This is a genomic window from Modestobacter sp. SSW1-42, from assembly GCF_046635825.1.
Lineage (GTDB): Bacteria > Actinomycetota > Actinomycetes > Mycobacteriales > Geodermatophilaceae > Modestobacter.
On sequence record NZ_JBISCA010000004.1, the window covers coordinates 499,360 to 556,044 of the forward strand.

At 74.5% G+C, this 56,685-nt stretch carries 53 protein-coding genes, 1 tRNA gene and 1 pseudogene (2 of these 55 cut by a window edge); 30 read left to right on the forward strand and 25 right to left on the reverse strand.

Translation table 11 applies throughout. The annotated features are described in order from the left end of the window. Nucleotides 1–87 carry the end of a TrmH family RNA methyltransferase gene (locus tag ACGBYP_RS16685; RefSeq protein ID WP_411585887.1) on the forward strand. It extends 723 nt beyond the left edge of the window, so 87 of the gene's 810 nt are visible here — the last part of the coding sequence; its start codon lies beyond the left edge, outside the window; it ends in the stop codon at nt 85–87. 92 nt (nt 88–179) lie between these two features. On the opposite strand, the gene ACGBYP_RS16690 is transcribed toward ACGBYP_RS16685, so the two are convergent. The 4 genes from ACGBYP_RS16690 to sepH all read right to left on the reverse strand — a co-directional run bounded on the left by ACGBYP_RS16690 (nt 180) and on the right by sepH (nt 5,518). After that, the gene (locus tag ACGBYP_RS16690; protein ID WP_411585888.1) at nt 180–653 is read right to left on the reverse strand and encodes a general stress protein; all 474 of its coding nucleotides are present in this window, start codon (nt 651–653) and stop codon (nt 180–182) included. Nucleotides 654–815: 162 nt separating this feature from the next. Next, nucleotides 816–2,687, reverse strand: a complete 1,872-nt coding sequence (locus ACGBYP_RS16695; RefSeq protein ID WP_411585889.1) for an ABC transporter ATP-binding protein — start codon at nt 2,685–2,687, stop codon at nt 816–818. Then, nucleotides 2,684–4,480 (reverse strand): ABC transporter ATP-binding protein, encoded by a 1,797-nt coding sequence (locus tag ACGBYP_RS16700; RefSeq protein ID WP_411585891.1) that lies wholly within the window; start codon nt 4,478–4,480, stop codon nt 2,684–2,686. Before ACGBYP_RS16700 ends, ACGBYP_RS16695 begins: the two co-directional genes overlap by 4 nt. Nucleotides 4,481–4,561: 81 nt before the next feature. Then, a complete protein-coding gene (gene sepH, locus ACGBYP_RS16705) occupies nt 4,562–5,518 on the reverse strand; it encodes a septation protein SepH (RefSeq protein ID WP_411585892.1) in 957 nt (318 codons plus the stop codon). A 235-nt stretch (nt 5,519–5,753) separates the two neighbouring features. Here sepH and ACGBYP_RS16710 point away from each other — a divergent pair, with 235 nt between their 5' ends. Genes ACGBYP_RS16710 through ACGBYP_RS16720 form a run of 3 tightly spaced genes read left to right on the forward strand, consistent with a single transcriptional unit; the run spans nt 5,754 to nt 10,961 of the window. Further along, the gene (locus ACGBYP_RS16710; RefSeq protein ID WP_411585893.1) at nt 5,754–7,568 is read left to right on the forward strand and encodes an N-acetylglutaminylglutamine amidotransferase; all 1,815 of its coding nucleotides are present in this window, start codon (nt 5,754–5,756) and stop codon (nt 7,566–7,568) included. A 37-nt stretch (nt 7,569–7,605) separates the two neighbouring features. Then, nucleotides 7,606–9,477, forward strand: a complete 1,872-nt coding sequence (locus tag ACGBYP_RS16715; protein ID WP_411585895.1) for a prolyl oligopeptidase family serine peptidase — start codon at nt 7,606–7,608, stop codon at nt 9,475–9,477. Continuing rightward, a complete protein-coding gene (locus ACGBYP_RS16720) occupies nt 9,474–10,961 on the forward strand; it encodes a circularly permuted type 2 ATP-grasp protein (RefSeq protein ID WP_411585897.1) in 1,488 nt (495 codons plus the stop codon). Before ACGBYP_RS16715 ends, ACGBYP_RS16720 begins: the two co-directional genes overlap by 4 nt. A gap of 43 nt (nt 10,962–11,004) precedes the next feature. Here the strand turns inward: ACGBYP_RS16720 and ACGBYP_RS16725 are convergent, their stop codons facing one another. Both ACGBYP_RS16725 and serC read right to left on the reverse strand, forming a co-directional pair. Further along, the gene (locus ACGBYP_RS16725; protein ID WP_411585898.1) at nt 11,005–11,955 is read right to left on the reverse strand and encodes an NAD-dependent epimerase/dehydratase family protein; all 951 of its coding nucleotides are present in this window, start codon (nt 11,953–11,955) and stop codon (nt 11,005–11,007) included. 19 nt (nt 11,956–11,974) lie between these two features. Further along, on the reverse strand, nt 11,975–13,090 hold the full coding sequence (gene serC / locus ACGBYP_RS16730) for a phosphoserine transaminase (protein ID WP_411585900.1): 1,116 nt from the start codon (nt 13,088–13,090) through the stop codon (nt 11,975–11,977). Between the two features lie 120 nt (nt 13,091–13,210). On the opposite strand from serC, the gene pdxH reads away from it, so the two are divergent. From pdxH to ACGBYP_RS16745, 3 genes are all read left to right on the forward strand, one after another. Further along, nucleotides 13,211–13,858, forward strand: a complete 648-nt coding sequence (pdxH, locus tag ACGBYP_RS16735; RefSeq protein ID WP_411585902.1) for a pyridoxamine 5'-phosphate oxidase — start codon at nt 13,211–13,213, stop codon at nt 13,856–13,858. 110 nt (nt 13,859–13,968) lie between these two features. Beyond that, entirely contained in the window at nt 13,969–15,300 is a 1,332-nt protein-coding gene (locus ACGBYP_RS16740) for an MFS transporter (protein WP_411585903.1), read from the forward strand. 47 nt (nt 15,301–15,347) lie between these two features. Beyond that, nucleotides 15,348–16,526, forward strand: coding sequence for a glucose-1-phosphate adenylyltransferase family protein (locus tag ACGBYP_RS16745; RefSeq protein WP_411585905.1), 1,179 nt, complete (start codon nt 15,348–15,350; stop codon nt 16,524–16,526). 45 nt (nt 16,527–16,571) lie between these two features. Here the strand turns inward: ACGBYP_RS16745 and ACGBYP_RS16750 are convergent. The 3 genes and pseudogenes from ACGBYP_RS16750 to ACGBYP_RS16760 all read right to left on the reverse strand — a co-directional run. Next, nucleotides 16,572–16,958 (reverse strand): annotated as a pseudogene (locus tag ACGBYP_RS16750) (uracil-DNA glycosylase family protein); the annotation flags it as partial. Nucleotides 16,959–17,009: 51 nt separating this feature from the next. Continuing rightward, a complete protein-coding gene (locus ACGBYP_RS16755) occupies nt 17,010–18,821 on the reverse strand; it encodes an ATP-binding protein (protein ID WP_411585906.1) in 1,812 nt (603 codons plus the stop codon). 85 nt (nt 18,822–18,906) lie between these two features. Continuing rightward, nucleotides 18,907–19,599 (reverse strand): UdgX family uracil-DNA binding protein, encoded by a 693-nt coding sequence (locus tag ACGBYP_RS16760; RefSeq protein WP_411585907.1) that lies wholly within the window; start codon nt 19,597–19,599, stop codon nt 18,907–18,909. Nucleotides 19,600–19,731: 132 nt separating this feature from the next. Between ACGBYP_RS16760 and ACGBYP_RS16765 the strand changes: the two genes are divergently transcribed. After that, the gene (locus ACGBYP_RS16765; RefSeq protein WP_411585908.1) at nt 19,732–20,640 is read left to right on the forward strand and encodes an ABC transporter ATP-binding protein; all 909 of its coding nucleotides are present in this window, start codon (nt 19,732–19,734) and stop codon (nt 20,638–20,640) included. Then, on the forward strand, nt 20,637–21,842 hold the full coding sequence (locus ACGBYP_RS16770) for an ABC transporter permease (protein WP_411585909.1): 1,206 nt from the start codon (nt 20,637–20,639) through the stop codon (nt 21,840–21,842). The genes ACGBYP_RS16765 and ACGBYP_RS16770 overlap by 4 nt, the downstream gene beginning before the upstream one ends. Nucleotides 21,843–21,975: 133 nt before the next feature. Here ACGBYP_RS16770 and ACGBYP_RS16775 read toward each other — a convergent pair whose 3' ends face one another. Further along, nucleotides 21,976–22,890 (reverse strand): SMP-30/gluconolactonase/LRE family protein, encoded by a 915-nt coding sequence (locus tag ACGBYP_RS16775; protein WP_411586064.1) that lies wholly within the window; start codon nt 22,888–22,890, stop codon nt 21,976–21,978. 58 nt (nt 22,891–22,948) lie between these two features. On the opposite strand from ACGBYP_RS16775, the gene ppc reads away from it, so the two are divergent. Beyond that, nucleotides 22,949–25,750, forward strand: a complete 2,802-nt coding sequence (gene ppc, locus ACGBYP_RS16780; RefSeq protein ID WP_411585910.1) for a phosphoenolpyruvate carboxylase — start codon at nt 22,949–22,951, stop codon at nt 25,748–25,750. Between the two features lie 61 nt (nt 25,751–25,811). On the opposite strand, the gene ACGBYP_RS16785 is transcribed toward ppc, so the two are convergent. After that, nucleotides 25,812–26,939, reverse strand: a complete 1,128-nt coding sequence (locus ACGBYP_RS16785) for a PLP-dependent aminotransferase family protein (RefSeq protein WP_411585911.1) — start codon at nt 26,937–26,939, stop codon at nt 25,812–25,814. A 34-nt stretch (nt 26,940–26,973) separates the two neighbouring features. Beyond that, nucleotides 26,974–28,347 carry an FAD-dependent oxidoreductase gene (locus ACGBYP_RS16790; protein ID WP_411585912.1) on the reverse strand — a complete coding sequence of 458 codons (1,374 nt, stop codon included), beginning with the start codon at nt 28,345–28,347 and terminating at the stop codon, nt 26,974–26,976. 84 nt (nt 28,348–28,431) lie between these two features. On the opposite strand from ACGBYP_RS16790, the gene ACGBYP_RS16795 reads away from it, so the two are divergent. Next, entirely contained in the window at nt 28,432–28,740 is a 309-nt protein-coding gene (locus ACGBYP_RS16795; RefSeq protein ID WP_411585914.1) for a putative quinol monooxygenase, read from the forward strand. Between the two features lie 47 nt (nt 28,741–28,787). Here ACGBYP_RS16795 and ACGBYP_RS16800 read toward each other — a convergent pair whose 3' ends face one another. The 3 genes from ACGBYP_RS16800 to ACGBYP_RS16810 form a co-directional block, all read right to left on the reverse strand. Then, entirely contained in the window at nt 28,788–29,597 is an 810-nt protein-coding gene (locus tag ACGBYP_RS16800; protein WP_411585915.1) for an Fpg/Nei family DNA glycosylase, read from the reverse strand. 152 nt (nt 29,598–29,749) lie between these two features. Then, entirely contained in the window at nt 29,750–31,120 is a 1,371-nt protein-coding gene (locus ACGBYP_RS16805; protein ID WP_411585916.1) for a cryptochrome/photolyase family protein, read from the reverse strand. A 36-nt stretch (nt 31,121–31,156) separates the two neighbouring features. Further along, nucleotides 31,157–31,477 (reverse strand): GNAT family N-acetyltransferase, encoded by a 321-nt coding sequence (locus ACGBYP_RS16810; RefSeq protein WP_411585918.1) that lies wholly within the window; start codon nt 31,475–31,477, stop codon nt 31,157–31,159. Nucleotides 31,478–31,675: 198 nt separating this feature from the next. Here ACGBYP_RS16810 and ACGBYP_RS16815 point away from each other — a divergent pair. Next, a tRNA-Arg gene (locus tag ACGBYP_RS16815) sits at nt 31,676–31,751 on the forward strand. A 143-nt stretch (nt 31,752–31,894) separates the two neighbouring features. Continuing rightward, nucleotides 31,895–32,569, forward strand: a complete 675-nt coding sequence (locus tag ACGBYP_RS16820) for a DUF6518 family protein (RefSeq protein ID WP_411585920.1) — start codon at nt 31,895–31,897, stop codon at nt 32,567–32,569. Here ACGBYP_RS16820 and ACGBYP_RS16825 read toward each other — a convergent pair. Beyond that, a complete protein-coding gene (locus ACGBYP_RS16825) occupies nt 32,553–33,221 on the reverse strand; it encodes a DedA family protein (protein WP_411585922.1) in 669 nt (222 codons plus the stop codon). The genes ACGBYP_RS16820 and ACGBYP_RS16825 overlap by 17 nt on opposite strands. Nucleotides 33,222–33,396: 175 nt before the next feature. On the opposite strand from ACGBYP_RS16825, the gene ACGBYP_RS16830 reads away from it, so the two are divergent. From ACGBYP_RS16830 to ACGBYP_RS16890, 13 genes are all read left to right on the forward strand, one after another. Then, nucleotides 33,397–35,610, forward strand: a complete 2,214-nt coding sequence (locus ACGBYP_RS16830) for an MMPL family transporter (protein ID WP_411585924.1) — start codon at nt 33,397–33,399, stop codon at nt 35,608–35,610. Nucleotides 35,611–35,759: 149 nt separating this feature from the next. Further along, nucleotides 35,760–36,971, forward strand: a complete 1,212-nt coding sequence (locus ACGBYP_RS16835; RefSeq protein ID WP_411585926.1) for a sensor histidine kinase — start codon at nt 35,760–35,762, stop codon at nt 36,969–36,971. Then, entirely contained in the window at nt 36,964–37,650 is a 687-nt protein-coding gene (locus ACGBYP_RS16840) for a response regulator (RefSeq protein ID WP_411585928.1), read from the forward strand. Before ACGBYP_RS16835 ends, ACGBYP_RS16840 begins: the two co-directional genes overlap by 8 nt. A 32-nt stretch (nt 37,651–37,682) precedes the next feature. Then, complete coding sequence (locus tag ACGBYP_RS16845) at nt 37,683–38,093, forward strand: hypothetical protein (RefSeq protein WP_411585930.1); 411 nt, start codon at nt 37,683–37,685, stop codon at nt 38,091–38,093. Between the two features lie 29 nt (nt 38,094–38,122). Next, entirely contained in the window at nt 38,123–38,419 is a 297-nt protein-coding gene (locus ACGBYP_RS16850) for a hypothetical protein (protein WP_411585931.1), read from the forward strand. Nucleotides 38,420–38,517: 98 nt separating this feature from the next. Then, a complete protein-coding gene (locus ACGBYP_RS16855) occupies nt 38,518–39,255 on the forward strand; it encodes a LuxR C-terminal-related transcriptional regulator (protein ID WP_411585933.1) in 738 nt (245 codons plus the stop codon). 91 nt (nt 39,256–39,346) lie between these two features. After that, nucleotides 39,347–40,156 carry a sulfotransferase family protein gene (locus ACGBYP_RS16860; protein WP_411585935.1) on the forward strand — a complete coding sequence of 270 codons (810 nt, stop codon included), beginning with the start codon at nt 39,347–39,349 and terminating at the stop codon, nt 40,154–40,156. A gap of 90 nt (nt 40,157–40,246) precedes the next feature. Next, nucleotides 40,247–41,416 carry an FIST signal transduction protein gene (locus ACGBYP_RS16865; RefSeq protein ID WP_411585936.1) on the forward strand — a complete coding sequence of 390 codons (1,170 nt, stop codon included), beginning with the start codon at nt 40,247–40,249 and terminating at the stop codon, nt 41,414–41,416. Then, nucleotides 41,413–44,139, forward strand: a complete 2,727-nt coding sequence (locus ACGBYP_RS16870) for a putative bifunctional diguanylate cyclase/phosphodiesterase (RefSeq protein WP_411585938.1) — start codon at nt 41,413–41,415, stop codon at nt 44,137–44,139. The genes ACGBYP_RS16865 and ACGBYP_RS16870 overlap by 4 nt, the downstream gene beginning before the upstream one ends. 24 nt (nt 44,140–44,163) lie before the next feature. Beyond that, nucleotides 44,164–44,610: an SRPBCC family protein gene (locus ACGBYP_RS16875; protein WP_411585940.1), complete on the forward strand. Its 447-nt coding sequence runs from the start codon at nt 44,164–44,166 to the stop codon at nt 44,608–44,610. A 34-nt stretch (nt 44,611–44,644) separates the two neighbouring features. After that, nucleotides 44,645–45,487 (forward strand): NAD-dependent protein deacetylase, encoded by an 843-nt coding sequence (locus tag ACGBYP_RS16880; protein ID WP_411585941.1) that lies wholly within the window; start codon nt 44,645–44,647, stop codon nt 45,485–45,487. Continuing rightward, nucleotides 45,484–45,783, forward strand: a complete 300-nt coding sequence (locus ACGBYP_RS16885; protein ID WP_411585943.1) for a biopolymer transporter Tol — start codon at nt 45,484–45,486, stop codon at nt 45,781–45,783. The genes ACGBYP_RS16880 and ACGBYP_RS16885 overlap by 4 nt, the downstream gene beginning before the upstream one ends. Nucleotides 45,784–45,875: 92 nt before the next feature. Beyond that, the gene (locus ACGBYP_RS16890; protein ID WP_411585945.1) at nt 45,876–46,790 is read left to right on the forward strand and encodes an MSMEG_6728 family protein; all 915 of its coding nucleotides are present in this window, start codon (nt 45,876–45,878) and stop codon (nt 46,788–46,790) included. A gap of 75 nt (nt 46,791–46,865) precedes the next feature. On the opposite strand, the gene ACGBYP_RS16895 is transcribed toward ACGBYP_RS16890, so the two are convergent. Further along, a complete protein-coding gene (locus ACGBYP_RS16895) occupies nt 46,866–47,729 on the reverse strand; it encodes a phosphotransferase family protein (protein ID WP_411585946.1) in 864 nt (287 codons plus the stop codon). Continuing rightward, a complete protein-coding gene (locus ACGBYP_RS16900; protein ID WP_411585948.1) occupies nt 47,726–48,085 on the reverse strand; it encodes a VOC family protein in 360 nt (119 codons plus the stop codon). Before ACGBYP_RS16900 ends, ACGBYP_RS16895 begins: the two co-directional genes overlap by 4 nt. Nucleotides 48,086–48,176: 91 nt before the next feature. On the opposite strand from ACGBYP_RS16900, the gene ACGBYP_RS16905 reads away from it, so the two are divergent. Together ACGBYP_RS16905 and ACGBYP_RS16910 are read left to right on the forward strand one after the other, a co-directional pair. Then, nucleotides 48,177–48,734 (forward strand): YbaK/EbsC family protein, encoded by a 558-nt coding sequence (locus ACGBYP_RS16905; RefSeq protein WP_411585950.1) that lies wholly within the window; start codon nt 48,177–48,179, stop codon nt 48,732–48,734. A 25-nt stretch (nt 48,735–48,759) separates the two neighbouring features. Further along, complete coding sequence (locus ACGBYP_RS16910) at nt 48,760–48,915, forward strand: hypothetical protein (RefSeq protein WP_411585951.1); 156 nt, start codon at nt 48,760–48,762, stop codon at nt 48,913–48,915. Nucleotides 48,916–48,951: 36 nt separating this feature from the next. Here ACGBYP_RS16910 and mscL read toward each other — a convergent pair whose 3' ends face one another. The 3 genes from mscL to ACGBYP_RS16925 form a co-directional block, all read right to left on the reverse strand. After that, entirely contained in the window at nt 48,952–49,395 is a 444-nt protein-coding gene (gene mscL / locus ACGBYP_RS16915; RefSeq protein WP_411585952.1) for a large conductance mechanosensitive channel protein MscL, read from the reverse strand. Between the two features lie 39 nt (nt 49,396–49,434). Then, entirely contained in the window at nt 49,435–50,073 is a 639-nt protein-coding gene (gene cpaB / locus ACGBYP_RS16920) for a Flp pilus assembly protein CpaB (protein ID WP_411585953.1), read from the reverse strand. A gap of 107 nt (nt 50,074–50,180) precedes the next feature. Next, complete coding sequence (locus tag ACGBYP_RS16925) at nt 50,181–50,510, reverse strand: FmdB family zinc ribbon protein (RefSeq protein WP_411585955.1); 330 nt, start codon at nt 50,508–50,510, stop codon at nt 50,181–50,183. A gap of 151 nt (nt 50,511–50,661) precedes the next feature. Between ACGBYP_RS16925 and ACGBYP_RS16930 the strand changes: the two genes are divergently transcribed. Beyond that, nucleotides 50,662–51,144: a MarR family winged helix-turn-helix transcriptional regulator gene (locus tag ACGBYP_RS16930; protein ID WP_411585956.1), complete on the forward strand. Its 483-nt coding sequence runs from the start codon at nt 50,662–50,664 to the stop codon at nt 51,142–51,144. A gap of 40 nt (nt 51,145–51,184) precedes the next feature. Then, nucleotides 51,185–52,210, forward strand: coding sequence for an LLM class flavin-dependent oxidoreductase (locus ACGBYP_RS16935; RefSeq protein WP_411585958.1), 1,026 nt, complete (start codon nt 51,185–51,187; stop codon nt 52,208–52,210). Nucleotides 52,211–52,252: 42 nt separating this feature from the next. Here the strand turns inward: ACGBYP_RS16935 and ACGBYP_RS16940 are convergent, their stop codons facing one another. The 4 genes from ACGBYP_RS16940 to ACGBYP_RS16955 all read right to left on the reverse strand — a co-directional run. Further along, on the reverse strand, nt 52,253–52,837 hold the full coding sequence (locus tag ACGBYP_RS16940; RefSeq protein ID WP_411585959.1) for a hypothetical protein: 585 nt from the start codon (nt 52,835–52,837) through the stop codon (nt 52,253–52,255). A gap of 431 nt (nt 52,838–53,268) precedes the next feature. Further along, nucleotides 53,269–54,804: a carboxyl transferase domain-containing protein gene (locus ACGBYP_RS16945; RefSeq protein ID WP_411585960.1), complete on the reverse strand. Its 1,536-nt coding sequence runs from the start codon at nt 54,802–54,804 to the stop codon at nt 53,269–53,271. Next, the gene (locus tag ACGBYP_RS16950) at nt 54,801–56,036 is read right to left on the reverse strand and encodes a CaiB/BaiF CoA transferase family protein (protein WP_411585962.1); all 1,236 of its coding nucleotides are present in this window, start codon (nt 56,034–56,036) and stop codon (nt 54,801–54,803) included. The genes ACGBYP_RS16945 and ACGBYP_RS16950 overlap by 4 nt, the downstream gene beginning before the upstream one ends. Nucleotides 56,037–56,045: 9 nt before the next feature. Then, nucleotides 56,046–56,685, reverse strand: the 3' portion of a protein-coding gene (locus tag ACGBYP_RS16955; RefSeq protein ID WP_411585963.1) for an SLC13 family permease. It continues 692 nt past the right edge of the window; 640 of the gene's 1,332 nt are visible here — the last part of the coding sequence; its start codon lies off the right edge, out of view; its stop codon occupies nt 56,046–56,048.

The following is a 56,685-nucleotide window of genomic DNA, read 5'->3' on the forward strand; positions in this document are numbered from 1 at the left end:
GTCCGCGCCCGCATCCCGATGCGGCCGGGCGTGGACTCCCTCGGCGTGGCCGCGGCCGCCGCGATCACCTTCGCCGTGCTGCGCTGACCCGCACGCCCCGCCGGTCCCCGCGCTGCGGAGACGCGCGCGGGGTGGCGGCCGACCGGGACGGCGCCGCGCGAGGCGCCGTCCCGGACGGTTCAGCCCCGCAGCGAGAGGCGGGCGAGCTCGGCGCGCGCCTGCTCGGCGAACTGCGGGTTGCACATGACGTCGTAGCGGCTGGCCACCACCTTGCTGGTGCTGGTGAAGTCGCGCCGCCCCTGCGAGGCCGCGTAGCCGACCGCGCCGAACACCGCGCCGAACACCAGGCCGATCAGCAGGCCGGTGAGGATCGAGCCGAACCAGGCGCTGCCGTCCTCGGCGAAGATGCTCAGCAGGAGGCCGACGAAGAAGCCGAACCAGGCACCGCTGGCCGCGCCGGCGGCGATCGCCCGGCCCCAGCTGAGCCGGCCGGTGACCCGCTCGATCATGCGCAGGTCGCTGCCGATGATCGTCACGTTCTCCACGGGGAACTTCTCGTCGGAGAGGAAGTCCACCGCCCGCTGGGCCTGCAGGTAGTCGTCGAAGGAACCCACCTGCACGCCGCCGAGCGGCATGGACACAGAAGCTGACATCACGATCTCCGTTCCGGGCCGGCCTGCTGGCGGCGCCTGGACGATCCGGGCACCACTCGTGTCCACCAGGACGACGACCGGCTCACTACCCGAGACGATCTTCGGGGACACCCTGTTCCCCGTGAGCCCGGACTCCCAGCAGGACCCCAGCCCGGTGCCGCGCTACACCAGGCTGTCGGCCCAGGCGCGGTGCAGGTCGGCGAACCGGCCGGTGCCGCCGACCAGCTCGGCCGGCGCGCCGTCCTCGACGATCCGCCCGCCCTCCATCACCAGGACCCGGTCGGCGAACTCCACGGTGGACAGCCGGTGGGCGATGATCAGCGCCGTCCGGTCGGCCAGCAGCGTGCGCAGCGCCTGCTGCACCAGCCGCTCGCTGGGCACGTCGAGGGAGCTGGTGGCCTCGTCGAGCACCAGCACCGCGGGGTCGGCGAGGAAGGCGCGGGCGAAGCTGACCAGCTGTCGCTGACCGGCCGACAGCCGTCCGCCGCGCTTGCGGACGTCGGTGTCGTAGCCCTCGGGCAGGGCGCGGATGAACGCGTCGGCACCGATCGCCCGCGCCGCCGCCTCGACCTCAGCCCGGTCGGCGTCGGGCCGGCCGAAGGAGATGTTGTCGGCGATCGACCCGGAGAACAGGAAGCTCTCCTGGGTCACCATGACCACCGCGCGCCGCAGGTCGGCGTCGGCGAGGTGGGGGAGCGGCACGCCGTCCAGCCGCACCTCGCCCTCGCCGGGGTCGTAGAACCGGGCCGCCAGCCGGGCCAGCGTCGACTTGCCGGCGCCGGTCGCGCCCACCAGGGCGACGGTCCTCCCGGCGGGGATCGTCAGGTCGAGGCCGGGTAGCACCGTGGCCGCGTCGTACCCGAACCGGACGCCGTTGAAGACGACCTCCCCGGCCGGCGGCGAGGGCAGCGGCTGCGGGTCGGCGGGCTCGGGGACGGTGGAGCGCTCCTCGAGCACGCCCGACAGCTTCTCCAGCGCCGCGGTCGCCGACTGGTAGCTGTTGTAGAACATCGCGATGTCCTGCAGCGGGTCGAAGAACCGGCGCAGGTACAGCAGGAACGCGGTCAGGACGCCGACCTGGACGTCGCCGTCCATCACCCGCAGGGCGCCGTAGCCGAGGACGGCCACGGTGATGACGTTGCCGATCATCGTCACCGCGGGCACGAACACCGCGATCAGCCAGAACGCCCGGTGGTTGGCCTGCCGGTTCTCCTCGTTGAGCCGGGCGTGCAGCGCGTCGTTGCGGGGCTCGCGGCGGAACGCCTGCACCGCCCGGATGCCGCCGAAGGTCTCGGTGAACTGCACGATCAGCGCCGCGATCGTCTGCCGGGTGCGCCGGTAGGCGACCGTGGTCTGGCGCTGGAACCAGCGGCCGACCAGGTACAGCAGCGGGAAGCCCAGCAGCGTGACCAGGCCCAGCGGCAGGTCGAGGAACAGCAGCACCACCCCGATCGTGGTGATGCTGAACAGGGCGGTGAGCAGCCCGTCGAGGCCCTCGTCGAGCAGCTCGGCCAGCGCCTCGACGTCGCTGGTCAGCCGGCTGATCGTCTTGCCCGACGTGTAGCGCTCGTGGAACGACAGCGGCAGCTGCTGCACGTGGGCGAACACCCGCCGGCGCAGCGTCAGCAGCACCTCCTGCCCGACCCGGCCCGAGCCGGTGAGGAACAGGTAGCGGAAGCCGGCGTCGACGAGCGCGGCGGCGACCAGCGCGAGCGTCGTCCAGACCAGCGGCCCGGCGTCGCCGTCGAGCAGCGCCGGGACGGCGGTGTCGATGCCGACGCCGATGAGCACGGGCCCGGCCAGCCAGGCCGCGTTCTGGACGACGATGACCGCCAGCAACCGCCACAGCGCACGCCGGTGCGGGCGCAGCAGCTCGCCGAGCAGCCGCCGGGAGCGCCCGCGCAGGAAGGTGCTGGCCGAGGTGCTGAGGGCGTCGTCCTCCTCGGTGGCCACGCCCCGCCAGTCGGCGTGCGCGTCGGCGGGCGCACCGCCGGGTGAGGTGGCGGCCGCAGCCCCCGTGCCGGGGGTGGTCACCGGGCACCGCCCTCGACGGCGCCGGTCAGCTCGGCCTCGCTGGACAGCAGCTCGCGGTAGGCGGGCACCTCGGCGAGCAGGTCGCTGTGCCGGCCGATCGCGGTGATCCGCCCGTCCTGGAGCAGCGCCACCCGGTCGGCCAGCAGCACGGTGGAGGCCCGGTGGGCGACCACCAGTGCGGTCGTGGAGGCCAGCACCTCGCGCAGCGCGCGCTCGACGAGCGCCTCGGTGTGCACGTCCAGCGCCGACAGCGGGTCGTCGAGCACCAGGACCGAGGGGCGGCCCAGCACCGCCCGGGCCAGCGCCAGCCGCTGCCGCTGACCACCGGACAGCGACAGCCCCTGCTCGCCGATGCGGGTGTCCAGGCCCCAGGGCAGGTCGTGCACGAAGTCGGCCTGGGCGACCCGCAGCGCCTCCTCGACGTCGGCGTCGGTGGCTCCCGGGCGGCCCAGGGTGACGTTCTCCCGGACGCTCATCGAGAACAGCGTCGCCTCCTCGAAGGCGGTGGCCACCACGCTGCGCACCTGGGCCAGCGGCAGGTCGCGGACGTCGTGCCCGTCGAGGGTGACCCGGCCGCGGGTGACGTCCAGCAGCCGGGGGACCAGGGCGGTGAGGGTCGTCTTGCCCGACCCGGTGGCGCCGACCAGCGCGACGGTCTCGCCCGGGGCGACGTCCAGGTCGACCCCGTCGAGCACCGGCCCGCCGGCGCCGGGGAACCGGAAGCCGACGCCCTCGAACCGCAGCCGGGCCGGCCGGGCGACGTCGGCGGGCCGGACGCCGGGGGAGTCGGTGACCGTCAGCGGGGCGTCGAGCAGCTCACCGATCCGGTCGCAGGCGCTGGCCGTCTCCTGGGCGTGGGCCAGCAGGAAGCCCAGGGACAGGATCGGCCACAGCAGCACGGTGAACAGCGCGACGAAGCCCACCAGCCCGCCGACGGTCAGCGCACCGGTCTCCACCGCCAGGGCGCCGCCGACCAGGATGACGGCGAGGGTGATCTGCGGGTGGAACTCGAAGATGCACCAGATGAGGGCCAGCGTGCGGACCTTGGTCAGCTGCAGCTCGCGCAGCCGCAGCGCCTTGCGGTCGTAGCGGCCGAAGACCAGGCCGCTGCGGCCCAGCGAGCGCACGACCCGGATGCCCTGCACGGCCTCCTCGACGTCGGTGGTGAGCTCGCCCTGCTCGTCCTGCACCGCGCGGGACTGGGCGTTGTACCGCTTCTCGAAGCTCAGCCCGAACACGACCAGCGGCACGCTGGTGACCAGCACCGCCACCCCCAGCGGCCAGTAGGTGACCAGCAGCAGGACGCCGACCACGACGCAGGTGACCAGGTTGACCACGAGGAAGACGGCGCCGAAGCCGATGAACCGGCGCACGGTGGCGACGTCGGAGGTGGCCCGGGACAGCAGCTGCCCCGACGACCAGCCCTCGTGGAAGCTCACCGGCAGCCGCTGCAGCCGCTGGTAGAGGGTGTCGCGCAGGTCGCGCTCGATCTGCAGGCTGCTGTTGCCCATCGCCCAGCGGCGCAGGAAGAACAGCGCCGCCTCCGCGGTGCCGAACACCAGCGCCAGGGCCAGCAGCGGCACGAGGGCGCCGCGGTCGCCGTCGGCGATGGGGCCGTCGACGATGCGCCGGGTGAGCAGGGGCACGGCCAGCTGGGCGAGGGTGGCCAGCAGCGCGCCGGTGAAGGTGAGGGCGATCAGGCCCCGGTACGGGCGGGCGAAGGGCAGCAGCCGCAGCAGCGAGGACAGCCGGCCCTGCTCGTCGTCGGCGGGGTGCTCGGCAGGGCTCGTCATGGCCGGCTGAGGCTATGCCGCGCCACCGACATGTTCGACCGGTTTACGCCGAAGACGTCTCGGATCGCACGCTGCGGCTCGTCACCGGCGGCGGCGGACGCCGAACACGATGTCCTCCCAGGCCGGGATCCGGGCCCGTGGGTCCTCGGTCTCGCCGTCCATGAGGTCGCCCAGGACGACGGTCTCCTGGGTGTCGGGGTCGATCTCGTCGTCGTAGGGGCTGCGGGCGTCCGCGCCCGCGGACGGCTCGGCGCCGTCCCGGTCGTCGTCCTCGCCGGGGTCGTCGGCGGGCGTGCCGTCGGCGGGGACGACGTTGCGCACGGCCTCGTCGTCGGACCGGTCGTCGGCGTCGAGCTCCTCGTCCTCGGTCGGCCCGGCCGAGGGCACCACGGCGATCGACCGGCGGGTGACGGGAGCGGCCGGCAGGCCGTGCGGGACGTCGGGCACGACGCGCACCAGCCGGGTGCCCTCGGCGAAGTCCATGGTGGTCGCGTCGACCGGGGTGACGGTGCGGGCCGGGATGTCGTAGCTCCAGCGCGTGGTGCCGGACTTGTGGCCGGCCCGCCAGGCGGCGCGCACCTGCCAGGTGCCGTCCTCGGTGCGGTGGGCGTCCCAGCTGACGGCGTCCAGGTCGGCGCCCAGCAGCCGCAGCCGCTCGGCCATGAACTGCTCCAGCGGCAGGCTCGGGGTGCCCTCGCTGAGCCGGACGCGGGCGTCCCGGGCCTGCTCGGCGACCCGCTCGCGCTCCTGCAGGACGGGGTGGGCGAAGCGCATGATCCGCTCGACCCGGGTGCCGGAGGACTCCGCGACCTGCTCGGGGGTCTCGCCGGCGCGGATGCGGGCCTGGATGACCCGCGGGGGCAGGTCGTCGGCCGGGGCGGGCGCCGGCTTGGCGGCCTCGGCGCGCAGCACCTCGCGCAGGCGCTCGTCCAGCGGCAGCTCGAAGCCCTCGGCACCGTCGGTCGAGTCGGGCTCGTCCGCGACGAGGACCAGGTGCTCGCCGTCGTCGGAGAGCGCCACGAGGCGCAAGGAGCGCATGGGGGCGACCTCCAGCAGGGGTTCGGTGCGGTCCACGAGGAGCGGACCAGCGCCACGCTATCCGCGCGCCCGGAACCGGCACCTGCCGACACGCCCGGTGCGGCGCGTCGGCTCGACAGCGGGGGCTGCACGTGGTGAGGGCGCGGTCGCAGTCCGGTGGTCCTGCCCCGAGAATGGTCCACCACCGTCATCTGCGTGGAACACCGCGCGGGGACGGTGGCAGGGACACAGGGGCGTGTCGGACCGGGACGGAGCGGAGGCGCACGTGTGCGGCATCTCGGGTGAGGTCCGGTTCGACGGCGGCGTGGCCGACATGGCGGCGGTCGCGGCCATGTGCGACCAGCTGCAGCGGCGCGGGCCCGACGGCTCCGGCGGCTGGCAGTCCGGTCCGGTGGCGCTGGGGCACCGCCGGCTGAAGATCATCGACCTGACCGACGCCGGCGCGCAGCCGATGGTCGACGCCGAGCTCGGGCTCACGCTGGTCTTCAACGGGATCGTCTACAACTACCCGGAGCTGCGCGCCGAGCTGCAGGCCGCCGGGTACCGGTTCTTCTCCACCTCCGACACCGAGGTGGTGCTCAAGGCCTACCACCGGTGGGGCGCGGCCTGCGTCGAGCGCTTCCTCGGGATGTTCGCCTTCGTGGTGGTGGAGCGCGACACCGGCCGGGTGGTGATGGCCCGCGACCGCTTCGGCATCAAGCCGCTGTACATCGCGCGCGGTCCGGGCCGGGTGCGGTTCGCCTCCTCGCTGCCGGCCCTGCTGCGCGCCGGCGGCGTCGACACGGCCATCGACCCGGTCGCGCTGCACCACTACATGTCCTTCCACGCCGTGGTGCCCGCCCCGCGGACGATCCTGGCCGGGGTCGGGAAGCTGCCGCCGGCCACGGTGCGCACCTACGAGCCCGACGGCCGGGAGTCCGACCGGGAGTACTGGCGCCCGGTGCACGAGCGCCGGCCCGAGCTCGCCGACCTGCACCCGGTCGAGTGGCAGGAGCGGGTGCTCGAGCAGCTGCGGGTCGCCGTCCGGCGGCGGATGGTCTCCGACGTCCCGGTCGGGGTGCTGCTGTCCGGCGGCATCGACTCCAGCCTGATCGTCGGCCTGCTCGCCGAGGAGGGGCAGCGCGACCTGGCCACCTTCTCCATCGGCTTCGAGGCGGTGGGCGGGCGCTCCGGTGACGAGTTCGTCTACTCCGACGTCGTCGCCGAGACCTTCGGCACCGACCACCACCGGCTGATGGTCCCGACCGCCGACGTGCACGCCGGGCTCGACGGCGCGATCGCGGCGATGAGCGAGCCGCAGACCAGCCACGACGCGGTCGCCTTCTACCTGCTGAGCCAGCAGGTGAGCCAGCACGTGAAGGTGGTGCAGAGCGGGCAGGGCGCCGACGAGGTGCTGGCCGGCTACGACTGGTACCCGCCGCTGGACGGCGTCCCGGCCGCCGACGCCGTCGACGCCTACAGCCGGGTGTTCGTCGACCGCCCGCACGACCGGCTGACGCGGATCCTGGGTGAGCAGTGGGCGACGACCGGCGACGTCAGCCGCGCGTTCATCGCCGAGCACTTCGCCCGCCCGGGGGCGGACACCACGCTGGACCGGGCGCTGCGGCTGGACTCCACGATCATGCTCGTCGACGACCCGGTGAAGCGGGTCGACAACATGACCATGGCCTGGGGCCTGGAGGCCCGGGTGCCCTTCCTCGACCACGAGTTCGCCGAGCTGGTCGCCGCCGTCCCGCCGGAGCTCAAGCTGATGCACGGCGGCAAGGGCCTGCTCAAGGACGCCGCCCGCAAGGTCGTGCCCGCCGCGGTGATCGACCGGCCCAAGGGCTACTTCCCGGTGCCGGCGATCATCGAGCTGCAGGGGGACCACCTGGAGACCGTGCGCGCGGCGCTGACCGCCCCGGTGGCGCGGGAGCGCGGCCTGTTCCGCCCCGGGTACGTCGACCGCCTGCTCGCCGAGCCCAACGCCCACCGCACCACACTGGGGTCCAACCAGCTGTGGCAGATCGGCCTGCTGGAGCTCTGGCTGCAGCGGCACGGCATCTCCTGACCGGCGCTGCGGCGACCCGTTGCCCCGAGGAGGTGCCATGACCGACGTGCTCCACCCCGCCGTCCGACCCAGCGCCGGACTGCCCACCGAGGTCCGCCTCGCCATCGCCGAGATCGCCGGGACCTCCGGCGCCTGGTGCCCGAGCCTGGCGCCCACCGGTGACCGGGTGGCCTACGTCAGCGACCGCTCCGGGCTGCCCCGCCTCGAGGTCGCGGCCCTGGACCAGCAGACCCCGCCGGCGGTGCTGTCCGGCGCCGACGAGGAGGTCGTCTCCGTCGCCTGGTCGCCCGACGGCGCCTGGCTGGCCTACCTGGTCAGCCCCGGTGGCTCGATCTGCGCCCAGCTGTGGGCGGTGCGCCCCGACGGCTCCGACCGGCACCTGGTCGCGGGGGATGACCCGCGGGCCACCGTCTTCGCCGGCGGCTGGACCGCCGCACCCGGCCACTACGTCTGCTCGATCGCCCCCGGCGACGGCCCGGACGCCGACGTCGTCCTGGTCGACGTGGTCAGCGGTGCCCGCCGCACCCTGGCCGCCGGCGGCTTCCTGTCGGTGACCGCGGTGGCGGCCGACGAGCGCACCGTGCTGGCCCGCCGCGGCCCGCGGGGGCACCGGCACGTCGTGCTCGTCGACGTCGCCACCGGTGTGCAGCGGCGGGTGCTGCCGCTCGGGGCACCCGGCGGGCAGGCGTCCGAGGACGGTCGGTTCGCCCCCGACGGCCGCGCGGTCTACCTGCGCGCCGGGCTGCCCGGCGCGCCGGACGTGCCGCGCAGCGACCGCACCGGCCTGGTGCGGGTGCCGCTGGGCGAGGGGCGCGTGCCCGGCCCCGGAGAGGTGCTGATCAGCCGCCCGGACGCCGACCTCGACGCCTACGCCGTGCGCGCCGACGGCACCGTGCTCTGCGTCTGGAACGCCGACGGCGTCACCGAGCTCGAGGTCCGCGACCTCACCGGACAGCTGCGCCACGCCGTCCCGCTGCCGCAGCCGGTGATGCCCGGCTGGTCGCTGTCGGCCGACGGCAGCACCCTGCTGGCCGAGCTGACCGGCCCGGGCTGCCCGCGGTCGCTGTGGTCGGTGCCGGTCGACGGCCCGGCGCCCGGGGCGCCGCTGCCCTCGACGCCGCGCCACCCCGACCGGCACCTGCTGGTGACGCCGGTGCGGCTGCGCTACCCCGCGGCCGACGGCACCGAGCTCGACGGCTGGCTCTACACCCCGCCGGGGGTGACCGGCCCCAACCGCACGGTGGTCAGCTTCCACGGCGGCCCCGAGGGCCAGGAGCGGCCGGACTTCTCCCCGGTCGCGCAGTCGCTGGTCGCCGCGGGGCTGACCGTGTTCGCGCCGAACGTGCGCGGCTCGGGGGGACACGGCCGGGCCTTCATGGCCGCCGACGACCTCGCCGCACGCGAGGGGTCCTTCGCCGACGTCCCGGCCACCGTCGACCACCTGGTCGGCGCCGGGATCGCGCTGCCCGGACGGCTGGGTGCGCACGGCTGGTCCTACGGCGGCTACCTGACCCTGGTGGCGCTCACCCGGTGGCCGGACCTCTTCGCCGCCGGCGCCACGCTGGCCGGCATGAGCGACCTGCGCACCTTCTTCGCCGGCACCGAGCCGTGGATGGCCGCGGCGTCGGTGACCGAGTACGGCGACCCGGTGGCCGACCGCGAGCTGCTGGCCGCGCTGTCGCCGATGACCTCGCTGCACCGGCTCACCGCCCCGGTGCTGCTGGCCCACGGCGACCGCGACACCAACGTGCCGGTGCTCGAGTCGGTGCAGGCCCACCAGGAGCTCACCGCGCTGGGCGCACCGGCCGAGCTGCTGCTGCTGCGCGGCGAGGGGCACACGATCGTCGGGCGGGAGAACCAGTTGCACCTGTCGGAGCGGGTCGCCGAGTGGTTCGATCGGTGGCTGTGACCGGCGGCCCGAGCGTCTTCGCCCGCTACCCCGGCGCGGCCCGCGACGAGGCGGTCGGTCCCGACGGCGCACTGCGTCCTGCGTACGGGCCGGTCGCCGGGGCCCTCGAGCAGCTCGGCGGAGTCGGGCTGACGGCGGTCGTGGGCGCGATGGCCCAGGAGCGGCGCATGCGCGGCGTCGTCTTCGGCAGCTACGTCGACGGCCGGCTGCAGGAGCGGCCGTTCCCGATCTGCCCGGTGCCGCGGGTGCTCCCCGCCGCCGACTGGGCGCACCTCGCCCGCGGCGTCGAGCAGCGGCACCGTGCGCTCAACGCCTTCCTCGCCGACGTCTACCGGCCCGGCGGACGACGGCGCACCGACGCCGACCGCGAGCCGGAGGTCGTGCGCGCCGGGGTCGTGCCCGGGTGGGTCGTCACCGCCAGCCCCGGGTACCGGCCGGCCGCGGTCGGCTGGGCGTGCCCCGGGCAGCAGCGGGTCACCGTCTCCGGCCTGGACCTGTTGCGCGGGCCCGGGGGCTGGGTCGTGCTGGAGGACAACCTGCGGGTGCCGTCGGGGATCGGTTACGCGCTCAGCAACCGCGACAGCGGCCGCGCGGCGCTGCCCGACCTCTACGCCGCGGGCGAGGCCGCCGGGCTGGTCGACCCGACCGAGGCGGTGGCCCTGCTGCGCGCGGCGCTGGCCGATGCGGCGCCCCCCGGCTGCGACGGCGTCCCGCGGCTGGGGCTGCTCACCGACGGCCGCGAGAACACCGCCTGGTTCGAGCACCGGCTGCTGGCCGAGGCGATGGACGCACCCGTGGCCACCCCCGACCGGCTGTGGCCCACGCCGTCCGGGGGAGTGGCGGTCCAGGCCGGGGCCGAGCGCGTGCCGGTCGACGTCCTCTACCGGCGGTTCGACGAGGCCGACCTGGCCGGGCACCTCACGCCCACCGGCATCCCGGTCGACGTCCTGCTCGGCGAGGCGGTGCGCGCCGGGAAGCTGGCCGTGGCCAACGTGCCGGGCAACGGCGTCGCCGACGACAAGGCCACCTACCGGTACGTGCCGGAGATGATCGAGTTCTACCTGGGCGAACGCCCGGTGCTGGACACCGTGCCCACCTGGCTGCTGGCCGAGGACGACGACCTGGCCGCGGTGCGCGACCGGCTGCACGAGCTGGTGGTCAAGCCGGTCGACGGCTTCGGCGGGCAGGGTGTGGTGTTCGGCCCGGAGTGCTCGGCGGTCGAGCTGGCCGAGCTGACCGCGGAGGTGCTCGCCTCACCGCACCGGTTCGTGGCGCAGGAGCCGGTCGACTTCTCCACCGTGCCCACCGTCGTCGACGGGCTGGTCGCGCCCCGGCGGGCCGACCTGCGCGTGTTCGCCGTCGCGGGCAGCACCACCCGGGCGCTGCCCGCGCCGCTCACCCGGGTCGCGCTCGGCGAGGGCTCGCTGCTGGTCAACTCCAGCCAGGGCGGCGGCAGCAAGGACACCTGGGTCCTGCCGGCCTGAGTGGAGTGGGTCCGTCGGCATCACCGCGACGGACCCACTCCCCTCACAGCGGCTGCAGCCGGCGCCAGGCGGTCCAGGCGCTGGTGACCACGTCGTGCAGGTCGTGGCGGGCGCGGACGCCCAGCTCGCGCCCGGCCCGGCCCACGTCGGGGACGACGCTCGCCGGCTCCTCGGGACGGCGGTCGACCAGCTCGGGCGTCGTGTCCCCGCCGGTGACCTCCGCGACCACCCGCAGGACGTCGAGCACGCTGCTGCCCCGGCCGGTGCCCACGTTGTACGTGCCGCCCGGTGCACCGGCCTCCAGCGCCCGGACCGCCGCCAGGTGGGCGTCGGCGACGTCCGCGACGTGCACGTGGTCGCGCACGACGGTGCCGCCGGCGACCACCGGTGCGGTGCCGGCGTCCAGGGCGGCGAAGACCCGGGGCAGGAGGTGGGCGGCGTTGGTGTCCCCGAGCCGGGGGTCGGCCGCGCCGGCGACGTCGGGCAGGCGCAGCGAGACGGCGGCCAGCCCGTACGCGGCGGCGCAGTCGCGCAGCAGCCACTCGCCGGCCAGCTTGGTCCGCCCGTACGGCGACAGCGGCCGGCAGGGGGCGTCCTCGGTCAGCGGGCCGGCGTCCGGGTCGCCGTACACGGCGGTGCTGCTGGCGAACACGAACCGGCCCACGCCCTTGGCCCGGCAGCTCTCCAGCAGCGCGACCGTGCCCTCGACGTTGGCCGTCCAGGCGGCCAGGGGGTCGGCTCCCGTCTCCTCGGCCTGCTCCCGCGCTGCCAGGTGCACGACCCCCCGGACGGCGTGCTCACGCAGCACCCGGCGCACCAGGCCCCGGTCGCGGACCGAGCCGACGACCAGGGGCACCGCGGGCAGCCGGTCCAGCCGGCCGGCGTCGCCGGTGGACAGGTCGTCGAGCACGACGACCTGTCCACCGGAACCGGCCAGGGCGTGCACCACGTGCGCGCCGAGGTAGCCGGCCCCGCCGGTGACCAGCCAGCTCACGCTCGCACCGCGGCGGGGCTCAGAGCCGGCCGACGACGTGCTCGATGCAGGCGGTCAGCGCGGTGACGTCGTCGGGGTCGACGGCGGGGAACATGCCCACGCGCAGCTGGTTGCGGCCGAGCTTCCGGTAGGGCTCCACGTCGACCACGCCCGAGGCGCGCAGGGTCTTCGCGATCAGCGCGGCGTCGACCTGGTCGTCGAAGTCGATGGTGCCGACGACGAGCGAGCGCTGCGCCGGTCCGGCGACGAACGGCGAGGTGTAGCTGGTGCGCTCGGCCCACCCGTAGAGCCGGTCCGCGGACTCCTGGCTGCGGGCGACCGCGCCGGACAGCCCGCCGAGGCCGAGCATCCAGTCGATCTGGTCGGCCAGCAGGAACAGCGTGGCGACGGCGGGGGTGTTGTACGTCTGGTCCTTGGAGCTGTTGTCGACGGCGATCGACAGGTCCAGGAAGCCGGGGACCCAACGGCCCGACGCCTTGATCTCGGCCACCCGGGCCAGTGCGGTCGGGGACATCAGCGCGATCCACAGCCCGCCGTCGCTGGCGAAGGACTTCTGCGGGGCGAAGTAGTAGACGTCGGTCTGGCCGACGTCGACCGGCAGGCCGCCGGCGCCGGAGGTGGCGTCGATGAGCACGAGTGCGTCGGCGTCGATGCCCTCGGGCCGGACGACGGGGGCCATCACGCCGGTGGAGGTCTCGTTGTGCGCCCAGGCGTAGGCGTCCACACCGGCCTCGGCGGTGGGCAGCGCCAGCGAGCCGGCCGGGGCCTTGGTGATGACCGGCGCGTCGAGGAACGGCGCCTCGGCGACCCCGGAGGCGAACTTGGCGGAGAACTCGCCGAAGCTGCCGTGCGCGCTGCGCTGCCGGATCAGGCCGAACGTGGCGACGTCCCAGAAGGCCGTCGAGCCGCCGTTGCCCAGTACGACCTCGTGGCCGTCGGGCAGGTCGAACAGCTGGGCCAGGCCCTCGCGGATGCGGCCGACCAGCGCCTTCACCGGCGCCTGGCGGTGCGAGGTGCCCATCACGCCGGCACCGGTGGTGGCCAGCGCGGCCAGCGCCTCGGGCCGGACCTTGGAGGGCCCGCACCCGAACCGGCCGTCCTTCGGGAGCAGATCGGTGGGGATGGTGATGTCCATGGGGTCCTCCACGTGCGCGGGCGGGCGTCCGGCCCAACCTAGGGGGTGCGTGGAGGGATGTGACCAGGCGGTCAGCCGGTCACCCAGCGGTGCACGGGGCAACGGTGACAGCATGGAGTCGTGCCCGACCTGATCCGCATGCGCAGGGACTACGACGACGGCAGCTTCACCGAGGCCGGCCTGGCGCCCACGTGGGTCGAGCAGTTCGACCGCTGGTTCGCCGACGCCGTGGCCGCCGAGCTGCCCGAGCCGAACGCGATGGTCGTGGCCACCGCCGACGCCGACGGCGTGCCCGACGCCCGGATCGTGCTGATGAAGGGCTACGACGCCGCGGGCCTGGTGTTCGTCAGCAACTACGCCTCGGCCAAGGGCGCCGAGCTGGCGGTGAACCCGCACGCGGCGCTGGTCTTCCCGTGGCACGCCCTCCAGCGGCAGGTGCGCATCACCGGCACCGTCGAGCGGGTGGGTGACGCCGCCTCCGACGCGCTGTGGGACCCCCGGCCGCGCGGGGCCCAGCTGGCCGCCGCGGCCTCGTTGCAGTCGACCGTCGTGGAGTCCCGCGACGAGCTGGTGCAGCGGTTCCGCGAGCTCGACGCCCAGACCCCGCCCGGGCAGCTGCCGCGCCCGGCGAACTGGGGCGGCTACCGCGTGGTGCCCGACAAGGTGGAGTTCTGGCAGGGCGGTCACGACCGCCTGCACGACCGGCTGGTGTTCGTGCGGGACGACGAAGAAGGCGGCGGCTGGTTCGTGCAGCGCCTCGCCCCATGACGACCCCGCAAGACCCCCCGAAGGGCCGAGAGCGCGTCTTCGGCTCCCCGGAGGGCCAAGATCGCGACTTCGGCCCGACGGAGGGCCATGGTCGCAACTTCGGCCCCCCGGTGAGCCCGGTCGAGCCCGGCGGGCCGGTCGAGGAGCCGCAGCCGGTGCGCCGCCGCGGCTGGGCGCTGGACACCACCCCGCTGCGCAACCGCGCCTTCCGCCGCGTCTTCGGCGGGGTCGCGGTCACCATGCTCGGCCAGCAGATGACGCTGGTCGCCGTCCCGTACCAGGTCTACGACCTGACCGGCTCCTCGCTGATGGTCGGGCTGACCTCGGTGGTCGCCCTGGTGCCGCTGGTCGTGTTCGGCCTGCTCGGCGGGGCGATCGCCGACGCCATGGACCGTCGCCGGCTCATGATCATCACCTCGGTCGGCGCCGCGGTCACCAGCGCGCTGCTCGCCGTCCAGGCGCTGCTGCCCGGCGACGGGGACATCGCCGTCCTGTGGCTGCTGGCTGCTGCGGTGTCGGCGTTCGCCGCGGTCAACCAGCCGGCCCGCAGCGCGGTGATCCCGGCGATCGTCGGGCCGGACGACGTCGCGGCGGCCAACGCCCTGTCGATGACCGTGCGCTCGGGCGGGGTGATCGTCGGGCCGCTGCTGGCCGGTCTGCTGATCGGCGTCGGCGACCTGTCGGTGCTCTACACCGTCGACGCGATCGGCTTCGTGCTCGCCGTCCTGCTGCTGCGCGGGCTGCCGGCGCTGCCGCCGGCCGGGGTGTCCGGACCGCTGCGGCTGGGGGCCGCCGTCCGCGGGGTGGGTGAGGGGTTCGCGTTCCTGCGCACCCAGCCGGTGCTGCTGATGACCTTCGTCGTCGACGTCATCGCGATGCTGTTCGCCTGGCCGCAGGCGGTGTTCCCCGAGCTGTCGGAGACCGCCTACGCCGGCAACGCCAACAGCCTGGGCTGGCTGTTCGCCGGGGTGTCGATCGGCTCCCTGCTGATGGGCCTGACCTCGGGCTGGGTCAGCCGGGTCGACCGGCAGGGTGCGGTGGTGCTGGCCGCGATCGCCGTGTGGGGCGTGGCGATCATCGGCTTCGGCCTGTCCTCGACGCTGTGGCTGGCGGTGCTGTGCCTGGCCGTGGCCGGTGCCGGCGACATGGTCAGCGCGGTGCTGCGGTCGTCGATGCTGCAGACCGCCGCCCCCGACGAGATGCGCGGCCGGATGCAGGGCGTGTTCATCGTGGTCGTCGCCGGCGGCCCGCGGCTGGGCGACCTGCGCGCCGGGGTGATGGCCAGCAGCGTCGGCGTCAGCGCGGCCATGTGGTCCGGCGGCATCGTGATCGTGGTGGCGATGGTGGCGGTCGCGGTCCTCGTGCCGTCGTTCTGGCTCTTCCGCGCCTCGCAGGCCGACGAGCTCGCCGAGGCCGCCCGCCGCAGGATGGCCGAGGGCTGAGTGGTCCGTTGGTGCTTGCACCCGGGGTGACCGGGTAGCGCCGGGTGATGGCCCTCCCGAAGATCCTCGTGCTCGTGCTCGCCGGCGGGAAGGGCAGCCGCATGCAGCTGCTCACCGAGACGCGGGCCAAGCCCGCCGTCCCGTTCGCCGGCGTCTACCGGCTCATCGACTTCCCGCTGTCCAACTGCGAGCACTCGGGCATCGCCGACGTCTGGGTGTCGGTGCAGTACCAGCCGCAGTCGGTCAACGAGCACCTGGCCAACGGCCGCCCGTGGGACCTCGACCGCACCACCGGCGGCCTGATGATGCTGCCGCCGTTCCAGTCCGGCAGCGAGCGCGGCGGCTTCACCTCCGGCACCGCCGACGGGTTGTGGCGGCAGGCCGAGCTGATCCGCCAGTTCGCCCCCGACGCGCTGGTGGTGGTCAGCTCCGACGCCGTCTACAAGCTCGACTACCGCGAGGTCGCCGAGGGTCACCTGGCCTCCGACGCCGAGGTCACCATGGTCACCACGGAGGTCGACCCGGACGACGCCAGCCGCTACGGGATCGTGCAGGTCGACGGCGAGCGGGTCACCGACTACGCCTACAAGCCCGACGAGCCGGCGACGACCACCGCCACCAACGAGGTCTTCGTCTTCTCCCCGGGGCCCACGCTCGACCGCCTCGAGCAGCTCGCCACCGAGGTGGGCGAGGACGGCCTCGAGGACCTCGGCACCCACCTGCTGCCCGCGCAGACCAAGGACGGCAAGGCCCGCGCCCACCGGTTCGACGGCTACTGGCGGGACCTGGGCACGATCGAGTCCTACTGGCAGGCGAACCGGGACTTCCTGTCCGCGGAGCCGCCGCTGGACCTGGACGAGGCCGGCTGGCCGGTGCACACCCGCGGCGGCCGGCACAGCGCCGCCCGCGTGCTGGAGGACGGGCAGATCGAGAACAGCCTGCTCTCCGGCGGGACCCGCGTCTCCGGGAACGTCCGGGGTTCGGTGCTCTCACCCGGCGTGGTCGTGGAGGCTGGGGCCACCGTCACCGACTCGGTGCTGCTGCCCGGCGTGCGGGTGCGGGCCGGTGCGACGGTGACCCGCGCGGTGCTCGACGACAACGTGGTGGTCGGCGAGGGCGCGACCGTGGGCGGCGACGGCGACATCACCCTGGTCGGCCGCGAGGCCGAGGTCGAGGCCGGCAGCACCCTGACCCCCGGTACCCGCCTCCCCGAACCCGAGCGCTGATCCACCCCGGGGGGCGGAAGTCGCCACTTCCGCCCCCAGCCGGGGTCAGGCGAGGGCGCCGGCGACCACCGTGAGGTCGGCCACCAGGGCGTCGTAGGCGGCGGCGCGGGCGTCGTCCGGGGTCCGGAGGACGGCCGAGGGGTGCGCGGTCGCGAGCATCCAGGTCTGCGCCGGCACCTCCTCCTCGGGCTCGGCGCCGTCGGCGTCGGGCTCGGTCAGCAGGGTGAGCTGGCGGCCCGGCGGCGTCCAGGGCAGCAGCTGCCCACGCTCCTTGGTGATCTTGAACGACGGCGAGATGAGCGCCTTGGCGGCGACGGCGCCCAGGCAGACGACGACCTCCGGCTGCAGCACGGAGAACTCCGCCTCCAGCCAGGGCCTGCACGCGCGGATGTGCTCGGCGCCCGGCGACTGGTGGATGCGGCGCTTGGGCGTCGGGGTGAAGCGGAAGTGCTTGACCGAGCAAGTCTTAGTAAGCGTGCACCATCAATCGTGGGGCTTTTCATCGCGAAGTCGGTAACGGCGCAGGGTGCTCTTAGGAGGAGCGGTCGCTTCAATCGTTCCCGCGGTGATGAGCTCTCGCAGGTAAGTGATTGCGCTTCGCTCCCCAACGTCTCCGAGGGCGACTGCTACCTCAGCGGCCGACAGCTCAATACCTGGCTTGAAGAGGCGGCGAACTTGCTCAAGTCTGGCAGCAAGAGACAGTCGACCGTCTCGGCGAGTGGACACAATGGGTTCGTCAGCGACTGGGTCCAGAAGAGGGCCAGCGTCTGGATCAGTGACTTCGCGACTGCTTGTCTCCGTCAGGGCGTACTGCGCATACCTGCGGCCTCCCCACGTACGAGCCAGGCCTCTCTCCACGAGGTCAACCAAGGTTGTGGTCGCCTCGCGACTGTCCAAGCCAAGCTGCCGAAGAGACGAGTTAGTGACGGTTCGGCCTTCTCGCATCAAGGCGAGTGCCATGCACTGCGCTTCCGTGAGCCCGGTTCCGAGGCTGTGGAGCCACGTCACGGTCTCGGCGTCTAGGAGGGAGTGCTTGGGGAAGACGACGGTGAATCCGCTGATCCGGCTTGTGAAGACAGGTGTTGTCATGCCGGCTTGCCGGAGAGTCGCCAGCATGGCAGGGATGCCGCTGCCCCGGTTCTCTGCGACTAATAGTTCTCCGCCCGGCATGTATGTGTCCATGAGTAGTGTGGAGAGGTAGCTGTTCCTGGAGGACGAGATGCCCTCCTCGCCCAAGTCGTTCTCCGTCACGGTGCCGAACAGACCGCCGGGATTGCGTATCATCAGTCGGTCCTGATACATCTCGATCTGCACCTGAGTCCCGCGCGCGCCGGCCGAGTAGTCGCGGTGCAGTAGGGCATTGACGACTGCCTCGCGCAGAGCTTCAAGCGGATACTCAAAGGTGTCTCGGCGGCCAGCGCCAGTGACGCTTACGCGGGTCGACATGTTTCTAGTGATGATTCGGAGCGTCTCTGCGACCATCACTGGGATGCTGCCGGCGATCGTCTGGTTGTCGAGGAAGCGAGGGCCGCCCGCAGGTACTTGGTCCTTGGACTTGGCGGGAATCGACACGAAAGTGACGTGAAGCTGGGGGAAGAACTGTTGCGGGTAACTGCCCAGTGCGAGGAGGCCTCCGATGGAGGGAACTAGACGATCGCCACTCCGCACAAGAACTCGCAGGCGCGTCAATGCCACTTCGTCTGAAACTGAACCGAAAGCGATGGGCTGACGCAAGCGTACTCGAGTGAGAAGTCGGTCTATAGCTGCTGCGTCAAGGTCTGTAATGTCCGCTTCGGGCACGCCTTCGGCGTCATCGCGAGGCTGCCCTCGATTGGCTAGCAGGACGCCAACTTCATACTGGGTGAGGTGGCGATCGCCGTCACCGGATCGCGTGTATGAGCCCAGATACAGGCCTTGTTCCTTGACGTAGCAAGGCTTTTGATTACGAGGCATCTCTGGCACGACTGCTACGACTAGCTGGGCACCTTCGAAGGTCACTATCTCGATCTCAGCGCGGACCGGCGGCTCCATCCCGTCTGCGCAAAGTGAGGCAAGGTCGTCTCGGACCTTCCCAGCGTCATCGACGCCGACTGCAGCGAACCCTTCGTCCTCTGCCAGTCCGAGAAGGATCGTTCCTCCAGACTCGTTAGAGAAGGAGCTGAGCGTCTCGCGCACTGACTTGGGGAGGGCGCGAGTACTTGCTTTGGCTTCGATGTCGAGGCTGTCGGTTCCGTGGCTACGCAGCCTCTCCACGAGAACGGCGAGGTCGGTCTGAGACAGAGGCACGAGGCTCATGGAAGCACTTCCATGAGCTCATGGCAACTTCTATGAAACTTCAGTGAGTCCTGCGATCACCCGTCAGTGTCGATGCTCCGTCGCTTCAAGCGAGGACTGCCGCCACGAGCTTCAGGTCCGCTACGAGCCCATCGTAGGCGGCCTGTCGGTTCGCGTCAGGAGTGCGCAAGATGGCCGAGGGGTGCGGGGTGGCCAGGATCCATGTCTGCGCCGGGGTCTCCTCCTCGGGCTCCGCGCCGTCGGCATCGGGCTCGGACAGTAGGACGAGTTCAGCGCCCGGGCGGGTCCAAGGTAGAAGGCGACCGCGATCCTTCGTGATTTTGAACGTCGGGGAGATCAGCGCTTTGGCTGCGGTCGCGCCTAGGCAGACGACGATCTCAGGCTGTAGCACTTGTAGTTCGGCTTCCAGCCAAGGCTGGCAGGCGCGGATGTGCTCAGGCCGAGGTGTTTCGTGAATCCGACGCTTGCCACGCATGCTGAATGCAAAGTGCTTGACCGAGTTGGTGACGTAGGCGTCGCGGCGGTCGATGGCGGCGTCGGCCAGCGCGCGGTCCAGCAGCTTGCCGGCCGGGCCGACGAAGGGCTCCCCGGCGCGGTCCTCCTGGTCACCGGGCTGCTCGCCGACGAAGACGATGCGGGCGGTCTCGGGCCCCTCGCCGAACACGGTCTGGGTGGCCGGCTCCCACAGCTCGCAGGCCCGGCAGCCGGCCGCGGCCTCGCGGAGGCCGGCCAGACCGACACCGGTGGGCGGCTGGGCCGGGTGGTTCTCGGTGCTCATGGGTCGATGACACCCGACGTCGCTCGGCTCCGCAGCGTGAACCGGCGGGCGTGGTCACTTGACGACTTGGAAAGTGATGCGACAGTCTCAGGGCTCGAAGCGGGGTCCGCACGGCGACGAACCGGAGGAGCAGTGCTCGAGATCGACGGCCTGGTCAAGGCCTACGGGAGCAACCAGGTGCTCAAGGGGGTGAGCTTCTCCGTCGCGCCCGGGCAGATGTTCGGCTTCTGCGGCTCCAACGGCGCCGGGAAGACCACCACGATGCGCATCGCCATGGGCCTGGCCCGCGCCGACGCCGGGGAGGTGCGCTGGACCGGCCGTCCGGTCGACGAGTCCGTCCGCCGCCGGATCGGCTACATGCCCGAGGAGCGCGGGCTCTACCCGAAGATGAAGGTCGGCGAGCAGCTCACCTACTTCGCCCGGCTGCACGGCATGGACGCCGCACCCGCCGCCCGCGCCGCCGAGCACTGGGCCGAGCGCCTGGGCCTGGGGGAGCGGCGCGGGGACAAGGTCGAGAAGCTGTCGCTGGGCAACCAGCAGCGCGTGCAGCTGGCGGCCGCGCTGGTCAGCGAGCCCGACGTGCTGATCCTCGACGAGCCGTTCTCCGGGCTCGACCCGGTCGGCGTCGACTCCCTCGCCGAGGCGCTGCTCGACCAGTGCCGCCGCGGCGTGCCGGTCGTGTTCTCCAGCCACCAGCTCGACCTGGTCGAGCGGCTCTGCGACGCCGTCGGCATCCTGGCCCGCGGGTCGATCGTGGCCAGCGGCACCGTCGACGAGCTGCGCTCGGGCGCGGTCGGCCGGCAGCTGCGGGTCGTCGTCCCCGACGCCCCGGACCACTGGGCCGCGGCCCTGCCCGGTGTCCGGGTCGTGTCCGAGCAGCGTGGCGACACGGTGCTCGAGCTCGACCGGGGCGCCGACGACCAGCAGGTGCTCGCCGCCGCGCTGGCCACGGGCCGGGTGGCCCACTTCGCGTGGCGCGAGCCCACGCTCGTCGAGCTCTTCCGCGACGCCGTCATGGCCACCCCGGAGGTGGCGGCGTGAGCGCCCCCGCCCCCGCGCACTCCGACGTGACGCCCAACAGCCCGGCCCGGATGGTCCGGCTGGTCGCCGGGCGGGAGATCTCCACCCGCATCCGCGACAAGGGCTTCCTGATCGGCTCCGCCGTCCTGGTGCTGCTGATCCTGGGCATGCTCGTCTTCCAGGTGGCCATCAACAGCGGCACCGACACCACCCGGGTCGGCGTCGTCGGCGGCGACGCCGCGGTCGGCGAGGCGCTGCGCGCGCAGGGCGACGCGCTGGGCACCGAGGTCGAGGTCGTCGACTACACCGACGAGGCCGCCGCCCGCACCGCGGTCCAGGACGGCGACGTGGAGGGCGCCCTGCTCAGCCCGTCCTCCGTCCAGCCCGAGCTGCTCGTCGAGAGCGGCGGCGGCCAGGTGGAGAACCTGGTGACCGGCGCCGTCCAGGGCCTCGCGGTGGACCAGCAGCTGGCGCAGGCCGGGGTGACGCTGGACGCGCCGCCGGAGGTCGAGGTCGTCGCGCTGGACCCCGACGCCGACGCCGACCTCGAGGCGGCGATCGTGGCGCTGGTCGGCGTGGTGGTGCTCTACAGCCTGCTGCTGCTGTTCGGCCAGTTCGTGGCCCAGGGCGTGGTCGAGGAGAAGTCCAGCCGGGTCGTCGAGCTGCTGCTGGCGACGATGAAGCCCTGGCAGCTGCTGTCCGGGAAGATCATCGGGCTCGGGCTGCTGGGGCTGGCGCAGATGCTGGTCATCGCGGTGATCGGGGTGGCCGGGGCGCTCGCCTTCGACGTCGTCGACCTGCCCGGCCGGCTCATCGGCACCGTGCTGACGGTCGTGGCCTGGTTCGTGCTCGGCTACGCGTTCTACGCGGCGATCTTCGCCGCCGCCGCGTCGCTGGTCAGCCGGCAGGAGGACCTGGGCAGCGTCCTCACCCCGGCCACCCTGCTGCCGGTGGTCGGGCTGGTCATCGCGCTGCAGGCCGCCCAGGACCCCACCAGCACCACGGCGACGGTCACCTCGTTCATCCCGGGGCTGTCGCCGATGGTGATGGCGGTGCGGCAGGCCGCCGGCGAGGCCGCGGTCTGGGAGGTCGCGGTGGCCGTGCTGCTGATGCTGGTCTCGATCGCGGTGATCGTGCGGGTCGGTGGGCGGATCTACGCCGGCGCGCTGCTGCGCACCGGCGGCAAGGTCAAGCTCCGCGACGCCCTGCGCGCCGAGGGCTGACCGGCCGGGATCAGGTCACCTGATCGTCGTTGCTCCTGGCTCACGCTCCACGGTGAGCCAGGAGCAACCCGGGTGAGCCCGGACGACGTCCCATGCGGACCCGGTCGCCGGTGTCGGCAGCAGGGGCCGGCGGCTACACCTGCGACAGCGCCCCGAGCGGGCCGCGGTAGGGGTGGGCGCCGGGGCCGGTGACGCCGGTCCGCACGGTGAACAGCTTCCCGGCGTCGGGCTGGGCGGCCCGCGCCTCGTCGCTCATGCCGTGCACCGAGGTGCTGATCACCAGCAGGTCGCCGCTGAACGCGCAGCTGGTGGTGTTCTGCGCGTCGACGTCGACGACGGCCAGCAGCTCGCCGGCGGGGGAGTACCGCCGCACCTGCGCCCCGCCCCAGAGCGCGGTCCAGAGGCAGCCCTCGTCGTCCACGGTCAGGCCGTCGGCGACGCCGTCCGGGTCCTCGGAGAAGTCGAGCAGCACCCGGCGGTCGGTCATCGCGCCGGAGTCGAGGTCGTAGTCGAACGCCCAGACGCTGGCCGCGCCGGAGTCCGACAGGTACATGGTGCGGTCGTCGGGCGACCAGCCGATCCCGTTGGAGACGGTGAGCCCGTCGAGCGCCGTGCGCACGGTGCCGTCGAGGTCGAGCCGGTACAGCGTGCCGCCGCCGGTCCGCTCGTCGAAGGCCATCGTGCCGCCGAAGAAGCGGCCGGCCCGGTCGCAGGCGCCGTCGTTCATCCGGGTGCCGCCCTCGGACTCCGAGCCGCCCTCGTCGGTCAGCTCGACCAGCACGTGCGCCTCGCCGTCCTCGGTGAGCCGGCTGACGCCCGCTCCGGCGCCGAGCAGCCACCCGCCCGCGGCCGCCGGGACGGCGAACCCGACGGTGTCGCCGCCGCGGTGGGCGGCCACGTCGACGACGTCGTCGCCCTCCACGCGACCGCGGCGGACCTGCCCGGCGGTGATGTCCACCCACACCAGCTCGGAGCGGGCGGCGTCCCAGATCGGGCCCTCCCCGTGCTCGGCGGGAGAGGCGCTGGCCGGGGTCGCTCGCAGTCGCATCACGCGCCCATGGTCCCCAGGCAACCGCTCCGTCACACGCACCCCCGATACTGCGCGTGTGTCAGAAGCCACCGTCGACGTCGCCGACCTCCGCATCCCGGGCGGAGCCGAGCCCGATGAGCGCACCGACGACCCGTTGCGCGCCGACATCCGACTGCTGGGCCGGGTCCTCGGCGAGGTGATCGGCGAGCAGGCCGGTGCCGACGTCCTGGACCTGGTCGAGCAGACCCGGGTCGAGGCCTTCCGCATCCGCCGCTCCGAGGTCGACCGGTCCGAGCTGGCCGAGCGGCTCGCCGCGCTCGACCCGAAGGCGGCCAACCACGTCATCCGCGCGTTCAGCCACTTCTCGCTGCTGGCCAACATCGCCGAGGACGTGCACCACGAGCGGCGTCGCCGGCACCACCGTCGCGAGGGGTCGCCGCCGCAGAAGGGCAGCCTGGCCGCCTCGGTCGAGCTGCTGGACGCCGCGCACCTGGACGGCGACGTCGTGGCCCGCGAGCTGGCCGGCGCGCTCGTCGTCCCGGTCGTCACCGCGCACCCGACCGAGACCCGCCGGCGCACCATCACCGCGGTGCAGACGCAGGTCAGCGAGCTGATCCGGCAGCGCGACAACGCCGGCCCCGACGGCATCGACGAGAAGGCCTGGGCCGCCCACCTGTGGCGCGAGGTCCTCACCCTCTGGCAGACGGCGCTGCTGCGGCTGAGCCGGCTGCGGCTGGCCGACGAGATCGAGGAGGCGCTGCGCTACTACGAGCTGTCGCTGTTCGAGGTGATGCCGGCGCTGAACACCGAGCTGCGCCAGGCCCTGCGGCAGCGCTGGCCGGACGCCGACCTGCTGCCCACCCCGATGCTGCAGCCGGGCTCGTGGATCGGCGGCGACCGCGACGGCAACCCGTTCGTCACCGCCGACGCCGTCCGCCGGGCCACCACCAGCCAGGCCGAGACCGCGCTGCGGCACCACCTGGCAGAGCTCGACGCGCTCGGCTCGGAGCTGTCGATGAGCGACCGCCTGGTCATCCCGACCGACGCGCTCTACGCCCTGGCCGACATGGCCCAGGACGACTCCCCGTTCCGCGCCGACGAGCCCTACCGCCGGGCGATCCGCGGCATCCACGACCGGCTGGCCGCCACCGCGCTGCGGGTGCTGGGCTCCGTGCCCGGGACCGGGCCGGACGTCGTCCTGACGCCCTACGCCCTGCCCGAGGAGCTGCTCGCCGACCTCGAGACCGTCGACGCCTCGCTGCGCAGCCACGGCGCCGGTGCGCTGGCCGACGACCGTCTCGCCCGGCTGCGGGACGCGGTCGAGGTCTTCGGCTTCCACCTGTGCGGGCTGGACATGCGGCAGAACTCCTCGGTCCACGAGGAGGTGCTCGGCGAGCTGCTGGCCTGGGCCGGGGTGTGCGAGGACTACACCGCCCTCGACGAGGCGGCCCGGGTCGAGCTGCTGACCTCCGAGCTCACGCTGCGCCGTCCGCTGGTGCGTGCCGACGCCGAGCTGTCCGAGCTGGCCCGCGGCGAGCTCGACCTGCTGGTCGCCGCCGCCGAACAGGTCGCGCAGATCGGCCCGCGCACCATCCCGAACTACGTGATCAGCATGTGCGAGTCGGTCAGCGACGTCCTCGAGGTCGCCGTCCTGCTCAAGGAGGTCGGGCTGCTCGACCCTGGCGCCGAGGGCGGGCCGACCTGCTCGGTGGGCATCTCGCCGCTGTTCGAGACGATCGGCGACCTGCAGGCCTCCGGCGCGATCCTGACGGCGATGCTGGAGCAGCCGCTCTACCGGGCGCTGGTGGCCAACCGCGGTGACGCCCAGGAGGTCATGCTCGGCTACTCCGACTCCAACAAGGACGGCGGCTACCTGGCCGCGCAGTGGGCGCTGTACCGGGCCGAGCTGGCGCTGGTCGAGGTCGCCCGGGCCCACGGCATCCGGCTGCGGCTGTTCCACGGCCGCGGCGGCACCGTCGGTCGGGGTGGTGGCCCCAGCTACGAGGCGATCCGGGCGCAGCCGCCGGGCTCGGTGGCCGGGGCGCTGCGGATCACCGAGCAGGGCGAGGTCATCGCGGCCAAGTACGGCTCACCGGACTCGGCCCGCCGCAACCTCGAGGCGCTGGTCGCGGCCACCCTGGAGTCGACGCTGCTGGACATCGAGGGTCTGGGCGAGGACGCCGAGGACGTTTACGCGCTCTTCGACGACCTGGCCGCCCGGGCGCAGGGCGCCTACCGCGCGCTGGTGCACGAGACGCCGGGCTTCGTCGAGTGGTTCCGCGCGGCGACCCCGATCCGGGAGCTGGCGGAGCTGAACATCGGCAGCCGCCCGCCGTCGCGCAAGGCCGGGGACAACATCTCCGACCTGCGGGCCATCCCGTGGGTGTTCAGCTGGTCGCAGGCCCGGATCATGCTGCCCGGCTGGTTCGGCACCGGCTCGGCGCTGGAGTCCTGGGTCGACGGGGACGCCGACCGGCTGGCGCGGCTGCAGGACCTGCACCGGCGCTGGCCGTTCTTCCGCACCGTGCTGTCGAACATGGGCATGGTGCTGGCCAAGACCGACCTGGACCTGGCCGCCCGCTACGCCTCGCTGGTGCCCGACGCCGACCTGCGCGACCGGGTGTTCAGCCAGATCACCGCCGAGCACGAGCGCAGCGTGCGCATGCTGCTGGCGGTCACCGGCGACGACCAGCTGCTGGCCGACAACCCGTCGCTGCGCCGGTCGATCCGCAACCGGTTCCCCTACCTGGAGCCGCTGCACCACCTGCAGGTGGAGATGCTGCGCCGCCGCCGGGCCGGGGACGACGACGAGCTGGTCCGCCGCTGCATCCAGCTGACCATCAACGGCGTCGCCACCGCCCTGCGCAACTCCGGCTGACGAAGGACCCCCTCGCCCCTCGACCCGAGCAAGCTCGGGTCGGGGCCCTGCGAGGGGGCCGTCAGCGGGCGGCCTCGATGGCGGCGGCCAGCCGGCGGACGCCCTCGTCGACGTCGGCGGGCTGCACGGCCGAGTAGGCCAGCCGGAAGGAGTTCTCCCCGCCCTCGAGCAGGAAGTCCGTGCCCGGCACGATCGCCACCCCGCGGGCGGCGGCCTCGGCGGTGATCCGGGCGACGTCGTGTCCCTCGTCCTCGGGCAGCGACACCCACAGGAAGTAGCCGCCCTCGGGACGGCGGAACGTGGCCTGCGGCAGGTGCGTGCGCAGCGCGGTGTCCAGCAGCCCGACCCGCTCGGCGAGTGCGGTCTTCACCGTCTCCAGCGCGGCGGGGAACCGGTCGCCGCGCATGAACTCGTAGACCATCGCCTGGGCGACCATGTTCGGCGCGATGTAGGTGTTGGTGGCCCGCACCCGGATCCGCTCGATGATCGCCGGCGGCCCGACCAGGTAGCCGACCCGCACGCCGGGGCAGACGGTCTTGGAGAACGAGGACGCGTAGACGACGTGCTCACTGTCCGCGCCCCCGTCGAGCTCCAGCATCCGCGGCAGCGGCTCGCCGCTGAACCGGATGTCGACGTAGGGGTCGTCCTCGAAGAGCACGAAGCCGTGCTCGCGGGCCAGCTCCAGCAGCCGCTGCCGCTTGGCCAGCGACAGCGTGTAGCCCGCCGGGTTCTGGAAGTTCGGGATGACGTGGGCCATCGTCGGCGTGAGCCCGCCGTCGAGCAGCGCGGCGACCTCGTCGACGGCGATCCCGTCCTCCTCGAGCGTCACCAGGTGCACGTCGGCGCCCCGGCCGCGCAGCCCCAGCAGGGTGCGGTCGTAGGTGGGGCGCTCGGTGATCACGGCCGCGCCGGGGGTGGCGAGCTCGTCGAAGAGGAAGGCGTCGGCCTGCATCGAGCCGTTGGTGACCAGCACGTGGTCGACCGGGACGCCGTGCTTGTCGGCGATCCACATCCGCAGCGGGACGTAGCCGACCGCCGTCCCGTAGCCGGTGGTGCCGGCCGGGTCGTTGTCGAACGCGGCGACGGCGGCCTGCTTGAGGCCCTCGACGTCGACGATGTCGGTGGAGGGGGCGCCGCGGGCGAAGGAGATCATCGTGGTCGCCGGGCTGGTCTGGGCTGAACCGGTCACGGTGTCGAGTCTGCCGCACGCGCGCCCGGGCGGCTCAGCCCTCCACGCGCTCGGCGGCGACGCGGACGGCGGCCAGCAGCTCGGCCCGGTCGTGGATCGTCGTGCGGGCCCGGCCGCGGGTCGCGCCGAGGGCGACCTCGGCGGCGTCGATGGCCCGCCAGTCCGACAGCAGCACCGGCCGCCCGCCGCGGGCGCGCAGGGTGTCGATCCAGTCGTCGTCCCCGCGGGGGGCCAGCGTGCCGGCGGCGACGTCGGCCAGCAGCGAGGCCACCGTCTCGCGGGCGTCGTGCTTGTTGGTGCCCACCACCCCGGTCGGCCCGCGCTTGATCCACCCGGCCACGTACTCACCGCGGCTGGGCAGCCCGTCGCGCAGCACCCGGCCCGCCTGGTTGGGCACGGTGCCGCCCTCCAGCGGCAGCCCGGGCAGCGGGTGCCCGCGGTAGCCGACCGAGCGCACCACCAGGTCGGCCGGGACGACGTCGAGCTGGTCGGTGCCCACCGCGCGGCCGTCGGCGTCGACCGTCGTCCGCTCGACCTCCACGCCGGTGACCCGGTCGGTGCCCAGCAGCCGCACCGGCCGGGCGTGGAACCGCAGCCGGACGCTCACGGTGCCCGGCACCGGCTCGTGCCCGGCGTAGTCGGCCAGCGCGGCGAGGTTGCGGGCCACGTGCCGGTCCTCGGCGGCCAGTGCGCCGTCCCCGGGGTCGGTGAGGTCGGCGGGGTCGACGAGCACGGTGGCCGCGGCCAGGTGCCCGAGCTCGCGCAGCTCCTGGGTGGTGAAGCTGGCCTGCGCGGGGCCGCGGCGGCCGAGCACGGTGATCCGCTCGACGGGTGCCGCGGCCAGGGCGTCGAGCACGTGCTGCGGCATGTCGGTGGGGTGCAGCTCGCCGGGGGAGCGGGCCAGCACCCGGGCGACGTCCAGCGCCACGTTGCCCACCCCGACCACCACGACGTCCCGCGCGCGGGCCACCTGCTGCTCGACCCGTCCGCGGTCGGCGTCGGGGTGGCCGCAGTACCAGGCGACGAGGTCGGTGGCGGCCAGGCTGCCGGGCAGTTCCTCGCCGGGGACGCCCAGCGCGCGGTCGCCGGCGGCGCCGTAGGTGTAGACGACGGCGTCCACGTGCGCGCGCAGCTCGTCGACACCGAGGTCCGCGCCGATCTCCACGTTGCCCACGAAGCGCACCCGCTCGTGGTCCAGCACGTGGTGCAGCGTCTCGCGCAGCGCCCGCATCTTGAGGTGGTCGGGGGCGATGCCGTACCGGACCAGACCGAACGGCGTGGGCAGCCGGTCGACCAGGTCGACCGACACCGGGACGTCGTCCTGGGAGGCCAGCGCGTCGGCGGCGTAGATGCCGGCCGGACCGGCGCCGACCACCGCCACCCGCAGGGGTCGTGCGGTCTCGGCCACGTCCCGCATCGTCGTCCTCACCAGGGGTACGCGCCAGAGAAGTGCGGCTGCCAGTTCGGCGGCCCCGGACCCGCAGGAGCGCCCGTGTCCCACATCATCGTCGCCAGCTTCACCCCCAAGCCCGGACGCCGGGACGCCCTGCGCGCCGCCTTCCTCGCCGCCGTCCCGCAGGTGCACGCCGAGCCCGGCTGCGAGCGCTACTCGGTGCAGGAGGACGAGGAGGGCTTCGTCTTCCTCGAGCGCTGGGAGAGCGAGGAGGCCATGGCCACGCACGAGAAGGGCGCGGCGTTCACCGAGATGATGGCCGCGGTCGGCGACGACCTGGCCGGCCCGCCCGGGGTCCGCATCCTCTCCCCGCTGCCGGCCGGCGACCCCGCCAAGGGCCAGCTCTGAGCTGAGGGAGTGGATCCGGCGGCGTCAGCTCGACGGATCCACTCCGCTCAGACGGCCTGGCAGGTGGGGCACCAGAAGAGGTTGCGGCCGACCATGACCTCGGTGCGCACCTCGGTGCCGCAGATCCGGCAGGGCAGGCCCTGGCGGCGGTAGACGTAGTGCGCGTCCTCGCGCAGCGCCGGGCCGCGGCGGCGCTCCCGGTCCGCGCGCTCGGTGGTGACGATCCGTCCCGCCTTGACCCCGGCCCGCATGAGGACGACCAGGTCGGCCCACATCGCGTCCCACTCGCCCGCGGTGACGTCCCGGCCGGGGCGGAAGGGGCTCATCCGCTGCCGGAACAGGATCTCGGCGCGGTAGACGTTGCCGACCCCGGCGAGCACGGCCTGGTCCATCAGCAGCGCGCCGATCGACACCCTGCTGCGGCTGATCCGGGCGAACGCCTTCGCCGGGTCGGACTTCCGGCGCAGCGGGTCCGGACCCAGCCGGTCGAGGATCAGCTGCACCTCGCCGTCGGTGATCAGGTCGCAGGCGGTGGCGCCGCGCAGGTCGGTCCAGACGCCCTCGCCGTCCTCGCCCGGGCCCTCCCAGCGCATCCGCAGCGCGCCGCGCGGCTCGGGCGGCAGCCCGGTGCCGGAGGTGAACTTCCCGTACAGGCCGAGGTGCACGTGGACGACGTCCGGCCCGAAGTACGCGAACAGGTGCTTGCCCCAGGAGGTGACGTCGTCGAGCACGCGGCCGTCGAGCAGCTCGGCCTGGCCGGTGAAGCGGCCCTGCGGGCTGGTGACGTGCACCTCGCGGCCGGCGAACGCGGCCTGCTGCTCGCGGGCCAGCCGGAACAGGGTGTGGCCCTCAGGCACGGTCGATCACCCCGTCCAGCTTTCCCGGCGTCGTCCCGCACTGCCACGACGGAGCGGGTGATCGAGGCGACAGTGCGCGTCGCCGTCTTGTCGGCCCGCCTGCAGGGGCCCGCTGCGAGCCTGCGAGCAGTGGGGGGCAGGCGGGTCCTTGCTCAGCGGTCACGGACGGCGTTGTAGCGCTCGAGGGAGACCAGCCGCTCGTGCGCGTGGTCGACGATCGGCGCCGGGTAGCCCTCGGGGATGCCGCCGGGCGCCGTCCAGGGCTCGTGCACGTACTCCGGGTCCAGGTCGCGCAGCTCGGGGACCCACTGCTTGACGTAGGTGCCGTCGGGGTCGAACTTCTTGCCCTGGGTGATCGGGTTGAACACCCGGTAGTACGGCGAGGAGTCGGTGCCGGTGCCGGCCACCCACTGCCAGCCGTGCTGGTTGCTGGCCAGGTCACCGTCGACGAGGTGCTGCATGAAGACCCGGGCGCCCACGGTCCACTCCTGGTGCAGGTCCTTGACCAGGAACGACGCGACGATCATGCGCACCCGGTTGTGCACGTAGGCCTCGCCGAGCATCTGCCGCATGCCGGCGTCGACGATCGGGAAGCCGGTGCGGCCGGTCTCCCAGGCGTGCAGCAGCTCGTCGGCGTGCGGGCCGGAGTCGTAGGCCATCGCCTGCAGCTCGGGCTTGAGGTAGGCGCGGGCGGAGTCGGGCCGGTGCCAGAGGACGTCGGCGTAGAAGTCGCGCCAGGCCAGCTCGTCGGTGTAGCGGCGCACCGACTCCCCGCCCTCGTCGTGCGCGGCCAGGTCGGCGACGAGCGTGCGCGGGTGCACGCAGCCGTACTTCAGGTAGGCCGACATCCGGCTGGTCCCGTTGGTGCCCGGGGTGTTGCGGCCCTCGGCGTACCCGAGCAGCCGCTCGTCGCGGAAACGGCTCCAGGCGTCCAGCCCGGCGGCCTCCCCGGCGGGGGGCAGCAGGACGCCGTCCAGGTCGGGCCGCGGCGGCGGGTCCTCCGAGGGCACGTCGGTGGCCCACGGGACGTCGTCCGGGCGCGGTGCCGGCTCGTGCCAGCCGTGCTCGCGCCAGGCCCGGGAGAACGGGGTGAACACCTTGAAGGGGGTGCCGTCGTTCTTCACCACCCGACCGGGGGCGACCAGGTACGGGGAGCCGGTGCGCACGAGCGGGACGTCGCCCAGCGCCTGCTCCACCGCGGTGTCGCGTCGGCGGCCGTAGGGGCCGGCGTCGGCGGTGACGTGCACCGACACCGCGCCCAGCTCCTCGACCAGGCGGGGGAGCACCTGCGCGGGGTCGCCGTTGCGGAACACCAGCGCGCCGCCGGTCTGCTCGCGCAGGTCGGCGAGGCAGTCGAGCAGGAAGGTCCGGCGCGGGTCGCCCGACGGCCCGTACAGGCGGTCGTCGAAGACGAACACGGGCAGCACGCCGCCGTCGGGACCGGCGGCCTCGATCGCGGCCAGCAGTGCCGGGTGGTCGGTCAGCCGGAGGTCGCGGCGGAACCAGAGGAGCGCGGTGGGCACCTGGCGAGCCTAGGCAACCAGGTTGCGCACCGCAGATCAGCTGGCGGCGGGGACCAGCCCGAACGTCGGCCGGTCGGCCTCGGTGACCAGGTCCAGGTCGGCCGGGTGGTCGAGCAGGTACTTGCGGATGAACGAGCAGTAGGGGAGCACGTGCAGGTGGCGCTCGCGGGCGGAGGTCAGCACGCCGGCGACCAGCTGCGTGCCCAGACCGCGACCGCCCATCGCCTGGTCGATCTCGGTGTGCGGGAGGGTCATCAGCTCGTCGTCGACGTGGTACGTCGCGAAGCCGACGACGCGGTCGTCGTCCCGGATCTCGAACCGGCCCCGTTCGGGGACGTCGACCACCGTGATCTCCATCTGGGCTCTCCACCTCCCGCGGCTCCGGCGTCGTTGCCGGGGCGTGTGCGTGTTGGACAAGGTAACCGTTGCGACACGTTGTCGCCCGCATCTGTTCCGACGCGTTCACTCCTGGGGAGGTTCCCCGCTCCCGCGTGGCGGCCCGCTAGCCTCGTCCCCGCACACCCCGGTCGGGCACGCTGCTCGCGCGCCCGACGAGCCCCCGTAGCTCAGGGGATAGAGCATCGGTTTCCTAAACCGTGTGCCGCAGGTTCGAATCCTGCCGGGGGCACCAGCAGGTCGCGGAGGTCGGCGTCCCGGCCTCTCCACCCCTGGGACGACGGCAGATCATCCCCGAGGCCGACGACCACGACCGTGGCCGTCCGCCACCCTTGTCGGGCACGGTCGACAGGCCGGCGCCGAGACAGGGGGCAGCAGATGAGCGCAGCGTCGACGACCGCACCGGTGACGGAGCCGGTGCGGGCAGGGACGTCGGCACGGCCGCCGGTCGCACTCCTGCCGGCGCTGGCGACCACCGCCGTCGTGGCCGTGGCCTCGGGTGCGGCGACATCGTGGGGCCAGCTGCTCCTGCCGTCGGCCCTCACCTCGCTGACCAACTCCGCGGGCGCCTGGTCGCTGGTGGCCTTCGGCCTCGTCTGGTGGACTCGCAGCCGCCCGGCGGTGGGTGCCGCGCTGGGCGTGGTGGCGTTCTGCTCGCTCAACGTCGGTTACGCCCTCGCGTCGGCGGCGCGTGGCCACACCTGGTCGCTGTCACCGACCAACTTCTGGGTCGCCGCGGGCCTCCTCGCCGGGCCGCTGGTGGGCCTCGGGGCCGCCTGGGCGCGCGGCCGGGCGGACGTCCTCGCTGCCGTCGGGATCGCGGGTCTGGCCGGGCTGCTGGTGGGCGAGGGCGTGTACGGCCTGACGGTGATCGCCGATACCACCAGCCCGGTCTACTGGAGCGGGTCGGTCCTCGCCGGGCTGGCCGTGCTGGTGGTCCTGGGACGGCGACGGCTGCGCGGCCCGCTGCCGATGGCGGTGGCCACCGTCGGGACGCTGGCCACCGCGTCGGCGCTGCTCGGGGCGTACGCCCTCCTCAACGGCTCGAGCTGACAGGTCCGGCCGCCGGCAGGCCCGACGCTGTGGTCAGGGACGCCCGGCGCCGGTGGCGCACCAGTTCGGTGAGCCCGGCGACGCCCACCGCGACCGCCATGCCCAGGAGGACGGCCGGCAGCGGGTCCTCCGCGAACGCGGCGCCGCCCAGCACGCCGACCCCGGTGCAGTACGCCGCCCACGACAGCGCCGCGACCGCGTCCCAGCGCGCGAAGTGGCCCAGCGGGTGCCGCAGCACGCCCATCCCCAGCGTCACCGCCGTTCGCCCGCCCGGCACGTACCGGGCGACCACGAGCGCGGTGCCGCGGCGCCCGCCCAGCAACGAGTCCGCCAGGGCCAGCACCCGTGTCAGGCGCCTCGAGCGCGCGCGGCCTGAGGTCAGCCGGCCGAGCAGGTAGGACAGGTGGTCACCGGCCAGCGCCCCGGCCGCAGCAGTGGCGACCACCAGGGGGACCTCCGTGCTGCCGGAGGCGGCGAACACCCCGGCGGTGATGACGACCGTCTCGCTAGGCGCCACCGGCACGAGCGCGTCGGCGGCCGCCACCAGGGCGATGAGCAGGTACACCCACGGTGAGGACATCACCGAGGTCACGGTGTCCAGCAGGCTGTCGAGCACGTCGTCCTCCGCGGGCCGCCCGGCGGGTCCGGGCACGGGGACGAGGCTCGCCGTCCCGGGGCCGGGCGTCGTCGTCCACCCGGAGGCCCGGGCGTACCGCGGACGCAGTAGTGCGGAGACCGCATCGGGACGACGACCGCGACCCATGCCGCGCCGGAGGGTCCTCCCCATCAGGTCCGCATCGCGGGCCACGTCAGCGAAGGGGAGTCCGATGTCCAGGTTCCTATCCCGGGTCGGCGCCTACAGCGCCGGCCACCGGGGGGTGGTGGCGCTCGGGTGGGTGCTCGTCACCGCCGTGTTCGCCGTCCTCACCGTCACCGGCGCGAGGTTCTCCGACTCCGCCTTCTCCATCGCCGGCGCCGAGTCGACGACGGCGCTGGCGACCATGGAGCGCGAGTTCCCCGAGCGGGTCGTGGCGAACGAGGGCGAGCTGCTCCTGGTCGTCCAGGCCGCCGATGGCGCCACGGTCACCGACCCGGCGTCGGCGGCACTGGTGGGTGATCTGGTCACCCGGGCCCAGGACGTGCCCGCCGTGGTCGGCGCCACCGACCCCTACGACGAGCAGCGGCCCTTCGTCTCCGAGGACGGGACGGTCGCGGTGTCCACTCTCGCCGTCGCCCTCGAGGTCGACGGTGTCGAGGTCGACCAGGCGAAGGTGGAGGCCGACCTGCGCGCCGCCGCCGCCGACCTGACCGATGCCGGCTTCCGGCTCGAGGTGGGCGGGGCGCTCGAGGACGGCCCGCCGGAGATTCTCGGCCCGACAGAGGCCGTCGGCGCCGTCGTGGCCTTCGTCGTCCTGCTCATCACCTTCGGGTCGCTGGCCGCCGCTGGCGCCAACATGCTCATGGCCCTGGCCGGGGTCGTCGTCGGTGTCCTCGGGGTCCTCGGGTGGTCGGCCACCGGTGAGGGCATCCAGTCCACGACCCTGGTGCTCGCGGTGATGCTGGGCCTCGCGGTCGGCATCGACTACACGCTCTTCATCCTGTCCCGGTTCCGCGACGAGCTGCGGGCCGGACTGGACACCAAGGCCGCGATCGCCCGGGCCACCGGGACGGCCGGCTCCTCGGTCGTGGTCGCCGGTGCCACCGTGGTCATCGCGCTGGCCGGGCTGGCCCTGGTCCGCATCCCCTTCATCACCGAGATGGGCATGGGCGCCGCGTTCGGTGTGGTCGTCGCGGTCCTGCTCTCCCTCACCGCCGTCCCCGCCGTACTGATGGGCATGGGCCGCAAGGCGCTGCCCAAGCGGGAGCGGGACGGGGCTGCACCGCGCAAGGACAGCCGGGCGACCACCGCGCTCTCCTCGTGGGTCCACGGTGTGGTCCGCCGGCCGGTCGTCTTCCTGGTCGCCGGCACCGCGGTCGTCGCCGCGCTGGCCGCCCCCGCCCTGGGCATGGCCACCGAGCTCGAGCCGCCCGGCGGCATCGACCCGGCCAGCTCGCAGCGCGCCGCCTACACGATCGTCAGCGACGCCTTCGGCGCCGGTGAACAGGACCCGCTGATCGTGCTCTTCGAGGGCGCCGACCCGGTCGGTGCCGCGGAGGCCGCCACGGCCACCATCGCCGGCACCGCCAGCGTGGTCGACGTCAGCCCGCCGCAGGTCGCCGACAGCGGCGACGTCGCCTTCCTCGCCGTCACCAGCGAGTTCGGGCCGACCGACGCCCGCACCGGCACCCTGGTCGAGGACCTGCGCAGTCAGCTCCAGACCCTCGACGGCGCCACCGCCTCGGTCACCGGCCAGACCGCGGTCGACGTCGACGTGAACGACCAGCTCGCCTCCGGGCTGGTGCTCTACCTGATCGCGGTCAGCGCCTTCTCGATCCTGCTGCTGATGGTGGTCTTCCGCTCCATCGCCATCCCGCTGCTGGCCACCGTGGGCTTCCTGATGTCGCTGGCCGCCGGGCTCGGCGTCACCACCCTGGTCTTCCAGAACGGGTTCGCCGGCGGGGTCTTCGGCCTGGAGGAGTCCCGGCCGATCGCCAGCCTGGTGCCGATCATCGTGGTCGGGGTGCTCTTCGGCCTGGCGATGGACTACCAGGTCTTCCTGGTCTCCCGGATCCACGAGGCGCACCGCCGAGGGCTCACCACCCGGCAGGCCGTGGTGGCCGGCTTCGGTCAGGCCTCTCCGGTGGTGCTGGCCGCAGCGACGATCATGGCCGCAGTCTTCGCCGGATTCGCCCTCAGCGGCGGCGACCCGATGGTCTCCTCGATCGGGCTGGCCCTGGCGGTCGGTGTCCTGGTCGACGCCCTCCTGGTCCGGATGGTGCTGGTCCCGGCCGCACTCGAGCTGATGGGCGAGGCCAGCTGGTGGATCCCGCGCTGGCTGGACCGGGTCCTGCCCGACCTGGACGTCGAGGGCCACGGCCTCACCGAGGACGACGACGCCGCGCCGGCCCCCGTCGTCAGGCAGCCGGAGCTCGTCGGCTGACCCCGCGACCCCGACCGACCGGCGGTGAGCCCCTCCACGGGCTCACCGCCGGTCGGCGTCCGCCCCGCCCGGGTGGCCAGGCGATGGACGCCGGTCGGGCGGGTCCCTAGATTCCAGCTCGCCACCACCACGAGAAGAGCGCAGCCGCCATGTCCGCCCCGCCCGTACGTCCGACGCCCGCCCGGCAGTCCCGGGGCCTGCCGGCGCTGCTGCACCGAGCCGACCCGTGGACGCTCGCCGCGACCGGCCTGGTCGCCCTCGCCCTCGTCGCCGGGCTGGCGAGCATTCTCAAGTACGGCGCCGGTGACCGCGACGAGCTGATCGCCGTCCTGGCGCTCGGCGTGGTGGGCCTGCTGACCGCAGTCCGGGACAACTGGCTCACCCCGGTGGTCGCGGCCGTGCTGGTGGCCGCCGAGGTCCGCGACCCCGCGCCCAGCGCCACCTGGGCCGTGGCCGGCGGACTGCTGCTGCTGTTCTCCCTCCGCCGTCCCCGGCTGGACGCCGTCGCCGCCGGCGTCGTCTTCGCGGTCGCCGCCGCCCTGGCCGACCTGCCCTGGACCGACGGGGTCCTGGGCGGTGGCCCCTTCGGCCTGATGACCCTGGCCGCCGCAGCGGTGGGCATCGGGCAGTGGGTGCAGGCGCAGCGGCGCTACATGGCCGCCGAGCTCGGCCGCCGGCAGGAGGAGGCCGAACGCCGCCGGCAGGAGGTCACCCGGCACGTGGCCGAGGAGCGGCTGCGCATCTCGCGGGACCTGCACGACAGCGTCGCCCACCACTTCGCCGTCGTCAGCATCCAGACCAACCTCGCCCGCGCGCAGCTGGCCGTGTCCCCGCCCGCGGCCGACCGCGCGCTGCAGGACGTGCAGGCCGCAGCCCGCAGCGCGCTGGAGGAGCTGCAACTCCTGCTGGGCGTGCTGCGTGAGGAGCCGGACGCCGCGCTCCCCGACGTCGAGGCCGAGGACGTCGACGACCTCGTGGCGAGCTACCGGCGCACCGGTTTGGACGTCGAGTCCGCCGGCACCGAGGTCTTCGCCCTGCTCCCCGCGCCGGCGCGCGCCGGCGTGTACCGCGTCCTGCAGGAGGCGCTCACCAACGCCCACCGCTACGGCGACGGGTCCGCGAGCGCCACGTTCACCCGTGACGGCGGGGACGTCGTCCTGACCGTCCGCAACGCGATCGCCCCCTCCGCCGTGGCCATCGGAGGTGGCCGGGGGCTCACCGGCATGCGCGAGCGGGTCGCCGATCTCGGTGGTCAGGTGCAGGCCGGGGCCCGAGACGGCGAGTTCGTGGTCGTGGCCCGGGTGCCGGTGGCCGTCCCCGAGCTCACCGGCCAGGCGACGAGGAGTGCGTCCGGTGACTGAGGTGCGGGTCCTGCTCGTCGACGACCAGGCCATGATCCGGTCCGGGATCCGCGGGCTCCTCGAGCTCGCCGAGGGCATGGTCGTCGTCGGTGAGGCCGCCGACGGCCGGCACGCGGTAAGCATGGCGCGGGCGCTGCGGCCCGATGTCGTGCTGATGGACCTGCAGATGCCCGGCGTCGACGGCGTCCAGGCGATCCGGGCGATCCGGGCCGACGAGTCGATCGCCGCGACGCCGGTGCTCGTGCTGACCACGTTCGAGAAGGACGACAACGTCCTGGTCGCGCTGCAGTCGGGCGCCAACGGGTTCCTGGGGAAGTCGGCCGGTCACGACGAGCTGATGGCCGCCGTCCGTGCCGTCGCGGCGGGGGAGTCCTCGCTGTCGTCCGCCGCGACCACCGCCGTCGTCAGCCACCTGGCTCGGACCGCCGGGCAGGTCACCGCTCGGGACCAGGCCTCCGCCGAGGAGATGAGCCGGCTGGCGGAGCTCACCGCCCGCGAGCGGGAGGTCGTCGCGCTGGCCGTGCGCGGGCTGACCAACGACGAGATCGCCGCGCACCTGTTCCTGTCCTCGCTGACGGTGAAGACCCACGTCAACCGGGCCATGCGCAAGCTGCAGGTGTCCGACCGGGCCCGGCTCGTCGTGGCCGGCATGAGGGCCGGACTGCTCGACCGGCCGTGAGGGCGGCCCGGGCCGTCGACGACACTGGGGGCATGGCAGCTCCCTCCGCCGACCGACCCCTCACCACCACCGAGCGCGCCCTGTTGGACGCGCTGCTCGCGCACGACTTCACCGGCGCCGACCTGCTGCGTGCCCAGCTGGACGAGGCCACCGCGACGCCGGGCTGCACCTGCGGCTGCGGCACGATCGACCTGCACGTGCCGGCCACCGCCCCGAGCGCCGGGGTCGCCGGCCCGGCGCCGGTCGAGGGCACCGTCACCGGCCCCGACGGCCGCCCCACCGGCGGCGTCCTGCTGTTCGTCGAGGACGGCCGGCTGGCCCGGCTGGACGTCACCTCGTACGGCGACCCGCTGCCCGTCCCGGACCCCGCACGGGTCACCTGGGGCCCCACCGCCTGGGCGCGCGAGGACACCGTCCGCCGTCCGGCCCGCTACCGGCGCTGAACCGCCCGTTCCCGGGTACCGGACGGCGCATGACAGTGCGCAGCGCGGCGGTCGCGGCCGCCGACCAGTGGACCGACCCCGACGACGGCATCCGCTACCCGGCGGGGGAGGTGCACGGCTGGGTGCAGGGCCACAACGAGACCGTCTGCGGGCTCTCGCTGTCGCGGTCCGGGCTGACCCGGTTCCCGCACGTCAGCTGGGCCGACGTGCAGCCCGAGTCCGGCCGCCACGCGGAGGAGGTGCAGGCGGTCTGCCGGCGCTGCGCGGCGGGGCTGGGTGCACGCCGTGACGAGCGCCGCTGGACCCGCACCGACCCCCGCCCCTGAGCTGACCTGCGCATCTCACAGAAAAGTCCTCAAGGACCCTCATCACCCGGTCGATCTACTGGTTGTCAGCAGTCACCGAACGTGAGCGGAGTCCCACAGTGTCCACCCCCCTGGTCAGCGCCAGCCGCAGCGTCACCCGCGTGCTCATCCTCGCCGACGCACCGGTCCTGCGCCGTGGCCTGATCGGCATGGTCAACGAGACCGCCGGTCTGCAGGCGGTGGGCACCCCCGGGGAGCCGCGCCGGGCACTGACGCTGGCCGAGACCGCCCACCCCGACGCCGTCATCGTCGAGCTGGGCACCGGCCGGGCCGCCACCCTCAACGCCTGCCGCGACCTGCGCCGCCGTTTCCCCCAGATCGCCATCGTGGCGCTGGCGACCTCCGAGGACCCGGGCGTGGTCAACGAGGCGCTGGCCGCCGGGGTCCGCGGCTACCTGCTCATGAACACCTCGCCGACCCTGCTGGGCTGGGCCGTGCTGGCCGCCCGCGCCGGGCGCACCGTCGTCGACCCGCAGATCCGCCGCGGCGAGGGCTCGGCCGAGCCGGTGTCCCGCGAGCTCACCCTCGAGGTGCCGCTGACCCGCCGCGAGTCCGACGTCCTCGACGAGCTGATCCAGGGTCAGTCCAACCGGGTGATCGGCAAGAACCTCTTCATCTCCGAGGACACCGTCAAGTCCCATGTCAAGGCCATCCTGCGCAAGCTCGGTGCCCGCGACCGGGCGCACGCGGTCTCCCTGGTGCTCTCCGCCCGCAACCCCGGCGCCTGCACCTGCAGCGTGCACGCCCTCACCGCCACCCCCACCAGCGCGCCCGCCGCCGCCCCGGCCGACGCCTGACCCTCGTCCGGCGGGGCCCGCTGACCACCGCGGGCCCCGCCGGTCTCCACGTCGGTGAGCCGGGCTCCCGGAGCGGCGCTACGTTGCCCCGGTGCCGAACGCCGCCGAGCCGCAGCGGCTCTTCGTGGTCGGGTGCCCCCGCTCGGGGACGACGCTGCTGCAGTCCTTCCTGGCCGCGCACCCGGCCGTCCACTCCTTCCCGGAGACGCACTTCTTCTACCGGCTGCCCGCCGCAGCGAGCGCCCCGGTCGGCCCCGACCTGGTCGCCGACCTCCCGCAGGTCGCCGGCTTCCTCGGGCGCCCCGACACCTGCTGGCCGTCGCAGCCCACCGTCGGCGCCGCCGTCGACACGTTCCTGGCCACCGCCGACGCGGTGACCGCCGCCGCGGGCGCCACCGCCTGGGTGGAGAAGACCCCGGCCAACCTCTACGCCATCGACCTGATCGAGGCCCTCGTCCCCGGCGCCCGGTTCGTGCACATCCTCCGCGACGGCGCCGACGTGGTCACCAGCCTCTGCGCCAACGCCGCGGGCTGGGGGAGCACCTACACCGTCGACCAGGCGCTGGACCTGTGGAGCGAGTGCATCGCCGTCAGCGAGGCCCACCGCGGACGCCCGGGCCACCACCTCGTCGGTTACGCCGACCTCGCCCAGCACCCCGAGGACACCCTGCGGGCGATCTGCACCGCCGTCGGACTGCCCTACGACCCGGCGATGGTGGCCGGCCGGGCCGAGGCCGCCCGCGGCCTGATCAAGGACTTCGAGACATGGAAGGGCGCCAACGTCGGCCCGCTGGAGTACGCCCCGCGGGCCCGCTTCGCGCGGTCCTTCGACGCCGCCACCCGCGCCCACATCGACCGGCGGGTCGCCGCCGTCGTCGTGCCGGAGACCGCCCACCGCTGACCCGGCCCACCCGGTCCGACGGAGTACCGGAACGGGAAGTCACCCTTCCGAGGACTGCAGGACGGCGCCGGAGCTGTCGTCCCTTCTGTCATGAGCGCACTGCTGCACGGCACCGGCACCAGCGACGTCGCCGGCTCGGGTGAGGCCGGACGCGCCGCGGCGACCGCCGCGCTGGCCGGCCTGGCCGGGGCCGAGCCGGCGCTCGTCGTCGTCTACGCCTCGGTCCGCTACGACCTGCCCGAGCTGCTCGCCGGCGTCGCCGCGGTCACCGGCGGCGCGCCCGTGGTCGGGGCGACCAGCAGCGGGCACTTCGTGGGGCGCGAGCTCAGCGCCCCGGGGACCGGCGTCGTCGTCCTCGCGCTGGCCGGGGGCGGGTACCGCTTCGGCGTCGCCGCTGCCCACGGCATGAGCACCCGGCCGGCCGAGGTCGGTGCCGAGGTGGTGCGCACCGCCCGCGCCGCCGCAGGAGAGCACGACCTGCCGCACGCCGCGCTGCTGCTCCTGGCCGACGGGCTCGTCGGTGGCCAGCAGCAGGTCGTCGCCGGGGCCCACCGCGCCGCTGGGGCCAGCGTGCCGATCGTCGGTGGGGTGGCCGGCGACGACTGGCGGCTGAGCAGCACCAGCGTCCTGCTGGGCGACCGGGCCCTCACCGACGCCGCCGTCGGGGTCTGGATCGCCTCCCCACGCCCGCTGCGCGTGGTCAGCGCACACGGCTGGACCCCGGTCGGGCCGCCGCAGCTGGTCACCCGCGCCGAAGGGACGTCGATCCACGAGATCGGCGGCCGGCCGGCGACGGACGTCTACGCCGGGGCCGTCGACGTGCAGGAGGCCGCCCGGCGCGGCGTCAGCCACGGCGAGGCCGTCGAGGAGAGCTCCTACGCGCTGGGCGTCATCGAGCCCGACGGCTCGCACCTGGTCCGGGCCATCTACGTCGGCCCCGACGGCTCGCTCAAGAGCTTCGAGCCGGTGGCGACCTTCTCCGCCGTCCAGCTGATGAGCGCCGACCGCCCCGCTCTGCTCCGGGTCGTCGACGACGTCGCCCGGGCCGCGCTGACCACGGGCGAGGAGACGGTGCTGCTGACCTTCGACTGCGCCGCGCGACAGACCATCCTCGGCGACTCCATCGGCGAGGAGGTCGACCGGTTGCAGACCGCCGCCGGCGCCGCCACCTGCTTCGGCTTCTACACCTACGGCGAGTTCGCCCGGTCCCGCGGCGCCGGCGGCGTGCACAACGCCACCCTGACCGCCCTCGCGCTGTGAGCGCCGCCCGCCCGTCCTGGGCCGTCGGTGCCTCCGCCGAGGCCGTCCCGGTCGCCTCCGAGGACCTCCGGGTGCTGCTCGCCGACGCCCGGTCCTCGGCCCGCGACGCCTACCGCACCACCGCCGGGCTCATCCGGCTGCTCGAGGTCATCGGCCAGGGCGGCTCCGCCGACGAGCTCGCCGACCGCGCGCTGGAGGCCGTGTCGGAGGTCTTCTCCGCCGACCTCGTGCTCTGGGTGCGCGTCTGGGGTGCCGAGGTCGACGTCGTCGCCTCCTGCGGCTTCGGCGACGCGCACGAGCCCCGGCTGCCCGAGCTGCCCGCGGACGCCGACGTACTCACCCGCCCGGTCCCCGGCGTCTGGTCCTGCCCGCCCGGGACGACGCCGCCGGTGGTGGCCGGCATCGCGGTGGGCTCGGTCGTGCACGTGCCGGTCTGCCCGGTCGACCCGCAGCAGGGCGCCCTCGTGCTGCTCATGGCCGAGGACGCCGCGTTCGACCCCTCCGACCTGCCGATGCTGCGGTCGGTCGCGAAGCGGCTGCGCTCCTCGATGGAGGACGCCGAACGGCGCGGCAGCGTGGAACGGCTGGCCACCGCCGGCCCCCGGCTGGCCCGCCACCTGGACAGTGCGCCGCTGTTCACCGAGGCCGTGCGCATCCTCGGCGAGGTCACCGGCGCTGCCTGGACCAGCGTGGTCACCGTCGACGGCGACCACGCCCTGCTCGACACCACCGGCCCGTGGCCGCAGGAGGACGCCGGCCGCTGGCCCCGCCCGCTGTCGGCGCTGCGGGCCTGGCCCTCGGCCGTGCGCGGCGAGGTCTTCAACGCCCACGACGTCGCCTCCGGTCCCGACGCCATCTCCGCCGACCTGCGCGGCGACGTCCGGTCGTTGCTGTGCGCCCCGGTGCACGTCGACGGCCGGCCCGTCGCGCTGCTCTACGCCATGCACCCGCGTCCGGCCGCCTTCACCTCGGCCGCGCTCGACGCCGCGGGACTGCTCGCCGGCTACGTCGCCGCGGCGCTGGTCAACGGCCGGCTCTACGACGCCCTGTCGGCCAGTGAGTCGCGGCTGCGGGTGCTCACCGACGCGATCAGCGACATGGTCGCCGTCCTCGACCCCAGCGGCGCCGTGCGGTGGGCCTCGCCGTCCTACGGCCGCGGACTCGGGGTGGACCCGGCCGGCCTGGTCGGCCAGGACTGGACCGACGCCGTCCACCCCGACGACCGTCCGGCCGTGCGGTCGGCGCTGGCGCGCTGCCCCGAGGTGCGCAGCGTCGAGCACCGGCTGCGCCGCGGTGACGGCACCTGGGGCTGGGTCGAGACCAGCCTGGCGGTCACCCCCGACGCGGCCGGCCATGCCGTGCTGTCGTCCCGGTTCGTGGGGGAGCGGCGGCGGCTGGAGGCCGAGCTGCGGCGCCAGGCCACGCACGACTCGCTGACCGGCCTGGCCAACCGGGCCCTGGTGCGCCGGCAGCTGGAGGTCGAGCTCGCGGCCGACCGGCCCGGCCCGGTGGGCGTGCTGTTCTGCGACCTCGACGAGTTCAAGGCGGTCAACGACCGGCTCGGCCACGAGGCCGGCGACGACCTGCTGTGCCAGGTCGCCGACCGGCTGCGCGCCGGCCTGCGCCCCGGGGACCTGCTCGCCCGCCTCGGCGGCGACGAGTTCGTCGTCGTGCTGCCCGAGGTCGAGGGCCAGGCGACCGTCGCCGCGGTCGGCGAGCGGGTCCTGGCCGCGCTGCGCCGGCCCTTCGACCTGGGCCCGGAGACCGTGCGGATCGGCGCCAGCATCGGCGGCGTGCTCGGCGCCCGCGGCGCCGTCGCGGTCACCGACCTGCTGCGCGACGCCGACGCGGCCATGTACGAGGCCAAGCGCGCCGGCCGCGGCCGGGTGCAGGTCTTCGACGCGCTGGCCGCCCAGCAGTCGGTCGAGCGGCTCTCGCTGCGCCAGGAGGTGCAGGGCGCGCTGCACCGCGACGAGCTCGCCGTGCACTACCAGCCGATCGTCGACCTGCAGACCGGTGGTGTGCTGGGCCTGGAGGCGCTGCTGCGGTGGCGGCACCCGGTGTACGGCGACGTCCGGCCCGACGTGTTCGTCCCGCTGGCCGAGGAGACCGGCGCGATCGGCGCGATCGGCGACTGGGTGGTCGCCCAGGCCTGCCGCCAGCTCGCCGCGTGGCACCGGCTGCCCGGGCACCAGGACCTGACCGTCTCGGTCAACCTGTCGGCCGCCCAGCTCGACGACGACGACCTGGTCACCCGGGTGCTCACGACGCTGGCCCGGGAGCAGGTGGCGCCCCGGCACCTGCGGCTGGAGGTCACCGAGAACATGGAGAAGACGCACCGCCAGCTGGCCCTGCTCGACGCGCTCAGCCGCGCCGGCATCAGCCTGGTCGTCGACGACTTCGGGGTCTCCTACTCCAACCTCGCCCACCTCAAGGACCTCCCGGTCGACGCGCTGAAGATCGACCGCTCCTTCGTCGCCGGGCTGGGGGACTCGACCGGCGACCGGCGCCAGGGCATCGGCGTGGGCATCGTGCGGGCGGTCCTGGCGCTGTCGGAGGCGGCCGGCCTGGACGTCGTCGCGGAAGGCGTGGAGACCGAGGCGCAGCGCGACTGCCTGCGGTCACTGGGCTGCCGCACCGCGCAGGGCTACCTGTTCTCCCGGCCGGTCCCCGCCGACGAGGCGACCGCGCTGCTGCTCGCGGGGGCGCTGCTGCCCGGCTGAGCCCCGGGGAGCAGGATGAGCGGCATGGGTCAGGTCGTCGCCACAGCCGAACGGGTCGTGCGGGCACCGGCGGACGTCGTCCGCGCGGCGCTCGCCGACTACACCACCACCCGCCCCGCGGTGCTGCCCGAGCAGTACAGCGAGTACCGCGTGGACGCCGGCGGCACCGGCGCCGGCACCCGGGTGCACTGGAAGCTGCAGGCGACCTCCAAGCGCGTGCGCGTGCAGGACGTCGTCGTCACCGCGGGCCCCGACGGCGCGCTGGTGGAGAGCGACACCAACTCCTCGATGGTGACCACCTGGACCGTGCACCCCGCCGACGCCGGGGTGAGCACCGTGCGGGCGCGCACCACCTGGACCGGGGCGACCGGCATCGGCGGGTTCTTCGAGCGCACCTTCGCGCCCAAGGGCCTGGCCCGCATCCACGGCGCGCTGCTGGAGCAGCTGGAGCACGCGGTCAGCGCGGGCTGAGGCACGACAGCCCGCCGGCGGGGACGATGGGGGCGTGACCGCACCCGCCACGCTCGCCGGCGTCGCCGAGCTCACCGACCTCCTCGCCGACGGCGGGGCCCTGGTGCTCTCCGGCGCGGGGCTCTCGACCGACTCCGGCATCCCCGACTACCGCGGCGCCACCGGGTCGCTGCGCCGGCACACGCCGATGACCTACCAGACCTTCACCCGCGACCCGCGCGGCCGGCACCGCTACTGGGCGCGCAGCTTCGTCGGCTGGCGGCAGATCGGCGACGCCCGGCCCAACGCCGGGCACCGCGCCGTCGCCGCGCTGCAGCAGGCCGGCTGCGTGGGCCCGGTGATCACCCAGAACGTCGACGGGCTGCACCAGGCCGGCGGCGCGCGCGACGTCCTCGAGCTGCACGGCGGGCTCGACCGCACCGTCTGCCTGGCCTGCGGCGACGTCGCCTCCCGCGCCGACCTCGACGTCCGGCTGCGGGCGGTGAACCCCGGCTTCCGCCCGGAGGCGACCGACGAGGTCAACCCCGACGGCGACGTCGAGCTGCCCGAGGAGGCCCTCGACGGGTTCGTGATGGTCGACTGCCTGGCCTGCGGGGGCGGCCCGCTCAAGCCCGACGTCGTCTTCTTCGGCGAGACGGTGCCCCGGGACCGGGTCGACCGGTGCTTCGCCCTCGTCGCCGAGGCGCGGTCGCTGCTGGTCCTGGGCTCGTCGTTGACCGTGATGAGCGGCTACCGGTTCGTCATCGCCGCGGCCAAGCGCGGCATCCCGGTCGCCGTCGTCAACTCCGGGCCCACCCGCGGCGACGCCAAGGCCACCCACCGGGTCGACGCCCCGCTGGGCCTCGTGCTGCCCGAGCTGGCCGGCCGGCTGGCGTGACCCGGGAGGTCGAGCACACCGAGGACGGCCGCTGGATCGTCGTCGACGGACGCCGCTGGCGGACGGCGGACCCCGCGCTGCCCGACGACGTCCGCGCCCGGCTGCTGCACCACCTGGGCGTGGGCCGCTCCGGCGTGCGTGCGGCCCGGGGCGACGACGCCGCGGTCGCCGCCGCCCGCGCGCGGGTGCAGCTGGCCAAGACCGGGCTGGGGGAGCGCGGCACCGCCTGGTGGGAGCAGGACGACGCCGAGCGGCAGGCCCGCTGGGAGTCCGCCCTCCGCGAACTCGAGTCCTGACCCGCCCTGGCCAGAGGGGCCGAAGTCGCGACTTCGGCCCTCCCTGGGGGCCGGGGGTTGATCGTCGGCCGGCCCGGGCAGGGAGTGCTGCGATGCAGACCTTCCTGCCGGTCGCCGACTTCACCGAGTCAGCCCGCCTCCTCGACAACCCCCGGCTCGGCAAGCAGCGCGTCGAGTGCCTGCAGGTGCTGCGCGCCCTGGAGCTGCCCGACTACGGCTGGGCCAACCACCCGGTCGTGATCATGTGGCGCGGGTACACCGCCGGCCTGGTCGTGTACTCCCTGGCGATGGTGCGGGTCTGGAAGGAGCGCGGCTTCGCCGACTCCACCGAGTCGCTGATCTCCGAGTTCGCCCCCGACGCCGCGGGGATGACCCAGGCCGAGGCGGCCGCGGCCGGACTGCTGCCCAGCTGGGTCGGCGACGAGGAGCTGCACCTGTCGCACCGGTCGAACCTGGTGGCCAAGGACCCGGAGTTCTACCGCTCCCGGTTCCCCGAGGACCCCGACGACCTGCCCTACAAGTGGCCCGGCGCCGACGACGTCCCGCCCGCCCCCGCACCTGAGGGCGTGCCGGTGTGGGTGGTGCGGCCGCGGGCGCACAACGAGCTGGGCGCTGCGCTGTTCGGCGGGATCGTCGGGCTGGGCACCCAGTCGGGCATCGACGTCGACGCCACCGGGCAGTCGCCGGCCGAGCTGCGGGCGCTGTCGAAGGAGCTGTCCGGCAAGCGCCCGGCCAAGGACCTGCGCCAGCTGTCGGCCTTCCTCGACGAGGTCGCGCCCGGTGACCTGGTCGGGCTGCCGATCGAGGTGGGCGCCGGGCTGCTGCTCGGGCAGGTGGTGGGCGACTACTCCTTCCACGGCCGCGAGCTGCTGCCGCACCGCCGTCCGGCCCGGTTCGAGGCGGTCGTGCCCCGCTCGGCGGCCCGTCCGCCGGCGACCCTGCAGGACCCCCGGGCGCTGTTCCGGATCACCCTCGACCCGGACGCCGTCCCGCCCGGACTGCGCTGAGCCGTCGCCCGGGTCGAGCCGCACCACCGGAGGTGGAGCCGCGCCACGGCACGGCTCCACCTCCGGTGGTGCGGGTCAGCCCAGGGCGGCGCCGACCTCCGCGACCGCCTCGGCCAGCCGGGTGTGGGCCAGGGGCAGGTCCGCCGGCACCCGCGCCGCGTGCGGGAACCACCAGGCGGTGGTGTGCAGCCGCCGCAGCAGGAGGAAGGGCCGGAGCTCCTCGTCGGTCATCGGGTCGGGCATGGCGTCCACCGCCGCCCGGCCGTCCAGTCGCCGGGTGTGCCGCAGGCAGGCGACGTCCCAGGCGCGGGGGCCCAGCGCGGTGTCCTCCAGGTCGGCCCAGACCCAGCCTGCCGGCGTCCGGAGCAGGTTGCCCGGGTGGGCGTCGCCGTGCAGCGGCTGGACGTCTCCGGTCACCAGCGGGCGCAGCCGCGCGGTGAGCTCGGCGGTCCGGGTGACGAGGTCGGTCGGCGCCCCGAGCCCGACGCCGTGCTCGACGAAGCCGGCCAGGTCGTCGAACGGGGTGTCCAGCGGCCCCCCGGACCAGCCGGGGTCGACGGTGCCGAGCACCGCGAGCAGGTCGGCGAGGGTGCGCCCGGCGACGTCGGCGGTCGGCTGCTCGGGGAGCACCTCGACCCACTGCCAGAACGCGGTGCTGAACCCGTCGTGCGGGTGCGGGCCCGGCGGCAGCAGGTCCGTGGGCCGCAGCACCGGGGCGCCCGCCGAGGTCAGCGCGGCGGCCAGCAGCAGGTCGCGGCGCTGGGCCCGCGCGGGGTCGGGGCGCACCAGCGGGAGGTACGTCGCGACCCGGGCCACCACCGGCGCCGGTCGCAGGTGGACGACCAGGTTGATGCCGTCGGCGAGCACCACCGGGTCGTCGACGCCCAGGCCGTGCGCCCGGGCGACCGCGACCGCCGCGGCGACCGCCCGCCGGGTCACACGGCGTCCCAGACGAAGCAGAACGGGTGGCCGACCGGGTCGGCGTAGACGCGGAAGTCCCCGCCACCGCCGGGCAGCCGGCGGGCGCCCAGGGCGAGCACCTTCGGCTCGGCCTCCTCGACGTCGGCCACCCGGATGTCGAGGTGGAACTGCTGGGGGTGGTCGGGGTCGGGCCACTCGGGGGCCTGCAGCCCGGGAGCCTGCTGGAAGGCGATCCGGTAGCCGGCGCCGGTGACGACCACCCAGTCGTCGCCGGGGGAGCCCTTCACCTCCATCCCGAGCACCTCGGCGTAGAAGCACGCCAGGGCGTGGGCGTCGGGGGCGTCGATGACGATGGAGTGCAGCTGACCGATCATGCGGCCATCTTCGCCGCAGCCGGTCGCCGGCGACAGCGGAGGACGGTACCCCGGGCGAGGCCCCGGTGCGGCCGTGTCGCACGATCAGCGCATGGCCGCACCGGAGTCCGCACCCCAGCTCGGCACGCTCACCTGGCTGCCGGCGCACGAGCACCGTCACCTGCTCGGCGCGCCCGTGGCCGCCGCGCTGGCGGGGTTGTCCGGACCGGCGTGGGTGGCCGAGATCGACGACACGGCCGCCGACACCGCAGCCTTCACCGACACCTACGAGGTGCCGCTGGCGGCCTCGGCCAACTGCGTGGTCGTCGCTGCGCGCCGGGGCGGGGAGACCACGCTGGCCGCGTGCCTGGTGCTGGCCACCACCCGCGCCGACGTCAACGGCCTGGTGCGCCGCCACCTGGGCGCGCGCAAGGCGTCCTTCGCCCCGCAGGACGTCGCGGTCGCCGAGAGCGGGATGGCCTACGGCGGGATCACCCCGGTCGGGCTGCCGGCGTCCTGGCCGGTGCTGGTCGACGCGGCGGTGGCCGCCGGCGAGCTGCTCGTGGTCGGCTCCGGCACCCGCGGCAGCAAGCTGGCCGTCCCGGGGTCGGTGCTGGCCGCGCTGCCCGGTGCCGAGGTGCTCGAGGGCCTCGGTCAGCCGCTGGACTGAGCGGCTCCCGCCTACGCTCGACGTCGTGTCCGCACCGCAGCAGCCCGCCGGCGACTCCCCGCGACGCCCCGTCCGGGCACCGGACGACACCGACGTGGGCTGGGGCGAGCGGCTTCCCGACCCCGAGGACGACGACCGCCGCTACCTCGAGGACCGCCCGCCGCACTGGGGCAGCGACTGAACGGCTCCCGGCCAGCCGGTGACGGAGCCGGGCCCCTCAGGGGCGGCGGAACTCCCCGGTGTGGGCGTGCCGGCCGCCCTCCTCGCCGGTGACCGCGTCCAGGCCCTGCTGGGCGCGGAGCAGGTCGCGGATCTCGACCAGCAGCTCGACCTGCGTGGGGGCGACCGGGCCGGCCTCCTCGCCGCGCTTGCGCCGCTCGACGACGATCTTCATCGGCACGACCACCACGAAGTAGATGACCGCGGCGGTGAGCACGAAGGTGATCACCTGGTTGACGAAGGCGCCCCAGGTGAAGGTCTGCCCGTCGACGACGAACGTCCCGCCGGTGGCGCCGCCGCCGCCGACCAGGCCGATCAGCGGCTGCAGGAACGACGTGGTGAACGAGGTGACCACCGCGGTGAACGCCGCGCCGATGACCACGGCCACCGCCAGGTCGACGACGTTCCCCCGCAGCAGGAAGTCCTTGAAGCCCTTGAGCACGTCGGCACCTCTCGAGTCGCCGGGCGTCCGGCCCGGTGGTCACGGCCGGCCGAGGGTAACGGTGAGCGTCGCGGAGGTGGCGGCAGCCGCCAGCCGCCCGGCGGTGTCCGGTGGCACGGCCAGCACCAGCAGCCCGTCGGACCCCGGTGCGTCGTCCTCCGCGGTGGTGCTGGGCACGGCCAGCACGAGCGCGCCGGTCGCCACGACCTGCACACCGGGGGCGCCGTCGGGTGCACCACCGGCGGCCAGGACGTCGACGCGGTCACCGGCCCGCAGCAGGGTGGCCACCGCCAGGTCGGCCAGCCGCACCGGCGCCGCGACCTGACCGGCCGGCACCGCCGACCACAGTCCCGGGCCCACCACGCGCGCGTCGGTGACCGGTTCGCCCGACCGCAGCGGTGAGGCGAGCACGGCGCCGGTCAGCTGGGGCACGTCGGTGACCGCCCCGGCCGGCGCAGCGTCGACGGGCAGCCGTGCGACCGCCAGGTCGGCGTCGGTGAGCGTGGCCCCGGCGGGTAGGTCGCCCGCGGCGACGACCACCGGGACGGTCGCCGGGGCGGGCCCGGCCGCCGGTGGTGGCGGCCGCAGCGCCAGGACCAGCGCCAGGCAGGCGAGCAGGCCCGCGGCGACCTGACGGAGCAGGTGCACCGGGGAGCGGGGGCGGCGGAGGCGGGGCACCCCGCCATCGTGCGGGTCGGGGCCCGCGCCGTCCGGGCCGCGCGGCGGGCTGTGGACCGCGGCCCCGGATGTGGACGGGCGGCAGCGTGGCGCCGCCCGTCCGTGGGTCAGCTCGGGCTGCTGCCCGACGAGGAGGGCTTCGCCGCCGGGGTCGAGGAGCTGGAGGACTCCTTGCCGCCGCCGCCGCCGGTGGAGGCGGCCGGCTTGGCGCTGGACTCCTTGGCGGGGGCCGGTGCGCTGGTGGAGCTCTCGGCCTTGCGGCTGTCGGTGCGGTAGAAGCCCGAGCCCTTGAACACGACACCGACCGAGCCGTAGACCTTGCGCACGGCCGAGCCGTCCTGCGGGCAGGTGGTCACCGCGGGGTCGGTGAACGACTGCACGACCTCGAACTCGTGCTTGGTCTCGGGGTTGGAGCAGACGTACTGGTACGTGGGCACGGTGCTGCGAGCTCCTCGATCCGATCCGGGCCGGGCTGGCACTCTGCTCCGGCGACTGCCAATGATGCGCCGTGGGGCCACCCGCCGTCCACGTCGGGCGGCGAGCCCCGGCTCACACGAGGTGTCCCGGGGGCGGCGGTACCGTTCCGGCGTGGTCCCGCAGTGGCTCGACGAGCAAGAGCAGCGCACCTGGCGGGCCTGGCTGGCCGTCACCGAGCTGCTGCCCCGCGCGCTCGACGCCCAGCTGCAGCGCGACGCCGGCCTCACCCACGCCGCCTACGTGGTGCTGGCGATGCTGTCCGAGGCCCCCGACCGCAGTCGCCGGATGAGCGACCTGGCCCGGGTGGCCAACCAGTCGCAGAGCCGGCTGTCGCACACCGTGGCCCGGCTCGAGGAGCGCGGCTGGGTGCGCCGCGAGCGGGCCACCGAGGACCGGCGGGGCAACCTCGCCGTCCTCACCGACGCCGGCCAGGAGGTCGTGTCGCGGGTGGCGCCCGGGCACGTCGCCGCGGTCCGGGAGGGCCTGTTCGCCGCGCTCACCCCCGAGCAGACGCAGGTGCTGGAGGTCGCGCTCACCGCCGTCCTCGAGCGGCTGGACCCCGACGCGACGCTGCGGGTGCCCGGGGCCGGCTGAGCCGGGAAGCCTCCCGGCCGGGACGGCGTTGCCGCCGGTGATGTCCGAGACCCCGCTGCCCCTGTCCGTCCTCGAGCTGGCCACGGTCGGCACCGGGCAGACCACCGCCGACGCGCTGGCCAACACCGTCGCGGTGGCGCAGGCCGCCGACCGGCTGGGCTACCGCCGGCTGTGGGTTGCCGAGCACCACAACATGCCGGCGGTGGCCAGCACCAACCCGCCGGTGCTCATCGCGCACCTGGCCGCGGTGACCGACCGGATCGTCGTGGGCTCTGGCGGCGTCATGCTGCCCAACCACGCCCCGCTCGTGGTCGCCGAGCAGTTCGCGCTGCTCGAGGCGCTGCACCCGGGCCGGATCGACCTGGGCATCGGCCGGGCCCCGGGCACCGACCAGCACACCGCGCTCGCGCTGCGGCGCGACCCCGGGGCGCTGTCGGCCGAGGACTTCCCGCAGAACCTGCTCGACCTGCTGGGCCTGTTCGGCGACGAGCGCATCGAAGGCGGTCTCGCCGAGCGGTTCAGTGCCACCCCGGCGGCCTCCTCCGCGCCGCGGGTCGTGCTGCTGGGCTCCAGCAGCTTCTCCGCGCAGCTGGCCGGCCAGCTCGGCCTGCCCTTCACCTTCGCCCACCACTTCGGCAGCCCGCACACCGTGGCCGCGGTGGAGATCTATCGGGAGGAGTTCGTCCCCTCGGCGCTGCTGGCCGAGCCCTACGCCGTCGTCACGGCGAACACGCTGGTCGCCGACACGGACACCGACGCCGCCCGGCTGGCGCTGCCCGGTCAGCTCATGCGGCTGTCGATCCGCACCGGCCGGCTGCGCCCGGTGCCCAGCCTCGAGGAGGCCGCGGTGCACCCCGAGCGCGCGGCGGCGGAGAACATGCCCAGCAACGCCGTCATCGGCGGGCCGGAGCGGGTCGTGGCCGAGCTGCGCGCGCTGGCCGCCGAGACCGGCGCCGACGAGCTGATGGTCACCGCCTCCACCCACGGGGTGGCCGAGCGCGTTCACAGCCTGGAGCTGCTCGCCGCCGCCTGGGGTCTGCCGGCCACCGGGCAGGCCGCAGCCTAGGCCGTCGTCCCGCCGGGGGGCGGGACGACGGGCAGGCGCGGACTACGCGGCCTTGAGGACCGCGGCCTTCATGCTGGTCAGGCCGGCGCCGAGGGCGCCGCGCACGGTGGAGGCGGTGCGCTGCTGCTCGCCCTGCTGGGCGGCCAGCACGATCAGGACGGCGGTCAGCGCGGGGTTGAGCCACTGCAGCGGCTTCTGCGCCTTCTGCGCGCTCGCGACGTCGTCGGGGGTGGCGGCCGACGGCTCGGTCGCGGTGGCGCTGGGGACCGGTGCCTTCTGCCCGATCTTCGCGCCGAAGCCGCCGGCGGCGATCGACGTCCCGATCGCGGCGACGGTGATCACGCTCTTGACCACGGTGTTCGCCGTCGCGCCGGACTCGGTGGCCACCCGGCCGCGGTCGGCGCGCAGCATGCCCACCGAGCCGATCAGGTGCGCGGCCATGGCGGTGCCCTGCACCGGCCACCAGGAGGCCCAGCCGATCGAGGACAGGCGGGTGCGCTCGGTGCTGTCCTTGGCCGCGGCGGCGGCCTTGTTCAGCCCGACGGCGCCCATCAGGTTGCCGCCGAACCAGGCAGCCAGGCCCAGGTCGTGCATCGAGCGGAGGACGGTGTGCTGGTCGTTCGACATGGAGAGCTCCTCGAGGTGCTCGGCCCGCGGGCCGCTGCGTCGGCCGGACGGTCTCACCGGCTCGCGCTCAGCCGTGCCCCCGGCCCGTGATCACCAACCCCGTCGTGCGCCACCGAGTTCACCCGAGGTGACGGAGGAACGACGTCGGGACGCTCGGGGAGTCCTGCCAGCTGCGGGTGAGCTCGAGCCACGCCGCCGGGCGCAGCCCCCGCTCGCCGACGTCGGCCCCGTCCCGGGCATCGCCAGCGGGCGCTGCCCGAGCCGCCCGCCGGGTCGAGGGTGACCGCGAGCAGCTCCCTGACCGTCGACGTGCCCGAGCGGTCGTCCTGGCCCGGGTACGACGGTCCCCGCGTCCTCGATCCGCCGTCCTGGCTCACCGTTCGTGCTCCTGGCTCACGGCACGCGCTGAGCCAGGAGCACGCACGATCAGCTCACCTGATCCCGGGGGGCCCGCCGAGGTGGCGCCAGCGGCGGGTGCGGCTGCGCATCCGCTCGACGTCGTCGCGGCCCAGCAGCCCGGCCAGCTCCTGAGCGAGGACCCGGCCCAGCCGCCGGCAGAACTCCACCGGCTCGTCGGCGGCGTCGGGGCGCTCGGGCACCACCCGGTCGACGATGCCCGCGCGCCACAGGTCGGTCGCCCGCACGCCCTGCGCGGCCGCCATCTCACCGGCGTGGGAGACGTCGCGGTGCACGATCGCCGAGGCGCCCTCCGGCGGCAGCGGGCCGAGCCAGCCGTTGGCCGCGGCCAGCACCCGGTCGGCCGGGACCAGCGCCAGCGCCCCGCCGCCGGTGCCCTGGCCCAGCAGCACGGCCAGCGTGGGCGCGGGCAGGGTGACCAGGTCGGACAGGCAGCGGGCGATCTCGCCGGCCAGCCCGCCCTGCTCGGCGGCCACCGACAGCGCGGCGCCGGGGGTGTCGATCAGGGTCAGCAGCGGCAGCCGGAGCTCCGCGGCCAGCCGCATCCCGCGGCGGGCCTCGCGCAGCGCGCCGGGCCCCAGCGGTGCGGTCGGCGACTGCCCGCGCCGGTCCTGACCGAGCACCACGCACGGGGCGCCGCCGAACCGGGCCAGCGCCAGCAGCAGGCCGGGGTCGGACTCGCCGGCACCGGTGCCGTTGAGCGCCACGACGTCGGTCGCCGCGGTGCGCAGCAGCTGCCGCACGCCGGGGCGGTCGGGCCGGCGGGAAGAGGTGACGACGTCCCAGGCGGTGCGGTGGTCCTCGGGGTCGTCGGCGTCGGTGCCGTCGCCGGGGTCGGCCGGGGTCTCGACGGCGTCCCGGTGCCAGGTCGCGCGGGCCGCCAGCACCCGCAGCGCCCGGTCGGCGACGTCGGCGATCTCCTCGTGCGGGACGACGCCGTCGATCAGCCCGCGCGCGGCGAGGTTCTCGGCGGTCTGGACGCCCTCGGGGAACGGCTCGCCGTAGAGCGCGGCGTAGACCCGCGGGCCGAGGAAGCCGATCGCCGCACCGGGCTCGGCGATGGTCACGTGGCCCAGCGAGCCCCAGGAGGCGAGCACGCCACCGAACGTCGGGCCGCGCAGGTACACGAGGTAGGGCAGCCCCGCCTCCTTGTGCCGGGCGATCGCGGCGGTGATGCCCACCATCTGCAGGAAGGCGACCGTGCCCTCCTGCATCCGGGTGCCGCCGGACACCGGGGCGGCCAGCAGCGGCAGCCCCTCGGCGGTGGCCTGCTCGACGGCGTCCATCAGCCGCTCGGCGGTCGCGGTCCCGATCGAGCCGGCGAGGAACCCGAACTCACCGGCGACCACCGCGACGCGGCGCCCGCGCAGCGTGGCCTCGCCGGTGACGATCGCCTCGTCCTGGTGCGTCTTCGCCGCCGCCCGGGCCAGCTCGGCGGCGTAGGCGTCGTCGGCCTCGCGCGGCGGCACCGGGGTGTCCCAGGACCGCCACGAGTCCGGGTCCAGCACCAGGTCGCGCAGCGCCCTCGCGTCCAGCCGGGCCGGGGTCACGTGGCGTGCCCGTCCTCGACGTCGCCGTCCTCACCCTCGGGCTGGGGGACGCCGTCCGGCTTCGACAGCCACGCGCGCAGGGCGTCGCCGTCGGCGCCCAGCACCGGCGGGGGCGTGTGCTCGCGGCGGGTGGTCTCGACCTCGCCGTCGGGGCCGGGGGCGAAGAAGCGCAGCGGCGGGCCGGGCAGGGTGAGCTCGCCGGCGGTCGGGTGGTCGACGGTGATCGCCAGGCCCTGCGACAGGGTCTGCTCCCAGGCGTAGACCTCGTCGAGGGTGCGCACCTTGCCGGCCGGGACGCCGGCGGCGTCGAGCCGGGCCAGCAGGTCGGCGGCCGGGATGTCGGCGAACGTGCGCTCCAGCAGTTCGATCACCTGGTCGCGGTGCTCCACCCGCTCGCCGTTGGTGGCCATGCCCTCGGCCGCGGGGTCCAGGCCGAACGCGGTGCACAGCCGCTTCCAGAGGCCCTCGCTGCCGCAGGACAGCTGCACGCTCCCGCCGGCGCAGCGGAACAGGCCGTAGGGGGCGATCGAGGGGTGGTGGTTGCCCTGCCCGCGGTTGACCTTGCCCGCGACGGTGTACGCGGTTCCCTGGAAGGCGTGCACGCCCACCACGGCGGCCAGCAGCGAGGTGCGCACGACCTGCCCGTGGCCGGTGCGCTCGCGCTCCAGCAGCGCGGCGAGCACGCCGTAGGCGCCGTACATGCCGGCCAGCAGGTCACCGATCGGGACGCCGACCTTCTGCGGGTCGTCGGGGCCCGAGCCGGTCAGCGACATCAGCCCGGCCTCGCCCTGGGCGATCTGGTCGTAGCCGGCCCGCTGCCCCTCGGGGCCGTCGTGCCCGAACCCGCTGATGGACAGCTGCACCAGCCGCGGGTTGAGCTCGGCGAGCACGTCGGTGCCGAAGCCCAGGCGGGCCAGGGTGCCGGGGCGGAAGTTCTCCAGCAGCACGTCGGCCCGGCGCACCAGCTCGGTCAGCACGGCCTTGTCGGCGTCGTCCTTGAGGTCGAGGGTGATCGACTCCTTGTTGCGGTTGGCCGAGAAGAAGTACGTCGACTCCCGGCCGGAGTCGGTCTCGACGAAGGGCGGACCCCACCCGCGGCTGTCGTCGCCGGCCCCGGGGCTCTCCACCTTGATGACGCGGGCGCCCAGATCGCCGAGCATCATCCCGGCGTGCGGGCCGGCGAGGGCCCGGGTCAGGTCGACGACGAGCACGCCGTCCAGCGGTCCGGTCACGGGAGCCTCCTACAGCCAGCCGGGGACGACGAAGACCAGCCAGGCCACGAGCGGTCCGATGACCACCACGACGCCCGAGTACGCCAGCATCTGCTTGTAGAACTTGTCACGGTCGACGTCCTGGGCGTTGGCCAGCACCAGTGCGCCGTTGGTGGAGAACGGGCTGACGTCGACGATGGTCGCGGCCACCGACAGCGCGGCGACCACGCCGATCGCGCCGATGTCGCCGCCCATCAGGAACGGCACGGCCAGGGAGATGGCCACGCCGAGGATGGCGGTGGAGGAGGCGAAGGCCGAGACCACGGCGCCGATGTAGGCCAGCAGCAGGGCCACCAGCAGCGGGCTGCCCAGCTTCGTGACGGCCTCACCGACGTACTCGATGGTGCCGGCCTCCTGGAGCACGAACACGAAGGTCAGCACACCGCCGATGAGCAGGACGGTCGACCAGCTGATCTGCATGACCGCGCCCTTGTGCCGGGCGGCGGAGAACAGCGCCAGCACGGTGGCGATGGTGATCGAGACGAAGCCGATGTCGAGGTCGAAGACCAGCGCCAGCACCGCCAGCGAGGCCAGGCCCACCAGGGTCAGCACCTGCTCGGCGGTGACCCGCCCGCCCGACGGCTCGTCGTCCGCGCCCCCGGTGGTGCGC

Bases quoted from the DNA above. Each gene is read 5' to 3' on its own strand.
- ACGBYP_RS16940 (WP_411585959.1), bottom strand. From the start codon at position 52,837: ATGTCGAACGACCAGCACACCGTCCTCCGCTCGATGCACGACCTGGGC.
- ACGBYP_RS16935 (WP_411585958.1), top strand. From the start codon at position 51,185: ATGTCCGAGACCCCGCTGCCCCTGTCCGTCCTCGAGCTGGCCACGGTC.
- ACGBYP_RS16835 (WP_411585926.1), top strand. From the start codon at position 35,760: ATGTCCGCCCCGCCCGTACGTCCGACGCCCGCCCGGCAGTCCCGGGGC.
- ACGBYP_RS16890 (WP_411585945.1), top strand. From the start codon at position 45,876: ATGCAGACCTTCCTGCCGGTCGCCGACTTCACCGAGTCAGCCCGCCTC.
- ACGBYP_RS16715 (WP_411585895.1), top strand. From the start codon at position 7,606: ATGACCGACGTGCTCCACCCCGCCGTCCGACCCAGCGCCGGACTGCCC.
- ACGBYP_RS16745 (WP_411585905.1), top strand. From the start codon at position 15,348: ATGGCCCTCCCGAAGATCCTCGTGCTCGTGCTCGCCGGCGGGAAGGGC.
- sepH (WP_411585892.1), bottom strand. From the start codon at position 5,518: ATGCGCTCCTTGCGCCTCGTGGCGCTCTCCGACGACGGCGAGCACCTG.
- ACGBYP_RS16775 (WP_411586064.1), bottom strand. From the start codon at position 22,890: ATGCGACTGCGAGCGACCCCGGCCAGCGCCTCTCCCGCCGAGCACGGG.
- ACGBYP_RS16755 (WP_411585906.1), bottom strand. From the start codon at position 18,821: ATGAGCCTCGTGCCTCTGTCTCAGACCGACCTCGCCGTTCTCGTGGAG.
- ACGBYP_RS16845 (WP_411585930.1), top strand. From the start codon at position 37,683: ATGGCAGCTCCCTCCGCCGACCGACCCCTCACCACCACCGAGCGCGCC.
- ACGBYP_RS16820 (WP_411585920.1), top strand. From the start codon at position 31,895: ATGAGCGCAGCGTCGACGACCGCACCGGTGACGGAGCCGGTGCGGGCA.
- ACGBYP_RS16760 (WP_411585907.1), bottom strand. From the start codon at position 19,599: ATGAGCACCGAGAACCACCCGGCCCAGCCGCCCACCGGTGTCGGTCTG.
- ACGBYP_RS16865 (WP_411585936.1), top strand. From the start codon at position 40,247: ATGAGCGCACTGCTGCACGGCACCGGCACCAGCGACGTCGCCGGCTCG.
- serC (WP_411585900.1), bottom strand. From the start codon at position 13,090: ATGGACATCACCATCCCCACCGATCTGCTCCCGAAGGACGGCCGGTTC.
- ACGBYP_RS16810 (WP_411585918.1), bottom strand. From the start codon at position 31,477: ATGGAGATCACGGTGGTCGACGTCCCCGAACGGGGCCGGTTCGAGATC.
- ACGBYP_RS16900 (WP_411585948.1), bottom strand. From the start codon at position 48,085: ATGATCGGTCAGCTGCACTCCATCGTCATCGACGCCCCCGACGCCCAC.
- ACGBYP_RS16875 (WP_411585940.1), top strand. From the start codon at position 44,164: ATGGGTCAGGTCGTCGCCACAGCCGAACGGGTCGTGCGGGCACCGGCG.
- ACGBYP_RS16700 (WP_411585891.1), bottom strand. From the start codon at position 4,480: ATGACGAGCCCTGCCGAGCACCCCGCCGACGACGAGCAGGGCCGGCTG.
- ACGBYP_RS16905 (WP_411585950.1), top strand. From the start codon at position 48,177: ATGGCCGCACCGGAGTCCGCACCCCAGCTCGGCACGCTCACCTGGCTG.
- ACGBYP_RS16690 (WP_411585888.1), bottom strand. From the start codon at position 653: ATGTCAGCTTCTGTGTCCATGCCGCTCGGCGGCGTGCAGGTGGGTTCC.
- ACGBYP_RS16830 (WP_411585924.1), top strand. From the start codon at position 33,397: ATGTCCAGGTTCCTATCCCGGGTCGGCGCCTACAGCGCCGGCCACCGG.
- ACGBYP_RS16850 (WP_411585931.1), top strand. From the start codon at position 38,123: ATGACAGTGCGCAGCGCGGCGGTCGCGGCCGCCGACCAGTGGACCGAC.